Here is a 57353-nt window from a genome sequence, read left to right as displayed (position 1 = left end):
CGCGGCTTTTGAGAGGATGACCCCCGGTAGCGGGCCCGCCGTGGGCACCGGCCACGGATCGAAGGAGGTGTGCTCATGGTCGTCAGCGGTCTGGGACGTCTCCCGATCCAGCGCAACAGCCTGCGCGAGCAGATCTCCGGAGCCCTGCGCGAGGAGCTGATGGCGGGCCGGCTGGCGGCGGGCAGCAACTTCACCGTCAAGGAGATCGCCGAGCTCTACGGCGTCTCCGCCACCCCGGCCCGGGAGGCGCTGGTCGACCTGGCGGCGCAGGGGCTGTTGCGGGCCGAGCACCACCGCGGGTTCACCGTGCCCGAACTCACCTGGACCGACTTCCTGGAGATCTTCGAGGCCAGGGTGATGCTCACCGAGAGCGCCCTGCGCCGGCTGAACGTGGGGGACAGCGGCTACGACTGGTCGCGGCTGAGTTCGCTGCGCCGCCGGGCGGAGGCGGCCGCGCGGGCGGCCCGGGCCGGGCAGTTGGACGTCATGGTCGGCTGCGACCGGCGGTTCTGGCAGGAGATGTCCGGGTTCCTGGAGAACCGGCGGCTGGCCGACTACCTGGACTGGCTGCGGGTGCAGTCCTGGATGTTCGCCGCCCGGTTCCTGCGGGCCCGCACCGAGCTGGCCGGGGTCTGCTGGGACAAGCACGGCGACCTGGTCGAGCTGATCGCGGCCCGGGACCTGCCCGGCACCCATCGGATGATCAACGACTACAACCTGTTCACCGTCCGGCTGCTGGCCGAGCTGGCGGGGGAGTCGCCGACGAGCACCTCGGTGCTGTCGCTGCTCACCGCCGAGCCGGTCGGAGCGGCCGGGGCGGCCGGACCGGTGTTCCCGGCTCCCGGCTCCGTGCTCGGCGCGGGCCCGGTAGGGTAGTTCGGGCGTCGAGGAGTTCGACCGGCGCGCTGTGGGCCTTTTCCGGGAACCGGCGCCCGACGACCCGAACGCCCGTGACCCGAAGCCAGTGAGAGGAAGAGCGGCCGTGGCCTGTGACCTCTGGCTCGTACCGCTCGTGGACGTACTGAGCCACAACCCCGAGAACCCGTTCCGCGACGACCTCGCGGTCTACAACGCGGCGCTGACCGCCCGCGGCCTGCCCGAGGTGCCGGTCTACGCGTTCGCCCCCGGGGTCACCGGCGGAGTCGAGCCGATAGCGGCCTTCGACTACGACTCGTTGCACTTCCTGCGCCGCGCCTACCTGCTGCAGCGCACCGGCTTCCAGCTCACCCCGGTGGACGCGCTGGGCGGCGACTACGAGCAGCTGCTGGAGATGTTCGAGGCGACGGCCGAGCAGTCCCACCTGGTCTGGCACTTCGACCACGCCGGCGCGTACGTCCCGATCGAGTTCGAGGTCCCGCTGGTGGACCAGGAGCTGCTGGCCTCCGGCGGGCCGCTGGGCTCCTCCTACGGGCTGCTGCGCGAGCTGCAGGCGATCGCCCCCGCGCTCGGCATCGACCCGATGAACCCGCCGGGTCCCACCCGGCCGCTGGGGCCCACCGGGCTGGAGCAGCCGTTCGCCCCGCCGCTGGACGACGTGCACCCCTACGCGCGGGAGCGGCACGCCTGGGCGGGGCTGTACGCGGCGGCGACCCGCAGCCTGACCCAGGGCTCGATGGTGGTCTTCGCCTGAGCCGGTGCACCGGCCCCCGCCGGTGCCTGCCGCTGCCCTGCCCTGCCCGCCCGTCCCGGTGAGCGTGAGGACGGGCCCTACCGCAGCGGGCCCTCCGGCGGCCGCTGGCGCGGCATCGTGGGCCTGGTCCCGGGCGGCGGCAGCACCCGCACGGGTGCCGGCGTGCCGCCCTCGGTCCGGCTGCCCCAGCTGCCGGGCGCCTGGGTGGGCAGCTGGGTCATCCGGGCCCGGAACTCCAGCATCCACTCCGAGGTCTCGCCGCGGACCAGCTCCGAGAGGTCCTCGCAGAACCGCCGCAGCACGCCCAGGCAGCGCTCGGCCGCTTCGCCCGCGGTGCCCTCGGTGGGGCCGAGCACCTCGCGCACGCACTCCGAGGCCCAGTCGAACTGGAACGCCTCCAGCCGCCGCTGCAGCGCCTGCGCGGTGGAGACGTCGCGCATCCAGCCGGAGCTGAGCCCGAAGGCCCGGTCGGCGGCCAGGCAGCCGCCGGCCAGCGCGAGGCAGACGTACCCCCAGGCACTGGCGTGCGCGAAGCGCCCGGTCAGCTGCACCAGCGGCAGGGTCACCCCCGCGATCCCGAGCGCGGCCGCACCGAACCGCAGCAGCCGGGCCCAGCGGCGCTTCCAGAGCCGGTCGCGGCGGTACCAGTCGATCGCCTCGACCGCGCGCTCCTCGGACCAGCGGTAGAGCTCCTCCAGCCGCTCGGCCGGCTCACCCCAGTCCCCGAGCGGGAACTGGCGGGCACTCAGATCGGCGCGGCGGCGGGTGGCGGCACGGTCCCGGCCGGCACCGGCCGCCGCGCCGGGCTGGTCCTCCTCGCCGACGTCCTTGCCCCAGGGACTCTCCTCGGGCTGCATTTCGGGCTGGCTCACCTGTAGGGCTCCCTTGACGGGCCGACTGCTCTGACAGACCTGACTGCGGCGTGCCATGGCACTGCTGGGTATCCAACAGCACTTCTTACCGCCAAATGGCTGACCATGCGGCCCCTCCCCCGTGATCGTTACCCGAAATGACGTCAGGAACCCGTGGTGACGGGGTTGCGGAAGTCGGCACGATTTCACTCTTCCGAGCGAGTGCGGCGCGTGCCGCGAACCTGACCTGGTCCACCGCTCGGCTGAAGCCACATGTGCGGGCGCCGCTGCGCGCATGATCACTGGAGCTTGCGACAACCCAGGAGAGGGGGCGAACCGGTCACCGGCTACCCTTGCCAAGCGTGAAGGTCCTCGTCATCGGCGGCGGCGCCCGCGAACACGCCCTGTGCCGCTCTCTGTCCCAAGATCCCGCCGTCACCGAGCTGCACTGCGCCCCGGGTAACGCCGGGATCGCGCAGGTGGCGACGGTCCACCCGGTCGACCAGCTGGACGGTGCCGAAGTCACGGCGCTGGCCCGCGAGCTGGCCGCCGACCTCGTGGTGGTCGGCCCGGAGGCCCCGCTGGTGGCCGGCGTCGCCGAGCCGCTGCGCGCGGCCGGCATCCCGGTCTTCGGCCCCTCCGCCGCGGCCGCCCAGCTCGAAGGCTCCAAGGCCTTCGCCAAGGATGTGATGGCCGGCGCCGGTGTGCCCACCGCGCGCTCCTACCTGTGCACCACCACCGAGGAGGCCGCCGAGGCGCTGGACGCCTTCGGTGCCCCGTACGTGGTCAAGGACGACGGCCTGGCGGCCGGCAAGGGCGTGGTGGTCACCGCCGACCGCACCGCCGCGCTGGCCCACGCCGCGGCCTGCATGACGGTCACCGCGGAGCGCCCGGGCGGCGGCAGCGTGGTGATCGAGGAGTACCTGGACGGCCCCGAGGTCTCGCTCTTCGCGATCACCGACGGCACCACCGTGCTGCCGCTGCAGCCCGCCCAGGACTTCAAGCGGGCGCTGGACGGCGACGCCGGCCCGAACACCGGCGGCATGGGCGCCTACTCGCCGCTGCCCTGGGCCCCCGAGGGCCTGGTCGAGGAGGTGCTCGACACGGTGCTGCAGCCGACCGTGGACGAGCTGCGCCGCCGCGGCACCCCGTTCTCCGGGCTGCTCTACGCGGGCCTGGCGCTCACCTCGCGCGGCACCCGGGTGATCGAGTTCAACGCGCGCTTCGGCGACCCGGAGACCCAGGTGGTGCTGGCCAGGCTGCGCACCCCGCTGGCCGGCGTGCTGCTCGCCGCCGCCAACGGCACGCTGGCCGCCCAGGAGCCGCTGCGCTGGGACGAGGGCGCCGCGGTGACCGTGGTGATCGCGGCCCAGGGCTACCCGGCCGCGCCCCGCTCGGGCGACGTGATCGAGGGCCTGGAGAAGGCCGAGAGCGCGGACGGCACGGTCCACGTGCTGCACGCCGGTACCCGGACGCAGGACGGGCTGGTGCTCAGCGCCGGCGGCCGGGTGCTCTCGGTCACCGCGACCGGTGCCGACCTCACCCAGGCCAGGGAGCGGGCCTACGCGGGCGTGGCCGAGATCCGGCTGGAGGGCTCGCAGCACCGCACCGACATCGCGCTGCGGGCGGCTCAGGAGGCTTCCGCTTCCTGAGCCGACCCCGCCGCCGTCACCGGCGGCCGTTGCGACTGCGCAGTCCTGCCAGGGGCGCTGCGCCCGGTCATCCCACCGGGCGCAGCGCCCCTGGCGTTCGCCCGGGCGAACGCCAGGGCGTCAACGGTTGCGAACGGTGGGGCGATTCCAGCCCTTCGAGTGAATGACGCGTCATCGGGCTGACGTACGGTCGCCGAGGGCCGTATGGTGCGCTGGACCGCGGTGCCGCCGGGGGTGCGTCGGTGCCTGTCACCGGGTGCGCCGGCCTGTGCGGGGGGAAGCTGCAAGGACCGGGCCGCCGTCACCGGGACGAGTGGAAACCGGGGCGAACCGGAACGCCCGCCGGGTCGTGTGCGTCAGAACTGGCAGCGGGACCGGGCCCCGCGGTGCGTCCTCGGGGCGTGAACCACCTGAACCGATCCGCGGGGTGCGCCGACGGCCGGCCACGGCTCGGCGGAGCGCTCGGCGGGACGCAACTCGGCTGGGCGGCACGAACACGCGGGACAGAGCAGCGGGACCCGACCGGTCCCGATCGTCCGACTCCGAAGGGGGTGCAGCACCGGATGGCCGTTCTCGACGCCGCACGCGCACGAGCGAACGCCGTGCTGCGGATCCGCGCGCTGGCCCGGGCCGCGGCCGTGCTGCCGGCCGCCATCGAGGTGGTTCTGCTGGCCGGTCGGCTGACCGGCCGGATCGGCGCCCCGGGCGCGCCCGACGCCACCGGCTGGGACGTGGTGCGCTGGGTGGTCGGCGCGCTGGCCGTGCTGGTCGCGGCGCTGGCGCTGGCCGCCGTCCACCGGCACGCCAGTGCGGTGCCGCCGAGCACCCCGGCCGTGGCCGTCCCACCCCAGCAGGCGCCCGAGCTGCACCGCACGATCCAGGAGCTGGCCGACCGGCTCGGTGTGCCGGCGCCCGCCGCGATCGCGCTGACCCCGGACTGCGACAGCTGGCTGGAGGACCCGCCGGCCCCTGCGCTCTCGTTCGTCCGCACGCTGCGCACCCTGGTCCGCCCCTCGCACCCGCCGGCGGCGCAGGTGCTGGTGATCGGCTCGCCGTTCCTGTGGTGGATGCGGGCCGACGAGCTGCGCGCCCTGCTGGCCCCCGTGGTGGCCGGCACGGCGGCCGCCGCCGACCCCGAGATCGCCGCCGCCCGCAGGTTCGTGCGCGGCCTGGACGCCGCACTCGGCCAGGGCCGGCGCACCCCGCAGGCCCGGCTGCTCGACCGGATCACCCGCCTGCTGCTCAAGGCCTGCCGCGAGCACGTCGCCGAACTGGAGCGGGCGGCCGCCGCCGCGGCCTCCGAGCGGGCCAAGGCGGTCGACTACGGGCTGCGGATCGCCGCGCAGGGCCAGGTGGGCCTGGCCTACGCGGGCTGGGACCGGCTGCTCACCCGGGTGGCGCTGCCGGCCTGGCGGCTGGGCCGCTGCCCGGCCCAGCTGAACGCCGGCGTGGTCGCCGCGCTGACCGAGCTGTCGCGCCGTGACCGGCTGGCCGAGGGCTACGAGAGCCGGCTCGGCGACCGGCCCGCCTGCGACCTGCTGGAGGAGCCGGGCGACATGGACACGGCGGTCTCACAGCTGGCCGCCGAGCTGTTCCACGGCCCGGTCCCCGGCGGCCAGGCCGAGCTGTCCTGGGACGACTACCCCGAGCAGGTGGTGGACCGGGGCTGGCGGCTGCGGGCGATGGCCCTGCAGGAGGCGCTGGACACCACCGCCCCGCCCGGCACCGGGCCGGTGCCGGGCCGGGCGGTGGGGCGGGCCGGGGCACCGACGCTGGACCGGCTGCTGGAGCGGCTGGCGGACGGCGGCGGGGACGAACTGGCCCGGGCGCTGGCGGCCCAGGGCGGCCCGTCGGCCGGTTCCCCGGCTGGTTCTGCGGCCGGTTCCCCGGTGGGGGTGGGGGCGGGGGCGCTGCTGTCCGGGACCGGCGAGCGCGGCGGCCGGGAGCTGCTGGCCGACTGCGTGACGGCGATGGTCTGCTGCGCCGCGGTGGACAGCGCCGGAGCGCACCCCGGCCTGGACTGGCTGGACGGTCCGGTGCTGCTGCTCGGCGGGGTGCGCCGCGGCGACCTGGCCGACCCGGTGGTCGAGGCGGTCGAGCAGGGGCGCACGGCCCCGCTGCGCACCTGGCTGCAGGCGGCCGGGGTGCGCCTGGAAAAGCCCGTCCGCCTGGGTTGATGGACAGTCAACAACCCTCCGAACGGGGGTCGTTGCGGATGAGTTGCTGACTTGGGGTGACGCACCGCCAGCACTCTGTGGTCTGCTGGACCACACGCACATTTCCGCGGCACATGCCACGGAGCCGCGCATCGTGGGAGGGGCGACGTGGACAAGGAGTCGTCAGGTCGCAGATGGGAGTCCGGGACGCTCGCGCACGGCGTCTCGGATCCCTTCGGGCAAGGGCCGTTGCCCTGGCTGCGCAGCCCTGACCAGTACCTGGCGGGCACCGAGGGGGCCATCCCCTGGTACGTGAGCACCGACGCCCCGGGCCAGCAGCCGGTGCCCGCGGCCCAGGGCGGCTCCCGCCCGCCGGGCCGGGCGATGGTCGGCATCCCGCGCAACTCCGACGACGTGGTGCAGCAGATCAAGGGCTTCGCCTCGGCCGGCGCGGTCTACCCGGGCGGCTCGGTGGACCTGCGGGTCACCGTGCACCCGCCGCGCGAGTTCATCGTCGAGGTCTACCGGATCGGCCACTACGCGGGGGCCGGCGCCCAGCACATGACCGCGAGCCCGCTGATCGCGGGGCTCCAGCAGCCCGCGCCGCTGGTGGTCGGACGGACCGTCAGCTGCCACCACTGGTGGCACTCCTGGCGCCAGCAGATCCCCGCGCACTGGCGCCCCGGCGCCTACGTCGCGGTGCTCACCACCGCCGACCAGCGCCACCGCAGCCACATCCCGTTCACCGTGCGCGATCCGCTGGCCTGCGGCCGGTCCGGTGACGGCCCGGTGGACAGCGGCCCGGTGGACCGGGATCCGGCCGCGGACCTGCTGCTGGTGCTGCCGGACATCACCTGGCAGGCGTACAACCTGTTCCCGGAGGACGGGCACACCGGCGCCAGCCTCTACCACGCCTGGGACGAGAAGGGCCGGCTGCTGGGCGAGGAGGCGGCGGCGGTCACCGTCTCCTTCGACCGCCCGCAGGCCGGCGCCGGGCTGCCGCTGCACGTCGGGCACGCCTACGACTTCATCCGCTGGGCCGAGCGGTACGGCTACGACCTGGCCTACGCCACCGCCTCCGACCTGCACGCGGGCCTGGTCGACCCCTCCCGGCACCGGGCGCTGATCTTCCCCGGCCACGACGAGTACTGGTCCGAGTCGATGCGCCGCACCGTGGAGCGGGCCAGGGACGGCGGCACCTCGCTGGTCTTCCTGTCCGCCAACACGATGTACTGGCGGGTCGACCTGACCGCGGGCGCCTCCGGCGAGCCGGGCCGGCTGCTCAACTGCCGCAAGCGCCAGCGGCTGCAACCCGAGGCGGCGGCCGCTGGTCCCGGCGCGGCCAGCGCGCTGTGGCGGGACGCGGGGGAGCCCGAACAGCACCTGCTGGGCGTGCAGTACGCGGGGCGGGTGGCCCAGCCGGTGCCGCTGCGGGCCGGCAACACCTGGCACTGGCTCTGGGCGGGCACCGGCCTGCGGGACGGCGACGAGGTGGCCAACCTGGTGGCGGGCGAGGCGGACCGGTACTTCCCCAAGGTGGCGCTGCCCGCGCACACCGAGCGGACCCTGCTCGCCCACTCGCCCTACCAGGACGAGCTGGGCCGGGCCCGCTACCAGGAGACCTCGCTCTACCGGGCACCCAGCGGCGCCTACGTCTTCGCCGCCGGGACCTTCGCCTGGTCGCCCGCCCTGGACCGGCCCGGCCACACCGACGAACGGATCCAGCGGGCCACCGCCAACCTGCTGGACCGGGTCTGCAAGGACGGCTGACCAGGGCGCCGGCCGGCCGGTGGGGCCGCATGCCGGGGGAGGCCGCATGAAAGACTTCAGCGGTCCGAGCTGCGACCCCCACTCCTGAGGACTGAACGACCTTGAGCGGATTTGTCACCAAGCCCGAGCCGGTCCAGGTACCCGGCCTGGTCCACCTGCACACCGGCAAGGTGCGCGACCTCTACCGCGATCAGGCCGGCCGGCTGGTCATGGTGGCCAGCGACCGCACCTCGGCCTTCGACTGGGTCCTGCCCAACGACATCCCCGACAAGGGCCGGATCCTCACCCAGCTCTCGCTCTGGTGGTTCGGGCAGATCAGCGACCTGGTGCCGAACCACGTGATCTCCACCGAGCTGCCCGACGGCGCACCCGCCGACTGGGCCGGGCGCACGATGGTCTGCGACAGCCTGGAGATGTTCCCGGTGGAGTGCGTGGCCCGCGGCTACCTGACCGGTTCGGGCCTGCTGGAGTACCAGGAGAGCCGGACGGTCTGCGGGATCGCGCTGCCGGAGGGCCTGGAGGACGGCTCCGAGCTGCCCGCGCCGATCTACACCCCCGCGCTCAAGGCCGAGGTCGGCGAGCACGACGAGAACGTGCCCTACGAGGAGACCGCCCGCCGGATCGGCGCCGACTGGGCCGCCACGCTGCGCCAGACCACGCTGGCCGTCTACACCCGGGCCAGCGAGATCGCCCGCAAGCGCGGCCTGATCCTGGCCGACACCAAGTTCGAGTTCGGCCTGCGCGGCGGCGAGCTGGTGATCGGCGACGAGGTGCTGACCCCGGACTCCTCGCGGTTCTGGCCGGCCGACGAGTGGCAGCCGGGCCGGGCGCAGCAGAGCTACGACAAGCAGATCATCCGCAACTGGCTCGCCTCGCCGGCCTCCGGCTGGGACCGCACCGGCGAGCAGCCGCCGCCGGCGCTGCCCGCCGAGATCGCCGAGCGGACCCGGGCCCGGTACGTCGAGGCCTACGAGCGGCTGACCGAGACCACCTGGGTCTGAGGCCCCGGCAGGAGCCGCGCCGCCCGCAGGCGGTCAGATCCAGCCGTGTTCGCGGGCCAGCCGCACCGCGGCATGGCGGTTCTCGGCGCCCAGCTTGCCGGCCGCCGAGGAGAGGTAGTTGCGCACCGTGCCGGGCGAGAGCCCGGCCCGGGCGGCGATCTCGGTGATCGGGGTGCCGTCGGCGGCCAGCTCCAGCACGTCCGTCTCGCGCGGGGTCAGCGGGCTGTCGCCGGCGCTGATCGCCTCGGCCGCCAGCTCCGGGTCCACGTACCGGCCGCCGGCCCGCACCGTGCGGATGATCCCGGCCAGGTCGGCGGCCGAGACGGTCTTGGGCAGGAAGCCGCGCACACCCACCTCCAGCGCGCGCTTGAGGTAGCCGGGGCGGCCGTGCCCGGTGACGATCATGGTGCGGCACTCCGGCAGCAGCAGGCGCAGTTCGGCGGCCACCTCGATGCCGTCGAGCCCCGGCATCTGCAGGTCGAGCACCGCCACTTCGGGCCGGTGCGCCCTGGCCATCGCGAGCGCCTCGGGTCCGGAGGCCGCCTGGGCCACCACGGTCAGGTCCTCCTCCAGCGCGAGCAGCGCGGCCAGCGCGCCGCGGATCAGGTGCTCGTCGTCGGCGAGCAGCAGGCGGACGGGTGCGGTCATGCGGCCAACTCCTGGTCGGGGGTGCGGGGCAGGGGCAGGGTGGCGCGCAGCGTGAAGCGCTCCGGCGAGCGGGTGCAGACCAGCGTGCCGCCGTGGGCCGAGAGCCGCTCCCGCAGGCCGGCCAGCCCGCTGCCGCCCTCGGGTGCGGCAGGCGCGCGCACCCCGTCGTTCTCCAGTTCGAGGACGGCCTGGTCCTGGTGCCGCCACAGCCGGACGGTGACCTGCTCGGCCTCGCTGTGCCGCAGCACGTTGGTGGCGGCCTCGCGGACCACCCAGCCGAGCACCGACTGGGCCAGCGCGGGCAGCGCGGCCGGCTCGGGCCCCAGGTCGACCCGGCACTCGATGCCGGCGGCCCGCAGCACCGAACGGGCGCCGGTCACCTCGGCGGCCAGGTCGGCGGTCCGGTAGCCGCGCACCACCTCGCGCACCTCGCGCTGCGACTCCTGGGCGATCCGCTGCACCTCGACCATCTGGTCGGCCGCCTCCGGGCGTCCGCGCCGGGCCAGTTGCACGGCCAGCTCGGCCTTGAGCGCCATGGTGGTCAGATTGCGGCCCAGCACGTCGTGCAGGTCCCGGGAGAAGCGCAGCCGTTCCTCGGCCACCGCGAGGCGGGCCTGGGTCTCACGGGCGCTGTCCAGATCCCAGGCCACCTTGACCGTCCAGGCCGAGCAGCGGCAGCTCACCGCGCAGGCCGCCATCCCGAAGACCGAGCCGACCAGCTGGCCGACCGCGAAGCCGGGGTGCTGGCAGGCGAGCCAGAACGGCGGCAGGGCCAGCAGCAGCATCGCCAGCGCCCAGGGCGTCAGGACCCGCGGTGGCAGGACCATCGTCGGGGCGGCGACCCAGAGGGTGAGCAGCACCTCGCCGGTCAGCAGCAGGGCGGTCGGCGGCCCGCCGCGGTGCCCACCGGTGAGCAGCGGCAGCCAGATGGCGGCCTGGATCACGGCCGCGTGCGCCAGCAGCAGCCGCAGCGGCAGCGGGCCGCCGCGGAGGTAGTGGGCCAGCGCGGCCCGGGTCAGCGGGACGCAGAGCACGGCGCTCAGCAGCACCAGGACGCCGAGCAGCACGGCCGCGGGCACGGAGGACTGCCGGACCACGTTCTCGGCGGCGAGCGGCAGCATCAACAGCGGTGCGAAGACCGTCATCACGTACAACGACCAGCGGGTGTAGACCTCGATCCGCTGCGGTTTGCCGTACTCGCGCCAAGCCCTGATGCCCATGTCCGCCCCCCTCCTCGGTGCCGGTGCCCTTCCTACCAGATGCTTCGTGTCCGCCCTGGGCCCGCCGCCCGCTCAGCGGCGCGGCTCCCAGCGGAACCAGCGGTGGGCGGCCCAGCAGGTGATCGCGATCCAGACCAGCGCGCCCAGCAGGTAGGGCAGCGCGGGCTGCCAGGTGCCGGCCGACGAGGTGGCCGGGGCGGAGCCGTCGCCGCCGAGCCAGCCGATCCGCAGCAGCTCCAGCGCCGGGGTGGCGGGCAGCCGCCGGCCGAGGTCGGCCAGCCAGCCGGGGAAGACGCTGAACGGCACGAGCAGCCCGGAGCCCGCCATGGTGATCAGCACCACCGGCAGGGTGGTGAACCCGCTGGTCTCCACGGTCCGGGTGACGGCGCTGGTCAGCGCGGCCAGCGGGACCAGCACGCCGATCGCCAGCAGCAGGCCGAGCAGCACGAGCACCGGGTTGACCGGGGCCGGCAGGCCGAGCAGGGCGGCGACGCCGACCGCCATCAGCACGATCTGCAGTCCGGCCAGCAGCACCGAGGGCACCGCCGTGCCGCCCAGGATCTCGGCGTCGGTCAGTTCGCCGGTGCGCAGCCGCTTGAGCACCAGCTCGCCGCGGCGGGCGACATAGGCGGCGGTCAGGTTGTAGTAGACGCCGAAGACGAGTGAGACCACGGTGAGGTTGAGCAGCAGAGCGGCGGTCAGGCTGACCCCGGCCAGGTGCTCGCGTTGCGCCTTGAGCATCGACTGCAGGCCGCCGACCAAGGCGATCGGCATGACCACCGCCGTCAGCAGCGCGGTGCGGTTGCGGCGCAGCAGCAGGAGTTCGGTGCGGGCCAGGGCGAGCAGCCGCCGACCGGAGGGGCGCGGCATGGTGAACGACGGGGTGAGGGTCATCGGTTGGCTCCGATCAGGCCGCGGCGGCGGGCGGGGGCGGCGGGTTCGTCCGCCGGCTCCGGCGGGCCCGCGTCGGCGGCGATGGCCAGGAAGGCCTCCTCCAGCGTGGCGCTGCGGGCGTCCAGCCCGTGCAGCGTGACGTCCTGCGCGGCGGCCCAGGTGAGCAGTTCGGTGAGGGTGCGCTGGAGTTCGGTGGTGCGCACGCTGACCTTGCGGCCGCTGAAGCCGACCTCGGCGCCGGGCAGCGGCAGCAGGGAGGTGGCGGGCTGCTCGGGCAGTTCGAAGCTGATCCGGCCCGGGCGGTCGGCGATCACCTCGGCGACCGTGCCGCTGGTCACCACCCGGCCCTGGTGCATGATCGCCAGGCGGTCGGCCAGCTGTTCGGCCTCCTCCAGGTAGTGCGTGGTCAGCAGGATCGTGGTGCCCTCGGCGCACAGCTCGCGCACCAGCTGCCAGACGGCCGCCCTGGCCTGCGGGTCCAGGCCGGTGCTCGGCTCGTCCAGGAAGAGCACCTCGGGGCGCCCGACCAGGGCCACCGCGAGGTCGAGCCGGCGCTTCTCGCCGCCGGACAGCTGCTTGACCCGGACCGCGGCGCGCTCGCCCAGGCCCACCAGGTCCAGCGCCTGCGCCGCCGGGCGCGGGGCGCTGGCCAGCCCGGCCCAGCCGGCCACCGTCTCGGCCACGGTCAGATCGCCGGGGAAGCCGCCCTCCTGGAGCATGATCCCGATCCGCGGCCGCAGCGCGGCCCGCTCCCGGTAGGGGTCGTGGCCCAGTACCCGGACGGTGCCGGCCGTGGGCCTGGCGAGCCCCTCGATCAGTTCCATGGTGGAGGTCTTGCCGGCCCCGTTGGTGCCGAGCAGGGCGAACAGCTCGCCGCGCCGCACCGTGAGGTCCAGCCCGCGCACGGCCGTGAAGCCGCCCGCCCGGGTGCTGCCGTAGCGCCGCCGCAGGCCCTTGGCCTCGATGGCGGGAGAAGTGCTGGTCATGGCCATAACGATGCCGTCGCCCCGGCGGCGCGGGCAGTGCCGGTGTGCACCGCTTCGGCGTGCGAATCCACGGGTCGGCGGTGACAAATGTCATCGCCGGGCAGCCCGGGGTGTTGTCAGGAGATGGCCAGGAAACGCGAAATGGACCCCCCGAAGGAGGTCCATTTCCACTGAGCGGACGACGAGATTCGAACTCGCGACCCTCACCTTGGCAAGGTGATGCTCTACCAACTGAGCCACGTCCGCACGATCTTCACTTGTACTGCAGTACCACTGGTTCTGCGAGCGGACGACGAGATTCGAACTCGCGACCCTCACCTTGGCAAGGTGATGCTCTACCAACTGAGCCACGTCCGCACGGTGCTTGATGGCACCGGCCGCTGCTCCCGGCCCTTGTTGGCTCCGGTTGCGGCGACGAGAAATACTCTACCCCATCGTCGGGACTGGTCACGCACCCCTTCCGCCGCAGCCCGGGTGGGCGGGCGGCGGAAGGGCGCCGACGGGGCGGCGGTCAGGCTCAGTTGGCCTCGGCGAACGCTTCGTAAACGTGCTTGGGGATGCGGCCGCGGGCCGGCAGCTCCATCCCCCGGGACTGGGCCCAGGCGCGCACGGCGGCCGGGTCCGGGGCGAGTGCGGTGCGGCGGAACGACTTTCCGGTGCGGCTCTGGCGGCGGCCGGCCGCGACGAAGGGAGCAAGTGCCTCCCGCAGCTTTTCCGCGTTGTCCAGGGACAGGTCGATCTCGTACGACTTCCCGTCGACGCCGAAGTGGACGGTTTCGGCGGCAGCCCCGCCGTCCAGGTCGTCGGAGAGCGTGACGACTACACGCTGAGCCATGGGTGTCAATCCTCTCGGCAATTCGGCCGACCGGGCGCGGTGTGCCGCGGCAGCCCTGTGCTCCGGCGCTCCAGGGGCACAAGGGTGGACCGGGAAGGTCGCACCGCCCGCGCAGCTCCTGCCACCGCCGGTGGCCCTATTCTGCACCCCGCACCCGGGGAAATCGATGGGCCTTGCATTCTTTTTCCGGATATTCACCTCGCTTCGCCTCCGTACCGTTACTTCGGCCCGGATACCGCTGCTCATCCGAGGGCCGATCTGTCCGGTGTGCCGGTATTTGACGGGCATCGAGAGCGGGCTTGGCCGAACCTGGGAAGTTCTTTAAAGGGGGAGGAAACGGGCGCCCGGGAAGGCCGGAAGCCTTGTGGCGTAAGGGGTGCGGGTCTACGCGCGTCGCCTATCCGGACGTGCAGCCGGCCCGTCGAACGGCCTGTGAACCCCGGTAGTCTGAAGGTCCCCCGCCTTCACGCACCACACCTTTGGGAGTGCCAGTGGCACGCGTCGTAGTCGACGTCATGCTCAAGCCGGAGATCCTCGACCCCCAGGGACAGGCGGTGCAGCGCGCACTGCCCCGTCTCGGATTCGCCGGGATCGCCGATGTCCGCCAGGGCAAGCGTTTCGAGCTGGAACTGGAGGGTCCGGTGGACGACGCCGCGCTCGCCCGGATCCGCGAAGCCGCCGAGACCTTCCTGGCCAACACCGTGATCGAGGACTTCACCGTCCGCGTCGAGGAGACTTCGTGACCTCCCGGATCGGCGTCGTCACGTTCCCCGGTTCGCTGGACGACCGCGACGCGCAGCGCGCGATCCGGCTGGCCGGCGCCGAGCCGGTGGCGCTGTGGCACCGTGACAAGGATCTCCACCAGGTCGACGCGGTGGTCCTGCCCGGTGGATTCAGCTACGGCGACTATCTGCGGGCCGGCGCGATCTCGCGCTTCTCGCCGGTGATGGCGAGCATCATCGAGCAGGCCAAGCTCGGAATGCCGGTCCTCGGTATCTGCAACGGCTTCCAGGTGCTCACCGAGTCGCACCTGCTGCCGGGCGCGATGCTGCGCAACAACCACCTGCACTTCATCTGCCGCGACCAGAAGCTGCGGGTGGAGAATGCGGGCACGGCCTGGACCACGGATTACCAGGCGGGCCAGGAGATTTCCGTCCCGCTGAAGAACATGGACGGCCGCTACACCGCCGACGCGCGCACGATCGACGAGCTGGAGTCCGAGGGGCGGGTGGTATTCCGTTACCTCGCCGGTCATCCGGACGAGGTGGCCAACCCAAACGGCTCGATCAACGATATTGCCGGGATCACCAACGCGGCCGGCAACGTGGTGGGTCTGATGCCGCACCCGGAGCACGCCGTCGAACCGCTGATCGGCACGGGTAAGACCGACGGTCTGGGCTTCTTCACGTCCGTCCTCAAGCAGTTGGTGAGTTCCTGAGATGACTCTCGACACCGTAAAGAACGCCGAGCAGACTCCGGACGCCGCCCAGCCCTGGGCCGAACTCGGCCTGAAGCAGGACGAGTACGCGCGGATCCGGGAGATCCTGGACCGCCGCCCCACCGGCGCCGAGCTCGCGATGTACTCGGTGATGTGGTCGGAGCACTGCTCGTACAAGAGCTCCAAGGTGCACCTGAAGCAGTTCGGTGAGAAGGCCCCGCAGTCCGACGCGATGCTGGTCGGCATCGGCGAGAACGCGGGCGTGGTCGACGTCGGCCAGGGCTACGCGGTCACCTTCAAGGTGGAGTCGCACAACCACCCGTCCTACATCGAGCCCTACCAGGGCGCGGCCACCGGCATCGGCGGCATCGTGCGCGACATCCTGGCGATGGGCGCCCGCCCGGTGGCCGTGATGGACCCGCTGCGATTCGGTGCGGCCGACCACCCGGACACCCGCCGGGTGCTGCCCGGGATCGTCGCGGGCATCGGTGGCTACGGCAACTGCCTGGGCCTGCCGAACATCGGTGGCGAGGTCGTCTTCGACCCCTGCTACCAGGGCAACCCGCTGGTCAACGCGCTCTGCGTGGGCGTGATGAAGCACGAGGACATCCACCTGGCCCAGGCCAGCGGCGCCGGCAACAAGGTCGTCCTGTACGGGGCCCGCACCGGTGGCGACGGCATCGGCGGCGTCTCGGTGCTGGCCTCGGAGACCTTCGACGACTCCAAGCCCACCAAGCGCCCGGCCGTCCAGGTCGGCGACCCGTTCCAGGAGAAGCTGCTCATCGAGTGCACCCTGGAGGTGTTCCGGGAGAAGCTGGTGCTCGGCATCCAGGACCTCGGTGGCGCCGGACTCTCCTGCGCCACCTCGGAGTTGGCCTCGGCCGGCTCCGGCGGCATGCGGATCGAGCTGGACACCGTGCCGCTGCGCGACGCCACGCTCTCGCCGGAGGAGATCCTCATGAGCGAGTCGCAGGAGCGCATGTGCGCCATCGTCGAGCCCGACAAGGTGACGCGCTTCCTGGAGATCTGCGAGAAGTGGGACGTCATCGCCACTGTGATCGGTGAGGTGACCGACGGCGAGCGGCTGGAGATCTTCTGGCACGGCGAGCAGGTGGTGGACGTGCCGCCGCGCACCGTGGCGCACGACGGCCCGGTCTACCAGCGCCCGTTCGCCCGCCCGTCCTGGCAGGACGCGCTGCAGGCCGACGCGCCGACCGCCGAGCGGCTCCAGCGCCCGGCCACGGGCGAGGAGCTGAAGGCCGCGCTGGTCGCCGTCGCGGGCTCGCCCAACCAGGCGTCCAAGAGCTGGATCACCGACCAGTACGACCGGTTCGTGATCGGCAACACCGTGCTGGCCACCCCCGAGGACTCCGGCATGATCCGGATCGACGAGGAGACCAACCTCGGCGTCTCGGTGGCGACCGACGGCAACGGCCGGTTCGCCAAGCTGGACCCGTACGCCGGCGCCCAGCTGGCGCTGGCCGAGGCCTACCGCAACGTGGCGGCCGGCGGCGCCAAGCCGCTCGCGGTCTCCGACTGCCTCAACTTCGGCTCCCCCGAGGACCCGGACGTGATGTGGCAGTTCGCCGAGGCCACCCGCGGCCTGGCCGATGCCTGCCAGATCCTGGGCACCCCGGTGACCGGCGGCAACGTCTCGCTCTACAACCAGACCGGCGAGGTCGCCATCCACCCGACCCCGGTGGTCGCGGTGCTCGGCGTGATCGACGACGTCACCCGCCGCACCCCGATCGGCTTCGCCGAGGAGGGCCAGCACCTCTACCTGCTCGGCGACACCGCCGACGAGCTGGGCGGCTCCGCCTGGTCGCAGGTGGTCCACAACCACCTCGGCGGCCTGCCGCCCAAGGTGGACCTGGAGCGCGAGCGGCTGCTCGGCGAGATCCTGATCGCCGCCTCGCGCGACGGCATGATCGACGCGGCGCACGACCTCTCGGACGGCGGCCTGGCCCAGGCGCTGGTGGAGAGCTGCCTGCGCGGCGGCCAGGGCGCCCGGGTGATCGTGCCGGGTGACCTCGACCCGTTCGTCTTCCTGTTCTCCGAGTCGGCGGGCCGCGCGGTGGTCGCCGTGCCGCGCAGCGAGGAGCTGCGGTTCACCGACATGTGCGGTGCGCGGGGCCTGCCGGCCACCCGGATCGGCGTGGTGGACGGTGACGCGCTGGAGGTCCAGGGGCAGTTCAGCGTCTCGCTGGCGGAGCTGACCGAGGCGCACACCGGTGTGATCGAGGCGCTGCTCGGCTGAACACCCGGCGGCTGACCGCGCTGGAAACGGCTCGCCCCGCTGGTCGGGGCGGGCCGTTCGCTGTTTGCCGGTTGCCGTTCTGCCGGGCCCAGGGGACGGAGGCGGCCGGTAGGTTTGGCGGTATGGCGAGGACGGTGACCAGGAAGACCCGCAGCTACGACCCGGCGAAGGTGCGGGCCGCACTCGGCGCGCAGACCGAGGCACTGCGGACGGCGGTGCACCGGCTCTGCGACGATCCCGGGGCCGAGCGCCTGCTGGAGGCGCCGACCCGGCTCGGTGACTGGCGGGTCCGGGAACTGCTGGCGCACCTCGCGGCCCAGCTGGCCTGGCTGCCGGGCCGGCCGGCGGCGCCCGAGCAGGGCCTGGCGCCGCTCGGGCTGACCGGCTGGGTGGCCCAGGTGGGCACGCAGGCCGAGCAGGTGGACGCCCAGGCCCGGGAGCAGTCGGTGGCCGGGTTCGCCGGGGCGCCGCGGGAGCTGGCCGCCGCCTTCGACGAGGCCGCCGGGGCCCTGTTCGGGATCCTGGCCGGTCCCGAAGTCCTGGACGAGAAGCGCCGGGTGGAGATCCGGCTGGGCTCGATGACGGTGGCCGACCTGTTGGTCACCCGGCTGGTGGAGACGGTGGTGCACGCCGACGACCTGGCAGCGGCGCTGGGCTGGGCGCCGTTCCCGCACGACCGGTTCGCGCTGGCCTCGGTCTGCCGGCTGCTGGCCGATGCGCTGGCCGATCAAGTGCCGGGCGGGGCCGTCGAGTTGCGGGTGCCGCCGGTGGCGGTGGTGCAGGCGGTCCCCGGGCCGCGGCACACCCGGGGGACGCCGCCGAACGTGGTGGAGATGGACCAGCTCACCTGGCTGCGGCTGGCCACCGGGCGCCAGGAGTGGGCCGAAGCGGTCGAGGCCGCCCAGATCAGTGCCAGTGGCGAGCGCAGCGACCTGAGCGGCTTCCTGCCCGTCCTGCGGTGATCGACCGTCACCGAGCGGCCGGGGTGACCTGGTTGGCGGCTGTGGCCCGGCCGGCGGAGGAGTGCCTGACGGTGCTGATCGAGCGGCTGCTGACGGCCTGATACGGCTGCGGGCGGGGGGCCGCCCCCCGGGGGGGGGGCGGGGCCCCCCCCCCGGGGGGGGGGGGGGGGCCGGGGGGCGGGGGGGGGGGGGGCCCCCCGCCCGCAGGGGTGGCGAGGTGCTACTGCTTCAGTGCGGTGTAGGCCTCGGGGCTGCTGTCCCGCAGGAACTCCCAGCAGCGGGTGGCTTCTTCGGTCTCCTTGATGGAATCGGCGGCCCGGGCGAGCGCGGCCAGGCAGCGCAGGAACCCGCGGTTGGCCCGGTGCTCCCACGGGACCGGACCGTGGCCCTTCCAGCCCGCCCGGCGCAGCGCGTCCAGGCCGCGGTGGTAGCCGGTGCGGGCGTAGGCGTAGGACTCGACGACCCGGCCCTCGGTGAAGGCGTCGTCGGCCAGCATCGCCCAGGCCAGGGAGAACCACGGGTAGTCCGCCGCGAGCTGGGTGGGCGACGCGGACTCCTCGGCGAGCCGGCGGTACGGCTCGGGCTCCTCGGCCAGCAGCGTCGGGCCCGGGCCCGAGAGCAAGTTCTTCCGTTCAGTCATGGTTCCCAGTCTGCCAGCTGGCCCGTAGGGCCTGTCGAACGGGAGCGCCCGTGGGCGGTGGGCCCACGGGCGCTCGTTCTGTCAGGCGGCGGCTGCCTTCCGGCAGCGGCCGCTGCCGGGTCGCGGCCTCCTCGGTCAGCGGCTGCAGAGGTACAGCAGCTGGGCGCCGGCGTTGCTCACCGACTGCCCGTAGTCACCGGGTGCCACCGGGGCGCAGGTGCTGCGGACCCAGGTGGTGATGGCCGTGGTCGGGCCGGAGCTGCCGCCCCGGCCGCCGAAGCCGCCGGTCGAGCCGAGCAGCACGTACCGCAGCTGACCGGTGCCGACCAGCTGCTGGAACTGGGCCAGGGACGGCGAGGGCACCTGCCCGGTGAAGCCGCCCATCGGCAGCACCTCCTTGCCGGTGGCGAGGATGTACGGGGAGGAGGCGCTCCAGCTGGTGGTGGCGAACAGGTAGTGCGCGCCGTCGGTGTGGGCCTCGGTGTAGTCGAGGATCTGCTGCTGAGCCTTGGTCAGGCTGGTGCCGTCGCCGCCGAACTGGCCCATGCCGCCGCCCGCCATGCCGCCGCCCGCCTGTGCGCCGCGCCCGGCGCCGGTCCGGCCGCCGGCCGCCCCGCCGCCCCAGGCACCGGCCGTGCCACCGCCGCCGCCCCAGGCACCGGCCTGGGCGCCGCCCTGGCCGCCGCCACGGGCCGCGGTGTGCCCGCCGCCGGTGGCCCCGCCCGGGCCGCGACCGCCGCCGAAGCCGTGGGCCGACTGCGGGCCGACCGTGCCCATGCTGGAGTTGCCGTACGTGGAGTCCAGCACCGAGGCCGCCCAGGCGCCCGGCGCGAGCAGCATCGCGAAGAGCGAGGCGATCAGGCCCACCGTGGCGATCCGCAGCCGGCCCAGCCGGCGCTCGCCGAACCGGCTGCTGCGGGCCAGGCCCAGCAGCGTCAGCGCGAGCACCCCGAGCGCGAGGGTCGCGGGGGCCAGCCAGGGCAGGAAGGTGGGGAAGAGCCGGGTCAGGTAGGCGGCCCAGCCCGCGGTGGCCGCGACCGCGACGGGCAGGGCCCAGGCCTTGCGGCCGCCGGCCTTGAAGGCCTGCCAGAGCAGCACCACGCCGGCGCCGCTGAGCGCGGCCAGCGGGGTGGCGATCACGCCCATGTAGTAGCTGTGGCCGCCGACGCTGCCCGCGCTGAAGACCAGGAAGAAGGTCGCCAGCCAGGTGCCCCACATCACGTAGCCGGCCCGCAGCGTGTCACCGCGGGGTTCGCGGCGGCGCCAGGCGAGCCCGCAGAGCAGGGCGATCGCGGCCAGCGGGTAGAGCCAGCCGGTCTGCGGGGCGAACTGGGAGCCGAACATCTTGCTCCAGCCGCCGTCGCTGCCGCCCGGGCCGCCGCCGCCCTGGTGGCCGCCGCCACCGGGAGCCTGCCGGCCCGCGGCGGGGGTCTGACCGGCGTTGGCGCCCTGGCCGGCGTTGGCGCCCTGGCCGGCGTTGGCGCCCTGACCGGCCTGGCCGCTGCCCTGGCTGCTGCCCTGGCCGCCGCCGGTGGCCGCACCGGTGCCCGGCTCGTGGGCGCCGCCGGTGGCCGCGCCCGCCTTGGTGGCGGTCGTGTTGCCGCCCCACATGATGCCGCCCTGCCCGGAGGTCACGCTGCCGGTCTCACCGGCGTTGAGGCCCACCGAGGTGAACCGGTTCAGGAAGTTGTAGCCGACCACCATGCTGAACGCCGAGTTGTTGGTGGTCCCGTCGATGTAGGGCCGGTCCTGGGCCGGCGTCACGGTGGCCAGCAGCACCCAGGAGGCCGAGACCACCAGCGTGACCAGGCCGGCCAGCCCGAGGTGCGCCAGGCGCCGCCGCAGCTCGGTGGGCGCGGCGATCAGGTAGACGGCGGCCAGCGCGGGCAGCACCGCCCACGACTCCAGCATCTTCGCCTGGAAGGAGAGCCCGACCCAGACCCCGGCCATCAGCAGGGTGCGCAGCCGTGCGGTGGCCGCGGCGCGCTGTGCGGCGTCGGCCGCCAGCAGCAGCAACAGGGTGAACAGCGGGTCCTCGACGGCGGTGCGGAAGAGGCCTGCCAGCACCGGGGTGAGGGTGAAGGCGGCCGCCGCGAGGAGCGCGGCGTTGGCACCGGCCCAGCGCCGCACGGCGCGGTAGAGCACCAGGACCGAGAGCACTCCCTCGATCGCCTGCGGCAGGGTGAGCGCCCACGGGTGGAAGCCGAAGATCCGGGCGGAGACGGCCTGCGGCCACAGGAAGCCGGGCAGCTTGTCGAGGGTGATGGTGTTGGCGGGGTCGTAGGAGCCGAAGACGAAGGCCTTCCAACTCTCCGTCATGCTCCGCACGGCGTCGGCGTAGAAGGTGTGGTACGTACTCTGACCGATTCCCCAGAAGTAGAGGAGCCCGGCCACTGCCGCGATGCCGAGCAGGGCGGGTCTGGCATAGGCCGGCTGCCCCTCGGGGGAGCGCCAGGGGGCTCTGCGGTTCGGCCAGCTCCGGGAGCTGGTGAGCTCGGGGGCGATCGGTAGCACGCTGGTAGCCATGCGTGACAGCCTTCGGCGCGTCTATGAGAAGAACCTGACAGACCACGCATTTCGGCGAAATCCTGACCAGGAGCTGAGCAAGATTTTGCCGTCCGACCTCTTGGCATTCAGGAAAGTGGCGGTTCTCCCAGCGGAGTCTCATCATGCGTGAGCCCCGGTCGGCGGGTGCCGAGCCGGGGCTCACGGAACGCTTGCGTCGGTCCGCCCCGTCAGGCCGCTGTTCAGGACGGGCCCACCGACGCGGGCGGGGTCACTTCAGGCGGGTGCCGGCGGAGCGCAGCGCCTTGGTGGCCTCGACCACGCGGGCGGCCATGCCGGCCTCGGCCAGCTTGCCCCAGGTGCGCGGGTCGTAGGTGTTCTTCTTGCCGACCTCGCCGTCGACCTTCAGCACGCCGTCGTAGTTGCGGAACACGTGGTCCACGACCGGGCGGGTGAAGGCGTACTGGGTGTCGGTGTCCAGGTTCATCTTGACCACGCCGTTCTCCAGCGCGGTGGCGATCTCCTCGTCCGAGGAGCCCGAGCCGCCGTGGAAGACGAAGTCGAACGGGTCCTTCTTGCCTGACTTGGCGCCGATCGCGTCCTGCAGCTCGCGCAGCAGCTCGGGGCGGAGCACGACGTTGCCCGGCTTGTACACGCCGTGCACGTTGCCGAAGGAGGCGGCCAGCAGGTAGCGGCCCTTCTCGCCCAGGCCCAGCGCCTCGGCGGTGCGCACCACGTCGTTGACCGAGGTGTAGAGGTTGTCGTTGATCTCGTGCGAGACGCCGTCCTCCTCGCCGCCGGTCGGGGTGATCTCGACCTCAAGGATGATCTTGGCGGCGCGGGCCTGGGCCAGCAGCTCCTCGGCGATGGCCAGGTTGTCGGCCAGGGTCTCGGCGGAGCCGTCCCACATGTGCGACTGGAAGAGCGGGTTGAGGCCCTTGGCGACGCGCTCGGCGGAGACCGCCAGCAGCGGGCGGACGTAGCCGTCCAGCTTGTCCTTGGGGCAGTGGTCGGTGTGCAGCGCGATGGTGACGTCGTACTTCGCGGCCACGATGTGGGCGAACTCGGCCAGCGCGACGGCGCCGGTCACCATGTCCTTGTTGTGCTGGCCGCCGAGGAACTCGGCACCGCCGGTGGAGATCTGGATGATGCCGTCACTCTCCGCCTCGGCGAAACCGCGCAGCGCCGCGTGCAGGGTCTGCGACGAGGTGACGTTGATGGCCGGGTAGGCGAACTTGCCCGCCTTGGCCCGGTCGAGCATCTCGTTGTAGGCCTCGGGAGTTGCGATAGGCATGCGAATCCGCTCCTGTCGGGAGTGTTTTGTGCGCCGCGGCCCGGACGCCTGTGCCATCCTCCCAGACTCGTCGGGCGGCTTCATCTCCGTGCTCGCCAGTCGGGACAGAAGCCGCGGCGTTTGCGGACGAAAGGTACGGCCTGGGCAGGTCACGGGCGGTTTTCGAGGGCTTCGGCCGGATCCCGGGCGCGGCGCGGCACCCGCCGGGGCCGGGCCGGTGGGGCCGGGCTTTCAAGCTTCTGGCCACCCGGCCGCGCTATCCTGCGCCGGTGACTACCACCACCGACCTAGCGGTCAATGTCCTTGATGCCAAGTCGCTGATCAGCTCGGTCGGGACGGTCGGCCTGCTGGCGATCATCTTCGCCGAGACCGGTCTGCTGATCGGCTTCTTCCTGCCGGGCGACTCGCTGCTGATCCTGGCCGGCGTGGCCGCCTCCTCGGCCGCCGCCAAGGCCTTCGGGCCGGGCGTGCAGATGCCGATCGCCGTCCTGCTGATCGGCGCGCCGCTCTGTGCGATCGCGGGCGCGCAGCTGGGCCACCTGATCGGCGCGCGGGTGGGCGGCAAGCTCTTCGACAGGCCGGACTCCAAGATCTTCAAGCGCGAGTACGTGCAGAAGGCGGAGGAGTACTTCGACAAGTTCGGCCCGGAGAAGGCCGTGGTGATGGCCCGCTTCATCCCGATCGTGCGGACCTTCCTCAACCCGGTGGCCGGCACGCTGGAGATGCCCGCGCGCAAGTTCTTCATCTGGAACGCGATCGGCGGCGTGCTGTGGACCGAGGCGATGCTCTGCATCGGCTACTTCTTCGGTGACTCGATGGCCCCGGTGATCGACAAGTACCTGATCCCGGCGATGGCGCTGATCATCCTGCTGTCGATCTCGCCGATCCTGCTCGAGGTGGTGCGCGAGCGCAAGAAGCGCAAGGCGGGCGGCGCGGCCTACGCGGCCGAGGCCGATGCCGATGCCGAGGCGCTGCAGAGCGGCGGCCGGCACCGGCGCGGCTGAGCACCCGACGCCCGTCCGTACCACGGCGCCCCCGACCCTGGCGGGCGGGTTCTATCGATCCCCGCAACACCCTGGAGTTCAGGGAGTTGCGGGGATCGTGGATTTTGAGGTGTTGAAGGCGAGGTTCTTCGAGGCCCTGGACCGGGAGGACGGCAGCATCACAGCTGCCGCTCGTGCAGTGGGAGTGAACCGCAACACGGCGTTCGGATGGGCCCGCCAGGCCGGGGTCCGCGGTCGTGGCAAGCCCCGCAGGCCCGGGCATCCGGGACGGGCGGAGTACGAGCGGCTGCGTGCGGCCGGAATCCGGCGCCGCGATGCCGCCGCGCAGGCCGGCGTCCACGAGCGCACCGCGCAGGACTGGGACCAGGGCATCCGGCAGATCGGCCACTCGCGCCTGCACGCAGACGGCCGTCTGATCGACTACACGACTGGTGTGACCACCATCGTTGCCACAACATCGGAGCCGTCCGCCGCCGCGCTCGAGGCCGAGCTGCACCCCCGGTTCCTCACCGTGGCCGAGCGGGAGCTGATCGCCGACATGCGCCGTGAGGGCTGCTCGCTGCGCGCGATCGGACGGGCACTTCACCGCCCGGCCTCCACCGTCAAGCGTGAGATCGACGCCCGCTCGGCCGACGGCGTCTACCGGCCGCACCAAGCCCAGCGGGCATGGGCCAAGAGCCGCTCGCGCCCCAAGGACTCCAAGCTCGCCCAAGAAGGGGCGCTGCGCGACTTCGTCGCGGGCAAGCTCCAGGAACGCTGGTCGCCCGAGCAGATCTGCCACGCTCTGCTCATGGAGTTCCCCAACGACGAGAGCATGCGGGTGAGTCCGGAGACGATCTACCAGGCGATCTACGTCCAGGCCCGTGGCGGACTGCGCCGCGAGGTCGCACTCGCGCTGCGCACCGGGCGCACCCGCCGCAAGCCGCACCGCAGCCCGGAGCAGCGCACGCGCCGGTTCGTCGACGAGATGGTGATGATCTCCGAGCGTCCTGCCGAGGTCGAGGATCGGGCGGTTCCCGGCCACTGGGAAGGCGATCTGATCGTCGGCCCCCGCAGCGAGAGCGCGATCGTGACCCTGGTCGAGCGCTCCACCCGCTACGTCATGCTCGGGCATCTGCCCGGCGGGCACACCGCCGAGGAGGTCCGCGACGTGCTGGTGCCCTTGATCCAGACCCTGCCCGAGCACCTACGCGGCTCGCTGACCTGGGACCAGGGATGCGAGATGGCCGCGCACAAGCAGTTCACCGTGGCCACGGGAGTACCGGTCTACTTCTGCGATCCGCACTCGCCATGGCAGCGCGGATCGAACGAGAACACAAACGGCCTGCTGCGGCAGTACTTCCCCAAGAGCACCGATCTGTCCGTGCACAGCCCCGAGGACCTCGAACATGTCGCCCAACAACTCAACGGCCGACCACGCAAGACGCTCGGCTGGAGAACCCCAGCCGAGCGCCTGCGTGATCTACTGACGACCACATAGCCATCAGGTGTTGCGAGGACCCCGAGAATCCGCGAAGGGTCGGGGGCGCCGTCGTGTGCGGGGGATGTTTCACGTGAAACATCCCCGGGGCGACTCAGGCCAGGTCGAGGTCCTGGGCGGTGAAGACGGTGTAGTACGGCAGACCGGCGGCCTCGATGGCCGGGGCGGCACCGCGCTCGACGATCACCGCGACGCCGACCACCTCGGCGCCCGCCTCGCGCAGCGCTTCGACGGCGGTCAGCACCGAACCGCCGGTGGTGGAGGTGTCCTCGACGGCCAGCACCCGGCGACCCTTGACGTCCGGGCCCTCGATCCGGCGCTGCAGACCGTGCGCCTTGCCGGCCTTGCGGACCACGAAGGCGTCCAGCTCACGGCCGCGCGCGGCGGCGGCGTGCAGCATGGCGGCGGCCACCGGGTCGGCGCCCAGGGTCAGACCGCCGACCGCCTCGTAGTCCAGCTCGGCCGTGGCGTCCAGCAGGACCCGGCCGACCAGCGGCGCGGCCTGCGCGTCCAGGGTGATCCGCCGCAGGTCCACGTAGTAGTCGGCCTCGCGGCCGGAGGAGAGGATGACCTTGCCGTGCACCACGGCCTTGGTCTTGATCTGCGCCAGCAGGGCGTCGCGGTCGTTGCTCGGGGCGGTGATCGGCTCGTTGCTCATGGACAGCCAGTCTAGGGCCGACCTGGGCCGACGCGGTCTAGGGGAGACCGCAGGTGGCGCGGTCCAGCGGAGGCCTGGGGTGACGCACGGTCAGGCCGACCCGCAGTGGCGGGCGGTCAGCGCCTGCGCAGGGCGCGGGCCACGATGACCGCGCCGCCGAGCAGCGCGACGCCGCCGCCGATCATCCAGGGCGTGCTGAGCCGACCCGCGCCGCGGGCGGCCACCGGTGCGGCGGCGTGCTGGTCGCCGTACCAGCGGCTGGCGGCGCGGGCCCGGGCGCTGCGGGCGGGCAGCGTCGGGGCGTAGCGGCCGCGCGGTGGGGCGTGGTCCACCTCCTCGGCCGAGCGGCCGACGATGCTGCGGCGGACCGGGCCGGCCAGCAGGTCGTCGGAGCCGAGCGGGTCCTCCACCGCGCGCGGGTAGCCGTAGGGGACCTCCAGGCGGGCGGCCGGATCGAGGGGCTCGGCGCCGGTGTCGGGGTCGCTCGGTGCGGCTTCGTCGGGCTCCGTGCCCTCGTCGGACCCGGCGGCTTCGACGGCCTCCAGCGGCTCGGCGGAGTCGGGGGAGCTGAACGCGATCAGGCCGGAGAGGTCGTCGGAGAAGAGGTCGTCGGGGAGCTCGTCGGGGATGTCGTGCGAGCGGGCCCTCGGGGTGTCGTCCGGGGTGGTGGGGCCGTCCGTGTCCTCGGCCGGCGGCTGGTCCGACTCGTCGGCCTCCTCGTCGGGGACCACGGTGAGGATCGGGGCATGGGCGCCGCCCAGCTCGACGGCGAGCGCGGCGGCGAAACGGTCGAGCAGGCGCCGGCCGGTGGTCGCGAGGGTCTCGTCGTCGATCTCGGCCAGCCGTCCGCCGGGGGTGAGGTCGCCGCTGAAGCGCAGCAGCACGCCGTCGGCGCCGTCCGTCTCGACCCGCAGCCGCACGGTGGCCAGCACCTCGCCGTCGCCGCGCGCCTCCTGGCCCTCCAGGAAGGCGGTGAGCACGCCCGAGCCGCCGCTGCGGATCAGCGAGACGACGCCGCGGTAGGTGATCGTGGAGCCGCCGATCCGCAGCCGGAGCCGGCCGTTGATCTCCTCGGGGCCGTCGGTGGCGGGACGCTTGGCGCCGGTGCGCCGTTCGGGCGCGTCGGAGGCATCGGTGCTCAGGCCGGGGACGCACCGCGCGAGCAGCGCGGGGTCGGCCAGGGCGGGCTGGACGAGTTCGGCCGGCAGCTGGATGACAACCTCATGCTCCATGCCTGTGAGCCTACTGTCGTCGCCCGCCGGTGGGGGCTTCGGCCCGGTGCCGACACCGAGCGGGTCCGCCGGGAGGGGGCCGGCCCTCTCCCGGCGGACCCGCTCGGTGTCGGGGCCGGCGGTTCTGCGGCGGCCCGCCCGGCACCGGCGGCGGTCAGCGGGGGTGCAGCAGGGTGCTCGGCGGGGGCAGCGGATGCGGCCGGTCGGCGTCGAGCGCGGCGGCGGCCGCGGTGAGCTGTTCGACGGTCATCGAGCGCGGCGGGGGCGCGTCCGGGGCCAGCGCGAGGACCGGTCGCTGCTCGTGCGCGGCCAGCAGCACCGCCGCGAGATCGCCGCTGCCGGCCGGGTCGCAGGCCGGACCGCGGCCCGGCACCGGGAACGGCACGCTCCACAGCCCCGCCGCGCGCAGCCCGGCCGCCACCGTCCACAGGCCGGGGCCGGCCGGGGCAGGCACCGCCAGGCGGCCGCCGGGGACCAGTCGCGCGCCGGCCAGCTGGTAGAACTCGCCGGCGTGGTACTCGCTGCGGGCCGCCCGCTCGGGCGCCGGCAGGTCGGCCAGCACCGCGTCGTAGCGCTCGGCGCCGCCGTTGCGGCGCAGCCAGGCCAGCGGATCGGCGGTGACCACCCGCACCCGGGGGTCGGCGAAGGCGTGCCCGCTGAGCGCGGCGAGCGCCGGATCGGTGCGGGCCAGCGCGGGCACCGCCGGATCGGCGGTGACCACCAGGACGGCGCGCACCCCGCGATGCCGCAGCACCTCGCGCAGCGCCAGGCCGTCGCCGCCGCCCAGCAGCAGCACCCGGCTGTCCCCCGCACCCGCCAGCGCGGGGTGCACCAGCGCCTCGTGGTAGCGGTACTCGTCCTGGCCGCAGGCCGCGAGCCGGCCCGCGAGGTAGAGGCGCAGGGGCGGCGCGCCGGCCTGCGAGGCCTGCTGGGCCTGCGGGGTCCGTGCGGAGTGCTGGGCGTGCTGCGCCTGCTGGGCCGGTGGATTGCGCGGCGTCAGTGGTGCCAGTGGCGCCAGGGCGGTCGTCGGGTCGACCCGCTGCGGGCCGCCGGTCAGCACCACCTCCCCGTAGCGGCTCTGCACGGCCTGCCGCAGCGGGCCGCCGTAGAGCGCGTGCCGGGCGGCGCGCTCGATCACGCCGCTGAACGCGCCGGCCAGCGCCAGGGCGGCCAGCACGGCGCCGCAGCCGGTCCAGAGCAGCCCCCTGGAGCGGGGGCCCGGCTCCTCGCGGAAGAGCCAGAGCACCACCGCCGCGCCCGCCAGCGCGTTGACCGCCCCGGTCAGCAGGGCTCCCGCGGCCTGTCCGAGCAGCGGCAGCAGCACGAACGGGAAGGCGAGCCCGCCGACCAGGGCGCCCACGTAGTCGGCGGCGAACAGATCGGCGGCGGCCCGGCCGGCCTCCTCCCGGCGGATCCGCTGCAGCAGGGTCATCAGCAGCGGGATCTCGGCGCCGATCAGTATGCCGATCAGGCAGGTCAGGACGACCAGGGCGAGCTGGTCGCGGCCGAGCCAGGCCCAGCAGCTGTAGAGGGCGAGCACCGAGAGCCCGCCGAACAGCGCCAGCGCGCACTCCACCAGCGCGAAGGAGGTGGCGGGGCGGTGGGTGAAGCGCTTGGCGGCCAGCGAGCCGACGCCCATCGCGAAGACCATCACGGAGAGCACCACGGAGGTCTGGGTGACCGGGTCGCCGAGCAGGTAGCCGCCGAGCGCGACCAGCTCCAGCTCGTACACCAGTCCGCAGGCGGCGCAGACGAACGCGGCCAGCAGGACCAGCAGCCGGGTCAGCCGGGCCCGGCAGGCGGACCTGGGGCCGGGGGAGTCGACGGCGCGATCGTCCGTTCGGCCGCGTGCGGACGGGGGTCCGGCGGTGGGTCGGGCGGTGGTGGGCCGGCCGGTGGCCTCCCGTGGCCCGCGGTCGCCGCGCGGGCGCAGACGGACCCGGGGGCCGGGGTGCCGCGCCGGGCCCGGCTGGGTCTCGGCACGGCGATCGGAGCCGGCTCGGCGGTCGGGTTGGGCTCGGCGGTCGGGTTGGGCCCGGCGCGCGGGCAGGGATCGGCGCGCGGGTTCGGGCTGGCCGCGGCGTTCGGACTGGGCGCGCGCTCGGGCGAAGCGGCCGTTGACCGGGCCGCGGGCGCGGGACCTGACCCGGACGGTGCGTGGCCGCACCCAGCCTCTGGCCGGGGAGCCCCCGAGGACCGGGGGAGGCCCGTCGACCGGGGGAGGTCCGTCACGGTCGAGGCCGCGCTGTGTGGGCGGGTCCGCCGGCTGGTTGATCACGAAGAAACGCTAGGCGACGCATGGCGCGCATAGGTGTACTCGTCCGAGGGATAGCGCTCCGGTTTAAGTTGACGGATCGTCATGATGTTCGGGGCCGACGGGTTGTCGGGCGGGTTGTCGGGCGGGCTTTCGGGTGGGCTTTCGGGTGGGCTTTCGGGTGGGCCGATGGACGGGCTGTCGGGTGGCTGGTGGCGGCCTGGGCCCGGCCGGTTGTGGCTGCTGGTGGCTGCCGGTGGCGGCGTTTCGGGACGTCAGGGGACGGTGGGGCGGGCCATGGCGCAGCGGCCGCCGGCGCGCGGCGAGGCGGCCGTCAGCTGCCCGCGCACCACCAGCGAGGAGCGGGTGCAGACCAGCCGGCCCTCCTGCGGATAGGCGTGCCAGGTGCGCCAGAGCACCCGCTCGGCGCTGCCCTGGGCGACCAGGGCGGTGAACGCGCTCGGGTCTCCCGGGAAGACCCCGGCCAGGCCGCGCGGGTGCTCGTCCACCAGCGCGAGGATCTCCTGTGCCCTGGCGGCGAAGACGTGCGGCGGCAGCGACTCGATCCGGGCCGCGAACTCGTACTCCCAGCCCGCGACTTGCTCGGCCACCCGGGCCGGCAGCGGGGTGCGTCGGCCCGGCATGCAGGCCACCGTCTCCAGGCACTCGCCGGGGCCGGCCGTGATCACCACCTGGTGCGAGGCGCCCAGCAGGCGCAGTTGCAGGGTGCCGGCGGTGGCGCCGCCCGCGCTCGTGGTCCGGGTTCTGCCGCCGCTGCCGGCGGAGCTGATGGCGGTGGCCGAGCTGCCGAGGGTGCCGCGGGTGGCCGTGCCGTAGCGGCTCGGGGTGTCGGTCAGGCCGTCCGGCCCCGGCAGCGGCAGGTCGCGCACCGCCAGGGCGGGCAGCGGTCCGCCGCCGAGACACCAGGCCAGGTCACCGGCGCGGGTGTCGGTATAGGAGGTCTGCAGTGTGGTGAGCATGCTGGCTCCGCATTTCAGCTCCGTACGCGCCCTGCGCCGTGCAACGTCCGACTCGGCCGAAGGCGAGGAGGTTCGTGGCTGTGCGGTCCGAGACGCGGCCGACCGTGGAAGGAAGGATTCCGGCTGGAGATTCAGCAGCAGAGAAGCACGAATTCTCCGGGTCCGTCAGGGATTTACCCATTCTTGTTGCACATTCACCGTTCTGGGCGTAGTGCCTGGTCGGGTCTGACCGGACCGGTGAACGAGATTGCTCGCCACGCGCCGTCCGGGCCGGAGCGCGCGCCCCTCGGGCCGGTTGCGCGCCGGTGCCTTGTCCGGCGGTTCCGCGGTGGTGCGAATTGAGCGGAGGGGCCCGCCCTCTGTACGAGCGTACGTGCGTCCGTACGAGCTCGCGCGCGTCAGTGCGAAGGGGTCGGAAACGGTGCCGGGCGCGGGCCCGGTCGAACGGATGCGCCACGCGGGATTCGGCTCGGATAAATCGGTTTGGTGAAATGGGTGACCGCGGTTCCATGAGGAACCGTGCTGGGACGGGGCGGGGGTATTCCGTTTCGTCCGCCGGGAACGGCCCTATCCGTGACGTTCGGTCAAGCCCGGTCGGGGCAAGGGCAGATGCGGAGTCGATCTCCCCGGCCACGCTCTACGATGTGTCTCCGCAGAGCCGCAGGAACCGGGAGGGGACCCATGTTCGAGGCCACGCAGGAAGCCGAACCGGGTGCGGGAGTCGCACGGGTGGGCACCTCGGGACAGCTGGGCACCTCGGGACAGCTGGGCGCCCCGGGACAGTTGGGGGCCCGGGGACAGTTGGGTGCCAAGGGCGCCCTCGCGTTCACCGTCGGCTCCTGACCGGCAGATCCGCGCGATGAACGTGCCGTTCCGGGCCCTGTTGATCGGTGTGCCGAAGTACCAGGACGAGAGCATCGACGACCTGCCGTTCGTGGCCGACGACATGGCGGAACTGGCCGGTGTGCTGGAGGCGGTGGGCTACGAGGTGGTGGTCCACAGCGTCGAGGAGACCCACCGGGACGGCATCGACTCGGCGGTCGAGGCCTTCTTCCAGGACGCCGAACCCGGCCAGACCCTGCTGCTCTACCTGAGCGGCCACGGCATCCACCACGACCAGGTGGACTACCTGGTCCCCGCGGGCGCGCTGCTGCGGTCGCACGACTTCCGCCGCCGGTGCCTCTCGCTCGACTTCGGCGGCTACGTCGAACGCAGCCGGGCCGGCGACGTCGCGGTCTTCGTCGACGCCTGCCGCGAAGGCATCACGCTGCGGGAGATGTCCGGCGTCAACGCCGCGGCCTGGTCGGACATGCGGGCGCGGCGCGTCGGCGATCGGCACTACTGCCACGTCTACGCCTGCTCCCCGGGCGAACGCGCGCGCTACACCACCGCGGGCGGCAGCACCTTCAGCCTCTTCTCCCGCGCGCTCAGCACCGTGGTGGCCGCCGAGGACGGGCCGCGCACCCTGCGGGACCTCAAGGAGCACCTGCAGAGCGCGGTGGACGCGCTGACCGCCGAGCACGGCTCGCCGCGCCAGCAGGTGCGGGTGAGTACCGAGACCGACCTGGAGGACTTCGTCCTCTTCGACCGCCCCGAGCAGGCCGCGCCGCAGCCGACCGGGGAGCACCCCTGGGTGCCGGCGGCCCGGGAGCACCCGGCGTGGGCCCTGGTGGCGGACGGGCCCGGCACGGCCGCACTGCGGGAGGCCGCCGTCGCCGTGGTCGAACGCCTGGTGTGCGGCGGCGAGAAGGACGAGCGCCTGCTGGAGGCCGATCCGTGGCGGGCGCCGGGCTTCGCCGAGCGGATGACCGACCGGGTGAGCTGGCTGCTCTCCAAGGTGCTCAACCTCGAGAAGCTGGCGCTCTCACCGGCGGAGACGGCGCTGCTGGTGGTCGCGCCGTTCCTGTACGTCGCCTACTGGAGCCGGATGGCCGCGCGGGCGCTGGCGGTCGATCCGACGAACTTCTTCCGGGAGGTGCGGCCCTCGGAGGAACTGATCGGCTACGAGCAGTTCCTGGAGAGCCAGCCCAGGCTGGTGCGCCGCGGCCGGCGGGCCACCGACCAGGGGGACGCGGTGGGTGCCGCGGGCATCGGCTGGTGGCTCTTCCACCGCTGGCTGGCCCGCAAGTCGCTGGCCCGGCAGGACGACGTGCTGGGCGGCCTGCTGGGGGATGGGGCGGGGGCTGGTGTGCTCTCGGGTCCGGGCTCGGCCGACGACCGGCTGGCCGCCGAGGTGCTGCGCCCCGAGGGCCTGTCGGCGCTGCTGCGGGCGCTGCGGATGGCGCCCGACCTGAACTCCGTCGGTCCGGTCCGGCAGGTGGCCGGCTCGACGGCCGTCGAGCAGCACGTCCGTGACCAACTGCTGGTCGCGCTGCTGAGCGTCGCGCACCGGCTGGCGATCGAGCCGGCCATGCTGCCCGACGTCGTGGTGGAGCACCTCGGGATCAGCTACGCGGTCGAACTCCCCGAGCTGCACCGGACCCTGGAGACCGCGCGGTGGGACCCCCGCGGCCGTACCAGGGTGCTGAACGCGGCCTGCCACCACCCGTCGGTGAGCCTGGCCCTGCACGAGCACGTCGCGGCGCTGGACGGCCTGCTCAGCGCGATCGACGTCCAGGCGGGCGGCGAGGCACAACTCGCCCCGCTCCAGGACCTGCCGGCCCATGCGACGGCCGACCAGGTCCATGCCGCACCGGACCCGGCCGGGAAACCGGTCTACGAGCCCATGGTGCTGCGGTTCCGCCTCGCCGACCACCGGATCCAGGAACTCCTGATGGGCGAACAGCTCTACGGCGACCCGGCATTGGCGATCCGCGAGGTGTACCAGAACGCGCTCGACGCCTGCCGCTACCGCGAGGCCCGCACCGAGCTGCTCACGATCCGGACCGGCCACTCGGCCCACTGGTCGGGCCGGATCACCTTCACCCAGGGCGAGGAGGACGGCCGGGCGTACATCGAGTGCACGGACAACGGCATCGGGATGGGCGAACGCGAACTGCGCGAGCTGTTCTCCCAGGCCGGCATGCGCTTCGCCGACCTGCCCGAGTACCTGGAGGAGCAGGCGGACTGGCAGGCCGAGGGGATCCAGGTCTACCCCAACAGCCGTTTCGGTATCGGCGTGTTGAGCTACTTCATGATCGCCGACGACATCACGGTCACCACCTGCCGGCTGGACCGGGACGGCCACCCGGGACAGCGGCTCCAGGTCGACATCGCCGGACCGGGCTCACTCTTCTACATCCGCGACCTGGGCCGGGGGTACGACGCCGGGACCACGGTGCGGCTCTACCTACGCCCCTCGACGACCCCGTCGGCGACGCAGCCCTCGTGCACGGGCGTGCTGCGGCGGCTGCTGTGGATCTCGGACTACCGGGTGACGGCGAGCGACGCGGTGACGAGGCTGGAGTGGGAACCGGGGGTGCTGTCGCAGGCGGCGCCGTTGGGGGGCGGCGATCCGCATAACGGGCGGGCCGTTCGCAGGGACGGAGTCCGGGTGGATCCGACCTCACGGGCCGAGGTCTGGTGGTGCGGTGCCTCGGGTGCGGTCCTGGCCGACGGGTTGTGGGCGGGAAAGCCGCTGTTCGGCGCGGTGGTCAATCTGACGGGCCGGGATACACCTGTGCTGACGGTGGACCGAAGGCGGATGCTGGGTCACGACCCGGACCACGTGGTGGCGCTTCTGCGGGCCGAGATCCCGGCGTTGATGGACGAAGGTGCGGCGGTGCTCAGTCACGGGTGGGTGTGTGATCTGGTGGAAAGCCAGCCGTGGTTGGCCGACGAGATCGTCGCGCAGACCGTTGCGGTGGGCCGGCCGGTGTGGCGAGTTGGCTTGGTGGATGCTGATGTGGCGGCGGTCGGCTGCTTTTCCCAGGACACAAAGATCATCCATGGCGAGGCGCTCGACAGCGGTATCCGGCTGCCTGGCAGATTGCCCCGCTGGCCCGATTGGCTGGCGGACTGGCGTCTGCTGGCCTGGGCGAAGGCGGGCCGCATTCCCGGTGTGTCGGTTATCGATCCTTCGTCCGTTGCGCGGGCGCGACCAACGGACGAGCTACTGCTTGCCGCTGCCGCTGAGTGGCCCAGCGAAGTGCTGAGCGGCCAATATGCCAGGGTCTGGCTGGCTCGGGATGAGCAGTTCGAGTTGGGGCATGCGTTGAAGGCTGGGTCGGGAATCGGTGCCAGCACGGCTGAGGTGGTCGCGCGTCTGGCAGAGCTCGGCCCACAGCTGGCCGACAATGTGCTGATCCCGCAGCAGGTACGGGCCGAAGACCGTTGGCTCGTCAGCTGCAGACTCGATGGCGAGCCGCCATGGCTCCCCGTGGCTGATCAAGTTGAGCTGGGCCACCTGCTGGGGGCGGCGGTCGGGCTGGGCCTCAGCGCTTCCGACATTGGCGGGCGCTTGACCGAGCTGGGATTCCGGGTGGTCGACGTGGTGTCTCCGGAATCGGTATGCGTGGAGGACTCCCGGTTGCTCAGTCGCGATCTCAGCGGTGGGTGGCCCTGGCTGACGCAGGATGAGGTGGGTGGGCTAGGCCATGTTCTCTCGGCGGCCTGGATGCTGGGATGGAGTCCTTCCCAGGTTTCTGCACGGTTGGTGGAGCTGGGCTTCCGGGTGGCCGATGTGGTGTTTCCGGAGTCGGTGCGTGCTGAGGACGCCCGACTGCTCAGCTGCAGACTCGACGGCGGCTGGCCGTGGCTGGAGCCTGGCGAGGTGGTGGGCCTCGGTCATCTGGTCAAGGCCGCACAGGTCCTTGACACCAGCCCGGTGGTGCTGGCTGCCCGGTTGACGGAACTTGGATTCCGTTCGGTCGACGTGGTGTTCTCTGACCCGATTCGACCTGATGACACTCGGCTGCTCAGCCAGCATCTCGACGGCGCGGCACCGTGGTTGGAGGCAGGATCGCCCGTTGGGGCTGCCCATGTCCTGGTGGCGGCAAGTACTTTGGGTTGGACACCGGGGGAGGTGATCAAGCGGCTGTTGGAACTCGGTGCTCAGATGGTCGACGATCTGTTGGCCGCGGGATGGCTACGAGATGAGGATGTTCGGCTGGTCACCGGTGATAACCGCGGCATCGTGCGAAGGCTCGCGTCCGGGAAGCCGCTGGTCCTGAGAGACGTACTGCTGGCCGCGTACGCTCTGCAACGGAGCCCTGTGGAGGTGGTCGGACGTCTGGCCGAACTGGGTATCCCAGTGGCCGATATCGCGAGGCTGCCTCTGGAGGTGCGGCACGATGACGTCGCAATGATCACTGGGTTCAGGGTGTCGGCGGTCGACAGGCCAGTGGAAATCGTCTCCGTGCTGAGAGCAGCGAACTCCTTGGGCCGAAGTCCGGCGGAGGTGGCCGCGCGATTCCTGGAGCTTGGCTGGGATGCGGTCGAGCCCGCCGGCGCACTTGAGTGTGTGGTGCCCGCGGACCTTGAACTGCTGAAGAGCGGCAATCACGAACTGCCGATGTGGTTGAGGGCTTCCCGCCCGGTACCGCTGTCGCACATCCTCTCCGCGGCCCAGCGCACCGGCCGCACCCCCACCGAAGTCGCTCGCCGTCTCGCCGAGCTCGGCTACACCCTCCCCGACACCGTCCGCTTCGAGTGACCCGACCCACCCGCACCCCCAGGGGGGTGTCGAGCGCTCACCGCAATCGAAGAGCTTCCTCTCCACTGAACAGCGCTGCGACAGCACCCTGCCTGACGGGGCAGTGCTCCAACGCCGCGGGTCTGGAGGGGCTGCTGGCGCTGATCAGCGGGATCGTTCCGGATGTCGCGCACTTCTTCGAGGGCAAGATCAGCCAGTGCCGGCGCGGCATGACGCTGGTGTCCGGCAAGGTGGACGCGACCGTGAAGGCCTACCAGGGCAGCGACGCGGATGCGGCGGGGCAGCTGCGCTCGCTCTGTCCGACGGCGCTCAGCGCGGTCCCGGACATCGGCGAGCTGAACCCCTGGCCCGAGGCGAACAGCGGGCCGGACGGGAACAACTGGCCCGGGACGAACGAGTGGCCCGACGCGATGCAGGACGAGCAGGAGCGGCGCGGGTGATCCAGTCGCTGACGGAGTTCCAGGTGGTCTTCTCCTACCGACGGGAGGGGACCGCCTGGGAGATCCGCGCCCCTGGGGGCCGGCGCCGGGGCCGGCCCGGCTGCTACCAGGTGGACCAGGCCATGTTCCAGCCGCTCAGTCCGTTGTCCGGCTTGACCTGCTCGCCGACCGAGTTCTTGACGATCACCACGTCGCCGATCATCGAGTCCGCGAAGAACTTGCCGGCCACCGAGTTGTCGTCGCCCTGGTCGGTGTCCGGCAGCCCGATGCAGCCGTGGCTGATGTTGGAGTTGCCGGCGGCCTCGACGGCGGCGGGGTTGCCGTGCACGTAGGAGCCGGTGTCGGTGATCTTCAGGCCGTGCGGCTCGTAGACGTCGTAGGCCGCGCCCTTGATGGTGGTGGTGCTCGAGTCCATGTGGACCATCCGCTCCTTCCCGAAGATCACCATGGTGCCGTTCCACGAGGGGTTGTCGTTCGCCCCGGCGGTCACCTTGATGGTCTGCGGTGCCGCGCCGTCCTTCTGGACGGTCATGGTGTGCGCGGCGGCGTCCGCCGTGCTGATCTTCGAGCGGCCGACGGTGAAGGACTCGTCGCGGTCCCCGGCGCCGTAGACGCCGGGGGCGAGCTCCACGTTCGAGGTGCGGTAGTGCACCGTCACCTTGGTGCCGGGCTTCCAGAAGTTCTGCGGGCGCAGGTCCAGTCGGCTGTTGCCGAACCAGTGACCCTTGACCGGGCTGCCGTCGGAGGCCTCCACGGTGATCGCCTTCTCGGCGGCGTCGGTGTTCTTGACCGCCGTCGGGAAGATGACGCTGACGATCATGCCCACGCCGTAGGTCGGATCCCCGTTGGCGAGGTTGTCCGTCGGGCGGTCCGTCTTGCTCGGGGTGAGCGTGCTGAAGCCGCTGGTCGTGCTGGTCGGCACGCCGTTCGCGTCGACCGCCTTGGCGCTCACCTGGTAGGCCGTCCCCACCGCCAGGGCGGCCGAGGGCGTCCAGCTGGTGCCGTCGGTGGCGAGGGTGCCGTCCACCGTCTTGCCGTTCGGGCCGGTCACCGAGACGTCGGTCAGCTTGCCACTGGCGACCGAGACCTTCAGTGCGCCGTTCGGCGCCGCGTCCTTGGTGCCGTCCTTGGGCTCCACGTCCACCACGGCCGCCGAGGGCTTGGCGGTGGGGCTGTCCGGCGCCGTCGCGGCCGGCTTGCCGCCCCCGCCGTTCGCCGCGGCCGGCTTGCCGCCGCTGTCGGGCCCGCAGGCCGCCGTGAGCACCAGGACGCTGCCCAGCAGCAGCGCCGCCCCGGCCCGCCGGCCCGCTCGGCCGGTGCGCCGCCAGGATCCCTCACCGGTCGTCCGTCCACCCATGGACCCCGCCCACATCGACCGCATCGCTCTTCTCCCCTGTCCGTCCGGCTCCACCGAGTGCGTGAGCCGGGCCTCCCTGGTGATCGGGGTGTTGATCGGCTCGGTCTGTCTGACGCTTGGAGGGGCCGAAATGGTGGTGCTGAAAATGCGACTGTCACAGAATCAGGACATTAGATCGATGATGGAGTTGTCGGAGCCCCGGGCTCCCGGGGCGGGTCAGAGCCGCTGGAGCCTGCTCACCGCCTCCTGGAGGACCTCGTCCTTCTTGCAGAACGTGAAGCGGACGAGCGGGCGACCGGCGTCGGCGTTGTCGTAGAAGACCACGTTGGGGATGGCGACGACGCCGCAGCGCTCGGGCAGGGTGCGGCAGAACTCGATGCCGTCCTTCTCGCCGAGCGGGGTGATGTCGGTGGTGATGAAGTACGTGCCCGCCGGCCGGAAGACCCCGAACCCGGCTGCCTGAAGCCCGTCGGCGAGCAGATCCCGCTTGCGGAGCATGTCGGCGCGGAACTCGGTGAAGTAGTCGTCGGGCAGGCGCAGCGCCTCTGCGACGGCGTACTGGAAGGGGCCGGCGCTGACGTAGGTCAGGTACTGCTTGGCGGTGCGGACGGCGGCGACCAGCTCCGGGGCGGCGGTGACCCAGCCGACCTTCCAGCCGGTGAAGGAGAAGGTCTTGCCGGCCGAGGAGATGGCGACGGTGCGCTCGCGCATGCCGGGCAGGGCGGCGATGGGGTGGTGGGCGCCGGTCAGGACGAGGTGCTCGTAGACCTCGTCGGTGATGACCAACAGGTCGTGTTCGACGGCGAGTTCGGCGATGGCGGCGAGTTCGGCGGGATCCAGGACGAGCCCGGTGGGGTTGTGCGGGGTGTTGATCAGCAGGAGCCGGGTGCGCGGGGTGATCAGCGCGCGCAGCTCGTCCAGGTCGGGACGGAAGGAGGGTTGACGCAGCGTCAGTGGAACGCGCACCGCGCCGGCCATCGCGATGCAGGCGGCGTAGGAGTCGTAGAACGGCTCGAAGGCGATCACCTCGTCGCCGGGTTCGAGCAGGGCGAGGAGCGCGGCGGCGATGGCCTCGGTGGCGCCGGCGGTGACCAGCACCTCGGTGTCGGGGTCGTACGAGAGCCCGTAGAAGCGCTGCTGGTGTTCGGCGACGGCGGCGCGCAGCTCGGGGATCCCGGGGCCGGGCGGGTACTGGTTGCCGCGGCCGGTCAGCACGGCGTCGGCGGCGGCCCGGGCGATGGCGGCGGGCCCGTCGGTGTCCGGGAAACCCTGGCCGAGGTTGATCGACCCGGTCGCGGTGGCCAGTGCGGACATCTCCGCGAAGATCGTCGTGCCCATCCCGGCCAGTCGGCGGTTCAGCAGCGGCCTCGCACCCATGTGTGGCTCCTCGCAACTCGTAGTCGCGCCCATCTTCCGCCGCGCGACGAGCACCGGACAAGCACCGGACAGCACCGGGGGACACCCGACGGTGACCGGGAACAGCGCAGCCGGTCCGCCACGGGGGCGGACCGGCTGCGTCGGGTGGGGCCTGGCTCAGGCCTCGTCGGTGTCGGGGGTGTCCTCGCCGTCCTCGCCCTCGATGTCCTGCTGCAGGCCGAGGCGCTCGACCATCCACTGCTCGAAGCCGACGGCGGCCTGAGTCCAGTTGGCGGTGGTGGTGACGAAGTAGTCCAGGTTGACGCCGGTGCCCACGATCATCTGGGACTCGCCGATCAGGCGGACCACGCCGTCCTCGTGGGTGTGGGTGTAGACCTTGGGCCAGAGGGTCTCACGGTTCCACTCGTCGATCAGGTCCTGGATCTCGCCCTTGCGCTCCAGCGGGTAGGAGCGGTCGTAGAAGGAGCGGACCGCGAAGAGCTCCTTCTGCTCGCCACGGAACATGTAGTAGACCCGGAAGCCGTCCCAGGGGGCGGTGAGGTCGCCCTCCTCGTCCACGACGTGCTTGAGCTGCATCCGGTCGAGCAACTGGGTCACCAGGGACTGGTCCGGGACCACGATCGGCGGCGGCCCGGCCGGCTGGTCGCCGGGCTGGGGCTGCGGCGCGCCGAAGAACGGGATCGACGACGGGTCAACGCTCACGGGAGGTCCCTTCACAGTGCACGAGGGTGGCTGGTGATCTGGGGCCGCCCTTCCATGTCTCCATCCTGCCTCATCCGGCGCCTCGGGCACAGGCCGTCCCGGGCCCGGAAGGGCCCCGGACGGCACCGCGCAGCCCTAAGGGGCACCGGGCCCGGGCGGGCGGAATCAGCCGGTGGCGACGGTCAGCCGGTCGTTGGCCTCGTCGCGGTCGACCACCACGGTGTCCCCGTCGCGCACCTGGCCGGAGAGGATCGCCCTGGCCAGCTGGTCGCCGATCGCCGACTGCACCAGGCGGCGCAGCGGCCGGGCGCCGTAGGCCGGGTCGTAGCCGGTGAGCGAGAGCCAGTCGCGGGCGGCGGGGGTGACGTCCAGGGTGAGCCGGCGCTCGTGCAGCCGACCGGCCAGCTTGGCCACCTGGAGGTCGACGATCCGGCTCAGCTCGGCGGAGCCCAGCGGGTCGAAGACCACGATGTCGTCCAGCCGGTTGAGGAACTCCGGCTTGAAGGCGGAGCGGACGCTGTCCAGCACCAGCTCCTTCTTCGCGGCCTCCGGCACGGTGGGGTCCACCAGGTACTGGGAGCCCAGGTTGGAGGTGAGGATCAGGATCGCGTTGCGGAAGTCGACCGTGCGGCCCTGGCCGTCGGTGAGCCGGCCGTCGTCCAGCACCTGGAGCAGCACGTCGAAGACCTCGGGGTGGGCCTTCTCCACCTCGTCCAGCAGCACCACGCTGTACGGGCGGCGCCGCACCGCCTCGGTGAGCTGCCCGCCCTCCTCGTAGCCGACGTACCCGGGCGGGGCGCCGACCAGCCGGGAGACCGAGTGCTTCTCGCCGTACTCGCTCATGTCGATCCGGACCATGGCGTGCTCGTCGTCGAAGAGGAAGTCGGCGAGCGCCTTGGCGAGTTCGGTCTTGCCGACGCCGGTGGGGCCGAGGAAGAGGAAGGAGCCGGTGGGGCGGTCCGGGTCGGCGATGCCCGCACGGGTGCGGCGCACCGCGTCCGAGACGGCCTGCACGGCGGCCTGCTGGCCGATCAGGCGCCGGCCCAGCTCCTCCTCCATCCGCAGCAGCTTGGCGCTCTCGCCTTCGAGCAGCCGGCCGGCCGGGATGCCGGTCCAGGAGCCGACCACGTCGGCGATGTCGTCGGGGCCGACCTCCTCCTTGACCATCGTGGCGCTGGCGTGCTCGTCCTCGGCCCGTTCCTGGGCCTCGGCCAGCTCGGCCTCGGCGGCCGGGATCTCGGCGTACTTCAGCTTGGAGGCCTGCTCGAAGTCGCCGTCCCGCTGGGCGCGTTCGAGGCTGCTCTGCAGGCCGTCGAGGCGCTCCTTGAGCGCGCCGACCCGGTTCAGGCTCTTCTTCTCCTGCTCCCAGCGGACCGTCAGCGTGGCCAACTGCTCCTGCTTGTCGGCCAGATCGCGGCGCAGCCGGGCCAGCCGCTCCACCGAGGCGGGGTCGGTGGCCTTGTCGAGGGCCAGCTCCTCCATCCGCAACCGGTCCACCGCGCGCTGGAGTTCGTCGATCTCGACGGGGGAGGAGTCGATCTCCATCCGCAGCCGGGAGGCCGCCTCGTCGATCAGGTCGATCGCCTTGTCGGGCAGGAAGCGGGCGGTGATGTACCGGTCGGAGAGGGTGGCGGCGGCCACCAGCGCGGCGTCCGAGATCTGCACCTTGTGGTGCGCCTCGTAGCGGCCCTTGAGGCCACGCAGGATCGCGATGGTGTCCTCCACCGTGGGCTCGCCGACCAGCACCTGCTGGAAGCGGCGCTCCAGGGCCGGGTCCTTCTCGATCCGCTCGCGGTACTCGTCCAGCGTGGTGGCGCCGACCATCCGCAGCTCGCCGCGGGCCAGCATCGGCTTGAGCATGTTGCCCGCGTCCATCGCGGAGTCGCCGCCGGCGCCCGCGCCGACCATGGTGTGCAGCTCGTCGATGAAGGTGACGACCTGGCCGTCGCTCTGCTTGATGTCGTTCAGGACGGCCTTCAGCCGCTCCTCGAACTCGCCACGGAACTTGGCGCCGGCCACCATCGCGCTCAGGTCGAGCGAGACCAGCCGCTTGCCGCGCAGCGACTCGGGGACGTCGCCGGCCACGATCCGCTGGGCCAGGCCCTCGACCACGGCCGTCTTGCCGACGCCGGGCTCGCCGATCAGCACCGGGTTGTTCTTGGTGCGCCGGGAGAGCACCTGGACCACCCGGCGGATCTCCTGGTCGCGGCCGATCACCGGGTCGAGCTTGCCGTCCCGGGCGGCCTGGGTGAGGTCGGTGCCGTACTTCTCCAGCGCCTTGTAGGTGCCCTCGGGGTCCGGCGAGGTGACCCGGGCGCTGCCGCGCACCTCGGTGAAGGCGTCCAGCAGGGCCTTGGGCGTGGCGCCCTGGCGGCTGAGCAGCTCGGCGACCTGGCCGCCCTCGGCGGCCAGGCCCACCAGCAGGTGCTCGGTGGAGACGTAGGCGTCGTCCAGCGCCTCGGCCCGGCGCCCGGCGTCCTCCAGCACGGCGATCGTGTCGCGGCCGAGCTGCGGGGCGGCGACGGTGGAGCCCTGGGCGCTGGGCAGCGCCCGGAACTGCTGGCGGGCGCCGGCCATCAGCTGGGCGGCGTCGGCGCCGACCGCGTCGAGCAGCGGACGGGCGATGCCCTCGGGCTGTTCCAGCAGGGCGAGCAGGATGTGCACCGGCCTGACGTCCGGGTTTCCCGCGCCGCCGGCCTGCCGGATCGCGGCGGACAGGGCTTCCTGCGTCTTGGTGGTGAACTTGCTCGCGTCCATGGCCACTGGTCCTTGCTCCTCCTGCTGTGCAGCTGCTTCGGTTTCTGTCGCCGATAGCCAGCCGGGCCATCAGCTAAGTTGAGTCTAACCCGCTCAGGTTTTCTTGGTAAAGCCCAGCAGGTCGCGCGCCGGGCCTGCGGGGCGGCGTCCGGTGGGCCAGACGGCGCGCAGCGGGCGGCGCAGGTCCAGGCCGGTCAGCGGCACCTCGACCAGCCGGCGGGTGGCGAGTTCGTCGGCCACCGCCAGCTCGCTCAGGCAGACCGGACCGGCGCCGGCCATCGCGGCGGCCTTCAGGGCCGTGCTGGAGTCCAGTTCGAGCAGCGCGCCGGCCCGCGGCCCGCAGTCGGCCAGCGCCCGGTCCAGCACCTCGCGGGTGCCCGAGCCGGGCTCGCGCAGCACCAGCGCGGTGGCGGCCAGTTCGGTGCCGGTGACCGGGGTGCGGCGCCGGGCCCAGGGGTGGCCGGGGGCGACGACCACCACCAGACGGTCGGTGGCCACCACCGTGCCGGTCAGCCCGGCCGGCGCGCGCGGCCCCTCGACGAAGCCGAGGTCGGCCTCGCCCGCCAGCAGCCGCTCGGCCACCGTGGCGGAATTGGCGGTGCGCAGGGTGACCACGGTCTGCGGGCGGGCGGCGGCCAGCGCGAGCAGCCAGCCGGGCATCAGGTACTCGGCCACGGTGAGGCTGGCCACCACCCGCAGCCGGGCGTCGCGGTCCTCGCGCAGGGCCGAGATGCCGGCGTCCAGCGCCTCGGCGGCCTCCACCACCTGGCGGGCCCAGCCGATCACCAGCTGCCCGGCGGCGGTGGGCCGCGAGCCGCGCGGCGAGCGCTCCAGCAGGGGGACGCCGAGCTGGCGCTCCACGCCCTTGATCCGCGCGCTGGCGGCGGGCTGGCTGATGCCCAGCTCGGCCGCCGCCCGGCCCAGGCTGCCGTGCCGGGCCACCGCGAGCAGCAGCTCCAGCGCGCCGAGCTCGGGGACCCGGTTCGAGAGAGTCATAGGTCCAGGTTATGCCCGCATAGAGCGCGGACGGCTACCGGCCGGCGGTGGGGCGGCGCAGGGTGGGGTCATGGCTACCGTCACCGTCGCACCCGCAGAGACCGGCCCCGCCGCCGGCATCACCACCAGCCGCCCGCGCTGGGACCTCGGGCAGCTCGGCCCGAACTGGTACGCCGCGGTGATGGGCACCGCGATCGTGGCCAACGGCGCCGTGGCGCTGCCCTACCGGGTGCCGGGCCGGCTCGTCCTCGCCGAGGCCCTCTGGGCGCTGGCCGTGCTGGCGCTGCTCACCCTGGTCGCGGCCCGGCTGGTGCACCTGACCCGCCACCGGGCCGCGGCCCGCGAGCAGCTGCTGGTGAACCCGGCCACCGCCGTCTTCTACGGCTGCCCGCCGATGGCGCTGCTCGCGGTCGGCTACGGCACCCTGGCCGTCGGCGGCCACCTGATCGGCACCGGCCCGGCGGCGGCGCTCGACCTGGCGCTGTGGAGCCTCGGCACCCTCTACGCGGTGCTGGTGGCGGCCGGCATCCCCTATCTGATGGTCACCCGGCACGAGCTGTCCGCGTTGCGCGCCAACCCGACCTGGCTGCTGCCGGTGGTCGCCCCGATGGTGTCGGCCGCGCTCGGCCCGGTACTGCTGCCGCACCTGCCGGCCGCGCTGCGCCCCGGGCTCTTCTACGGCTGCTACGCGCTCTTCGGGGCGAGCCTGCTGGCCACCCTGGTGCTGCTGCCGGTGGTCTTCGCCGGCCTGGTGCACAGCAAGCTGCCGCTGCTGCTGACCCCCTCGCTCTTCCTGGTGCTGGGCCCGCTGGGCCAGTCCACCACCGCTGCCGGCAACCTGGCCGACGCCGCCCACGCGGCGGCGCCGCACCTGGCCGGGGCCGCGTTCGGCCTCGCGGTGCTCTACGGCGTGGCGGTGATCGGCTTCGCGCTGCTCTGGCTGCTGATCGCGGGCGCCGCCAACCTGCGGGCGCTGCGCGGTGCGCGGATGCCGTTCGCGATGACCTGGTGGGCCTTCACCTTCCCGGTCGGGACCTGTGTGACCGGCGCCGCGGGCCTGACCCGGCACACCGGTCTGGCCGGCTTCGGGTGGCTGACCGTGGCACTGTACGGGCTGCTGCTCGTGCTGTGGGCCGTGGTCGGCGTGCGCACGGTGGCGGCGCTGGCGGGCGGCCGGCTGCTGCGGGCGGCGTGAGCCGGACCAGCGCAGACGGTGTGTGCGCCGCCCGTGCGGGCCAGCGGACCGGCCACCCTCGCGCCCGCCGGAGTCGACTGGCAGTATGGCAGCGGACAGTCAAAGGCCGGTGACGCGCTGACACCGTACGGGTGGTGGCGACAGGGGGAGTGGTGCGGATGTCGCGGGCCGAGCCTGGCGTCCTGCCGGCGGATCTGGAACTCGACCCCACCGCCCGGGCCTTCTACCTCGACGTGGTCGCCCAGGGCGGCTGGGTGAAGTCCGCCGAGGTGCGCCCGGCCGACCGGCCCGCGCTGGTGCGGCTGCTGGAACTCGGCCTGGTGCGCGGCCTGCCCGGCGGCACCTTCTACTCCGCGGTCAGCCCGCGCGCCTACCTCGGACGGGCGGCCTGGACGCTGCGCCGGCGGGCGGCCGGGCTGCTCCAGCAGGCCGAGGAGCTGCCCGCGGCACTGGACGAGCTGGCCCAGGCCTACGACGGGGCGCCGCGCTGGATCGACCGCACCGGCACGGTGGAGACGGTCCAGGACCGGGACAGCATCCGGCACCGGATCGCCCAGCTGGTCGCCGACGCCGAGACCGAGATCCTCACCGCGCAGCCCGGCGGCGACCGTCCCCCGGACCACCTGGCCTGGGCGATGGCCCAGGACGTCCCGTTCCTGCGGGCCGGCGGCGCGATGCGCACGCTGTACCAGCCGGTGGCCCGCACCGACCCCGCGACCAGCGCCTATGCCGCCGCCGTCGCCCCGTACGGGGCGCGGATCCGGGTGCTGGACGAGGACTTCCAGCGGATGCTGATCTTCGACCGGCTGGTGGCGGTGATCCCGGCCTCCGCGGACATGGGCAGCGCCGCCTTCGTCTGCGACCCCACCGCCGTGGAGATGCTGGTGGAGCTCTTCGAGCGGGACTGGCGGCGGGCCGAGCGGGTGGCCTGGGGGGCGCCGCACATGATCCCGGACAACTGCACGGTCACCCACCGGATCGCCCGGCTGCTGGCGGGCGGGCTGAGCCGGCGCGGCATCGCGGCCCGGCTGGGCCTGAGCGAGCGCACCGTGGCCGGGCATCTGGCCCGGCTGCGCGAGGAGTACGACGCGGAGACGCTGTTCCAGCTGGGCTGGCTGATGCGCGGCACGGGCGAGCGCGGCGGACCGGGAGCCGAGCGGGACGCCGAGGCGGGGTGACCCCGAGCGGTCGTGTCCAGCCGCGTACGGGCGCATATCCGCAGCGCGCGGTCGGCCCGCACGCTGCACGATTACGCAGCTGCGGGAATGTGCACGGTCGGGCGCCTTGCCGTGGGCCCGCCCAGGAGCCAGCCTGATTGTCGGACTATGGTCGGCGGGCTTGGCCTGTCGATCTGTCTGATGGACAGTCAGGCAGCTTGTCGGGGTGGCACATCGGGGGCTCCGCGCGCGAGCGCGGTGCTGGCCTCCCCGCGGGCAGGACGGGGAGGAGTGTGCGGTGGGCAGACAGTCACATGTGCTGGTGGAGAGTCAGGCGGTCTGGGGCAAACCGGGGGCGGACGGCTTCCTGCGCGAGGCCGTGACGCTGGCCGAGGCCGGTGACCGGGTGATCCTCTACCTGGTCGAGGACGGCGTCTTCGCCGCCGTCTCGGACGGTGTACCCGAACTGGCCCGGCTGGTCGAGCTCGGCTCGGAGGTCTGGGCCGACGACCAGTCGCTCACCCATCGCGCGCTGGCGGCCACCCGGCTGTCGCCGTATGTGCGGGTGAAGGCGGCCGAGGCGCTGGACGGTGCGGTGCGCGGTTCGAACGGGCGGGTCACGCTGCACTGAGCTGCACCGAACCGGGTCGAAACGAACAGGTGGGAGCGGAGCGGAGCATCCGCGACGCGCCCCGACGCGTCCTGGCGAGCACCGCGCGTAGACCGAACGTTCTCTCATTCTCCCAGCTCATGCGGTATGCGAAGGGTGCTGGGCGAGTCGATTCTGCACGTTCGTGCAGTTGCGGGAACTTGAAGCCGAAACAACCTTGTCCCAGAGCCCACGCGCTGTGAGGCTGTGGGTACGCCAAGCCGCCCGGGCAACCGCAGCCCGTCGGTGGTGACTCGTCCGTCCTCCTCGCACAGGGGCAGAGGTATCTGTGCGAAGAACCGTCGGACGCCGGGTGGTCCGTCATTTGTGGTGATGACGACCGGGCCCGGTACCAGCGAGGCGTTGCTGCTCCGCCTCGCTGGAAGCACCTTGGATTTGGCGTCGATGTGGTGGATCCGCCCGGAGCGCAGGAGACCTCGAGTCCCTGGCTCCGGGACGGATCCGCTGTCCGCGAAGCACCGGACTGTCCCGTACGGGGGCGGGCAGTCCGGATTCGTGGTTTCCCGCCGCCCGTGATCGACCCGGGCAGGCCACCGGCCGACTCCTGATGAGATGATGCGACCCGTGCGGTCGATCGACCGCCGGTGCAGCGCGCAGGGGGGACGGGGTGGCCGAGGCAGCCGGCTCAGCGGCGGACACCGGAGCGGGAACCGGCCGGGGCGCGGCTCCGGAGGTCGCGCCGACGGCCCCGGGAGGCCCGCTGCCGGGTGAGGCCTCGCGCGCGCTGTACCTCGCGATCCTGGCCGAGGGCGGCCGACTGCCGATGAGCGAGGTGAGCGCCGCCGAGCAGGCCCAGGTGGCGGAGCTGCTCGACCTCGGCCTGCTGACCGCCGTCCCCGAGCTCGGCAGCTACACCGCCGTCAATCCGCGCGCGGTCGGCAGCCGGCTGGGCGAGGAGCTGCGGGCGGCCGGCACCCGCCTGCTGGTCCAGGCCCAGGAGATGCCGGCGCTGCTGGAGGACCTCACCCGGGCCTATGACCTGACGCCCCGCAAGGTCGACCGCTCCGGCGAGGTGCGGCACCTGCACGGCGCCGCGGAGATCGCCCGGCTGCTCGACCGGCTGAGCGCCGCGTCGCACGACGAGATCCTCTCGGCCCAGCCGGGCGGCCCGCTCTCCGTCCGGGTGACGGAGGGCGCCTACGCCCGGATCGGCTGGTGCCTCGCGAACGGCGGCGTGGTCCGCTCGCTCTTCGACCCCGCCGCCCGCTCCGATCCCCCGACCGCCGCCTATGTGCTGGCCGCCACCGAACTCGGTGTCCGGTTCCGGGTGCTGGGCGAGCCGTTCAAGCGGATGCTGATCTTCGACCGCAGCACCGTGGTGATCCCCGACGGCCCCGAGTACCGCGGCGCCGCCCTGGTCGAGGACCCGGCCGTGGTGGCCTTCCTGGTCGGCATGTTCGAACGCGACTGGCAGCGCGCCGAGCCCGCCCAGTGGAACGGGGCCGCGCCGGACACCGTCGGGTTGCCGATCCATGCCCAGGTCGGCCGGCTGCTCGCGCAGGGGCTGACCCAGCGCATGATCGCCGGCCGGCTGGGCCTGAGCGAGCGCACCGTGGCCGGCCACATCTCGCGGCTGCGCGAACTCTACGACGCCCAGACGCTCTTCCAGCTGGGCTGGCTGATGCGGGCCGCGGCGGGCGACGCGAAGGGCGATCCGGGGCGGTGAGTCCGCTGTCCGGGGGCGCGGGGGAGGCCCTCCCGCCCGTGCCGGACGCCGAGGCGCGGGAGTTGTACGTGGCACTGCTGGCGCGGGGCGGCCTGTTCCCGACCGGGGAGGTGACGGACGACCTGCGGCCGGCCTTCGAGCGGTTGCGGGCCACCGGCCTGGTGGCCGAGAACGCCAACGGCATGTGCTGGGTGGTGAATCCGCGCGCGGCCGCGGCCCGGCTCGGCGCCGAGTTGCGCGCGGCCGGTGTCGCCCTGCTGGCCCAGGCCGACCAGGCGCCAACCGCGCTCGCCGACCTGACGCGGGCCTATGACCAGGCGCGGCGTGTCCCGGCCCGCGGCACGGGGATTCAACACCTGGGCGACCACACGCAGATCCAGTGGCGACTGGAGGACCTCGCGCTGGAGTGCCGGCGGGAGATCCTCACGATGCAGCCCGGCGGTGCCCGGCCGACGGAGATCCTGCCGTACGCCTGCTCCTCGGCCCGCGAGTGGCGCGAGCGCGGCATCGCCCTGCGCACGATCTATCAACCGGGAGCGCGCACCGATCCGGGCACGGCCGCCTACGCGGCGTACGCCACCGGGCTGGGCGCGCGGATCCGGGTGCTGGACGAGCCGTTCCTGCGGACGCTGATCCTCGACCGCGAGGTGGTCGTCATCGCGGGCTACGAGCACAACCAGCTGGCCTCGTTCATCGATGACCCGGTGCTGGTGGACGTGGTGGTGGCCGGTTTCGAGCGGGACTGGGCGCGTGCCGAGCGGGTCCGTTGGGAGCCGCCCACCGGTGCCGAGGGGCCCCTGGCCGCGCTGCTGGCGCGGGGGCTCACCCAGGGCGCGATCGCGAACCGGCTGGGGCTGAGCGAACGGACCGTGGCGGCGCAGATCGCGGCGCTGCGCGAGGAGTACGACGCGCAGACCCTCTTCGAGCTGGGCTGGCTGATGTGTGCCGACGGGCACCCGGACAGCCAGGGCTGATCGCAGTCCGCCGCCGCCGTCGGCGGACCGTGTGGGCCCCGGGCGATCAGCCGGTGGCCGCGCCGCTGCTCGGCCAGGCGCCGTACTGGTCGGCGTGCGAGACGCGCGGGGCGGCGGTCGGCTTGAACTGCTCGCCGGGCGCGGTCCAGAAGCCCTCGCGCAGCGAGAGCGCCATGCCGGCCCAGTCGAGCGCGGTCTCCACGATGTGCCGCAGGCTCTCCTGCGACCAGGTGTCGTCGAAGACCAGCGGGAGGACCGGGGCGACCTGCTCGATGGTGGCGATCAGCGGGTTGTGCGTGATCGCCTCGTCCACCAGCAGCACGATCGGCTTGCGCAGCGCCGATCCCCAGCCGAGCTCCAGCGAGACGCCGGCCGACAGCGGCGAGCCGACGTAGGCGAAGACCAGGTCGGCGGTCTGCATGGCGCGGAAGTCCGAGGGCACCCGGGGCTCCGGGGCCCGGCCGTCCACCGTCCAGGCGTCACTGTGGTGCGCGCTGAAGACGGCGGCACCGCTGTGCAGCAGCGAGCTGCGCAGCGCGGTCAGCCGGGTGCGGCTGGCCAGCGTCACGACGCTGTCGGCCGGCCCGGTCAGCCGCATGAGCGGCGCGGCGAGGAAGACACGGGCCCGACGGCCTTCGGGGGCCTGGACTGCGTGCTGGCGCATGTACGGCTCACTCATGGTGATGGCTCCGGGGGAGATGGTCGGCCTTGCCGAGTGTGGTCTCGGCCGGTGAAGCAGTGCTGCACGCGATGGGGGGCGACCGGGACGGGGCGAGCACGAACAGCGTGGATAGGAGGCACACGGCGTGTCCTCCGCCTCGCCGTCGTGAGCCGCGGTCCAGAGGTCGGAACTGTCTTCGCCGTTTGATCGTCACTGCTGGCGGCGGGTGTGGTCCACAGAGCCGGGGTGTCATCTCGCTGACTGGCATTTGGATGACACAGGAGCGATGGTGCCGTCGGTACCTATACCCGGTGTCATTTTTATGACTGGCAGCACGATGACAGGGCTGCGTGGATGCCTGATCTTGCAACGGGCCCCGAGTATGGCTTTGATAAAGACTTGTTCGCGACTGCCGTTGCAGAGTGCGGCAGGTAACACCCCACGCCAGTTATATCAGGTTCATGACAAAGGAGGCGCCGCATGCGTCGTGCACCTCGCCCCGGGATCCGTGCCATAGCGACCACTGTTCTTCTTGGCGCTGCACTGCTTGCTCCCGGTGCTGCTCCGGTTCAGTCGTTTTTGAACGCTTCCGCCTCTCCCAACGACACCAGGTGGACCACCCAGCCGGCGGTGGCGACCGTTGTCGCGGGTTATGGCGTTGCCGGGCTCGCCGGCGCTGCTCCTGCCACGGTCTGACATACCGTTCGGGCGCTCCGGCCGGCTGCCTGTGGCATCGGTCAGTGGGGGGAGGCGTCCGGAAGGAGCGACTGCTCCTCCTCGGCCGAGTTCTCGCCCTTCTCGCCGTAGAGGCCGAGGGGAGCGGTCAGCGCCATGCGCCAGCCGAGCTGGAAGAGGGTCTCCGATCCGTACTCCTCGCGGAAGTCGGCGATGTGCCTGGCGAGCGTCCGTTCGCTGATGCCGAGGTTGCGGGCGATGACCCGGTGACCCACGCCCTGGATCATCATGCGCAGGATGTTGGCGCGCATCCGGGAGATGACCTCCGGCGGCACCTCGGTGGCCCCCAGGAACGGGCTCGACCGCTCCCACATCCGCTCGAACGAGTCCAGCATGTAGGCGACGATCGCCTTGTCGCTGACGAAAGCGGCCTTGTGCAGGTCGCCCTGCACGGGGATCACGGCGATGCGCCGGTCGATGATGAAGAGCCGGGTGAAGGGCTCCTCCAGGGTCCGGACCTCCCCGCCGCCCTCGGTCATGCGCTCGACGTAGTGCCGCGCGGGCGCCGAGTACCTGGCGCTCGGGTGGTAGAGGACCCGCCGGGCCACGCCGCGCCGGATCAGGGCCAGGTCGTCGGCGAGCGCCGCGTCGTCGACGTTCGACTGCCGTCGGCTGCCGCCGGGTTGTGCGGTGAGCACCTCGTACTGCGCGCCGTCGAGCAGGGCATCGACCCGCTGGCCTATCTCCACCGGGCCGTGGATGTGCTCCACCGGTCCGCCGGGGTGGGGCTGCTGATCCAGCGATTGATAAGCCTGGCTCAGCCCCTTGAGGGCATTGGGCACGGTTACGGCTTGGGAGAGCAGAGAAAGCGCTTGTCGTTGCCATGCCGAACTAAGCCGATTCGCCAGTCGACCGGGATCGGCGGCCGTCACCAGGAACTGTTTTCCTTGGCTGGGAACCAATAGACCCAGCTCGACCAGTTCCGCATACGGTCTGCCACGGTCCGCTTCCTCGAGCTCGCTGCTCCCACCTGCGGCTATGACCCGGAGATACAGAGACTTGGCCTCGGCGGATACGAAATCGATGCTCTCCTTATCCACCTCGCCACCGCCCCCGCCCATTGAACCCATCCCTGGCGCTCCCTCCCGGGAAACCGTTCCTTATCCAGACGTCAGCACTCTACGCAAGTGCAGGAGCGCTTGGCACCCCATCAATCGGTGGGCTACCAAGCGCTCCGGTCCGTTCCACTTGCGCTACCGCCGGGGCCGCCAGACCACCAGGGCGCTGGACTGCTGCGTCGGCTGGTAGGGCACCAGGTCCCGCCGGTAGGAGGCGTGCACCGCGGCCTCGCGGGCCTGCAGGGCGGCGCCGGCACCCTCGACCGCGGTGGCCAGCTCGGCGACCCGCGCCTGCAGGGCGGCGACCTGGTTCTCCAGTTCGATGATCCGCTTGATCCCGGCCAGGTTGATGCCCTCGTCCTGGGAGAGCCGCTGCACCTCGCGCAGCTGCTGGATGTCCCGGGCCGAGTAGCGCCGACCGCCGCCGCCGGTCCGGTCGGGGCAGACCAGGCCGAGGCGGTCGTACTGCCGCAGGGTCTGCGGGTGCAGCCCGGACAGCTCCGCGGCCACCGAGATCACGTAGACCGGGGTCTCCTCGGTGAGCACGTAGTGCGCGCCCGGCCCGGCGGCCCGGCGCGGCCGGGGGGCGGGGCCGCCGGGCAGGCCCTCGCCCAGGCCGACACCGATGGAGTCGGCCCTCTTGTCGGAATCACGCATGTCAGATCACGCTCCCTCCGCCGCCTTGAAGAGGGCGGCTCGCGGGTCCTCGGCTGCGGTGGCTTCGCGGTACTGCTCCAGAGCGTTCAGGGCCTCGCCGCTGGTCTCCTGAGGAACCGTCACTTCGACGGTGACCAGCAGGTCGCCCCGGGTGCCGTCCTTGCGGGTGGCACCCTTGCCGCGGGCCCGCAGGGTCAGGCCGTTGGCACTGCCGGCCGGCAGCCGCAGCTTCACGGCCGGACCGTTCAGGGTCGGTACGTCGATGGTGCCGCCGAGCGCGGCCTCGGGGAAGGAGACGGGCACGGTCACCGTCAGGTTGTCGCCCTTGCGCCCGAACACCGGGTGGGTGCTGACGTGCACGGTGACGAAGAGGTCGCCGGGCTGGCCGCCGCGCTCGCCCTGGGCGCCCTTGCCCTTGAGCCGGATCTTCTGGGCGTCCTGGACCCCGGCCGGGATGCGCACCTGCATGGTGCGGGCTGAGCTGGCCCGGCCGCTGCCGTGGCACTCCGTGCAGGGGTCGTCGACGATCATGCCGCGGCCCTTGCAGTCGCGGCACGGGTCGGAGAGCGCGAAGGCGCCCTGACCACGGCTGACGGTGCCGGCGCCGACGCAGGTCGGGCAGACCCGGGGCGTGCTGCCGGCCTTGGCGCCGGTGCCGGAGCAGACCCGGCAGGCGGCCTGGCTGGTCATCCGCAGCGGGACGGTGGCGCCGTCCACCGCCTCCTCGAAGCTGAGCGTGACCTCGGTCTCGACGTCGGCGCCGCGACGCGGCTGGGCCTGGCGGCCGCCGCGGTTGAACAGGCCGCCGAACACGTCGCCGATGCCACCGCTGCCGCCGGACTGCGCGCCGGTGAACAGGTCGCCGAAGTCGAAGCTGTAGCCGTTGCCGCCGGGGCCGCCCGAGCGCATCCCGCCGGAGCCGAAGAGGCTGCGGGCCTCGTCGTACTCCTTGCGGCGCTTCTCGTCGGAGAGCACGTCATAGGCCTCGGAGATGTCCTTGAAGCGGTCCTCGGCCTTGGTGTCGCCCTTGTTGGCGTCCGGGTGGAACTCGCGGGCGAGCTTGCGGTAGGTCTTCTTGATCTCCGCGGTGGTGGCGTCCTTGGGCACGCCGAGGACCTTGTAGTAGTCCTTCTCCACGTAGTCCTTCGTGCTCATGGCTGCTGCCACCTCCCGGGGTGGGTCGAAACGGTGCCGTGGGTCGATACGGCGCTGCGGAGCCGCCCGTCACCAGAGGTGACGGGAGACCCCGCAGCGCACAGCGTGTCAGTTGTCGCCCGCACCGTCAGCCTCGGGGGCTGTTTCGTTGCCGGCCGAACCTCCGGAGGCGGAGCTTCCACCGCCGGCCGGGGAACCCGGCTGCGGTTCGGCGACGGCCACCATCGCCGGGCGGATGATCCGCTCGCCGATCCGGTAGCCGGGCTGCAGGACCTGGACACAGGTGTCCTCGGTGACGTCCGAGGAGTAGCTGTGCATCAGCGCCTCGTGCAGGTTCGGGTCGAAGGGCTCGCCCTCCTTGCCGAACTGCTGCAGACCCAGCTTGGCGACGACGGTCTCCAGGTTGTCGGAGACCGACTTGAAGCCACCGGTCACCTCGCCGTGCTCACGAGCACGGCCGATGTCGTCCAGCACCGGGATCAGGGTCTCCAGGATGTTGGAGACCGCGATCTCGCGGACCGTCAGCCGGTCGCGCTCGACCCGCTTGCGGTAGTTCTGGTACTCGGCCTGCAGCCGCTGGAGGTCAGCGGTGCGCTCGGCCAGCTCGCGCTTGGCCGTGGCCAGCTCGTCCGAGGCCTCGGCGCCGGCCGGCGCCTCCTCGGCGGTCGGCAGGTCGGCCTGGTCGGCGCCGGAGTCGTCGCCGGGCTCCACGCCCTGCGCCTTCTCCGTCATGCGGCACCGCCCTTGGGCTTCTCGTCGTCGATGATCTCGGCGTCGACGACGTCGTCCTCGGGCTTGGCACCGGCGTCGGCACCACCCGCGGCGCCGGCCGCACCGGCCGCGTCAGCGTTGGCGTAGAGCGCCTGGCCGAGCTTCTGGGCGGTGGTGGACACCTTCTCGGTGGCCTCGCGGATGGCCGCGATGTCCTCGCCCTTCAGGGTCTCCTTGAGCTCGCCGATCGCCGTCTCGACCTCGGTCTTGACGTCGCCCGGGAGCTTGTCGGTGTTGTCCGCGATGAACTTCTCGGTCGAGTAGACGAGCTGCTCGGCCTGGTTGCGGGTCTCCACCGACTCGCGGCGCTTGTGGTCCTCCTCCGCGTACTGCTCGGCCTCGCGCATCATGCGCTCGATGTCGTCCTTCGGCAGCGCCGAGCCGCCGGTGACGGTCATCCGCTGCTCCTTGCCGGTGCCGAGGTCCTTGGCACCGACGTGCATGATGCCGTTGGCGTCGATGTCGAAGGTGACCTCGATCTGGGGCAGGCCACGCGGGGCCGGCGGCAGGCCGGTCAGCTCGAACATGCCGAGCTTCTTGTTGTACGCCGCGATCTCGCGCTCGCCCTGGTAGACCTGGATCTGCACGGAGGGCTGGTTGTCCTCGGCGGTGGTGAAGATCTCCGAGCGCTTGGTCGGGATCGTGGTGTTGCGCTCGATCAGCTTGGTCATGATGCCGCCCTTGGTCTCGATACCCAGGGACAGCGGGGTGACGTCGAGCAGCAGGACGTCCTTGACCTCACCCTTCAGCACACCGGCCTGCAGCGCGGCACCGATGGCCACGACCTCGTCCGGGTTGACGCCCTTGTTGGCGTCCTTGCCGCCGGTCAGCTCCTTGACCAGCTCGGCGACGGCCGGCATACGGGTCGAGCCACCGACCAGCACGACGTGGTCGATCTCGGACAGGTTGATGCCCGCGTCCTTGATCACGTTGTGGAACGGGACCTTGCAGCGGTCCAGCAGGTCCGCGGTCAGCTGCTGGAACTGGGCCCGGGTGAGCTTCTCGTCCAGGTGCAGCGGGCCCTCGGCGGAGGCCGTGATGTAGGGCAGGTTGATCGAGGTCTCGGAGGACGAGGACAGCTCGATCTTGGCCTTCTCGGCCGCCTCGCGCAGGCGCTGCAGCGCCATCTTGTCCTTGGAGAGGTCCACACCGTGGCCGGCCTGGAAGGTCTTCACCAGGTGGTCGACGACCTTCTGGTCCCAGTCGTCACCACCGAGGTGGTTGTCACCGTTGGTGGCCTTGACCTCGACGACACCGTCGCCGATCTCCAGCAGCGAGACGTCGAAGGTGCCGCCACCGAGGTCGAAGACGAGGATGGTCTGGTCGTCCTTGTCCAGGCCGTAGGCCAGGGCGGCCGCGGTGGGCTCGTTGACGATGCGCAGGACGTTCAGACCCGCGATCTCACCGGCCTCCTTGGTGGCCTGGCGCTCCGAGTCGGAGAAGTAGGCCGGGACGGTGATGACGGCGTCGGTGACCGTCTCGCCCAGGTACGCCTCGGCGTCCCGCTTCAGCTTCTGCAGGATGAAGGCGCTGATCTGCTGGGGGTTGAAGTCCTTGCCGTCCAGGTTGATCTTCCACCCGGTGCCCATGTGGCGCTTGACCGAGCGGATGGTGCGGTCGACGTTGGTGACCGCCTGGCGCTTGGCGACCTCGCCGACCAGCACCTCGCCGTTCTTGGCGAAGGCGACGACGGACGGCGTGGTCCGGGCGCCCTCGGCGTTGGTGATGACGGTGGGCTCACCGCCTTCGAGAACACTGACGACCGAGTTCGTCGTGCCGAGGTCGATACCGACCGCGCGTGCCATCGTGGATACCTCCAGGAAGAAGTTGAGCTTTACGCGCTCAAGCATGCCTGACGCTTTCCGGAGCGTCAACAGCCATGAGTTCGGCAGGCTCAACTTTATTGCGCGCTTATCTCCCACCTGCGAAGAACGGGTGCCGCGCCATCCCCCGGAGGGGTGAGCATCGCCCGGCGTGATCGCCGCCATACCTTGCGCATCTTCTGAACCAGCGTTAACGCGCGGTAGTGTCCGCCCCGATCCCTGGATTAAGTTACCGGCGAGTACACTGCCGGGTGGGGACAGCTGTACCTCTGGACCCCCCTTTCGACATCGCCCCTCGCACCCGCAGGAGACGGAGAGCCGATGCAGCTAGCAGCGATCGTCATCTCGCTGATCACCACTGTGATCGGCATCGCGCTCGCCACCCGCGCGGGCATGCAGATCTACCAGGTCGTCAAGACCGGCCAACCGGACGCCACCCGCACCGACCAGCCGGTCCGGCGGGCCAAGACGGTCGGCGTGGAGTTCCTCGGCCACACCCGGATGAACCGCTGGGGCGTGGTCGGCGTCGCGCACTGGTTCGTCGCGGTCGGGTTCCTCACCCTGGGCCTGACCCTGCTCACCGCGCTCTGCCAGGTCTTCGACGCCGAGTTCGTGCTGCCGGTGCTCGGCGGCTGGCTGCCCTACGAGCTCTTCACCGAGCTGGTCGGCACCTTCACCACCCTCGGCATCCTGGTGCTGATCGTGATCCGGCTGCTCAGCCTGCCCTCGCGGGCCGGGCGCAAGTCGCGGTTCGCCGGCTCGATCGCCTGGCAGGCGTTCTTCGTCGAGTACGTGATCCTCGGCATCGGCATCTGCATCCTGACGCTGCGCGGCATCGAGGGCGCGATGGCGGGTGTCGGCTCGTACGAGGTGCGCTACCTGGTCTCGTACCCGCTGGTCGCCGCCTTCCACGGCCTTTCGCACGGCACCCTGGTCAACCTGATCTACCTCTTCGCGACGCTGAAGATCTGCATCTCCTTCGGCTGGGCGGCCACCATCGGCCTCAACCCCTCGATGGGCGTGGCCTGGCACCGCTTCCTGGCGTTCTTCAACATCTTCTTCAAGCGCGAGGCGGACGGCGGTGTCGCGCTCGGCGCGCTGCGCCCGATGACCAGCGGTGGCGCCCCGATCGACTTCGAGGACCCGGCCGAGGACGCCGTCTTCGGCGTCTCGCAGGTCGAGCACTTCTCCTGGAAGGGCATCCTCGACTTCTCCACCTGCACCGAGTGCGGCCGCTGCCAGTCGCAGTGCCCCGCCTGGAA

Annotated in this window: 44 protein-coding genes, 2 tRNA genes and 1 pseudogene; 21 read left to right on the top strand and 26 right to left on the bottom strand. The window is 72.5% G+C overall.

Translation table 11 applies throughout. The features are described from left to right. Positions 1-75: 75 nt before the first annotated feature. On the top strand, positions 76-876 hold the full coding sequence (locus tag ACFZB9_RS28730; protein WP_391451907.1) for a GntR family transcriptional regulator: 801 nt from the start codon (positions 76-78) through the stop codon (positions 874-876). A 106-nt stretch (positions 877-982) separates the two neighbouring features. Then, positions 983-1630, top strand: a complete 648-nt coding sequence (locus tag ACFZB9_RS28725) for a hypothetical protein (RefSeq protein ID WP_391451905.1) — start codon at positions 983-985, stop codon at positions 1628-1630. Between the two features lie 77 nt (positions 1631-1707). Here the strand turns inward: ACFZB9_RS28725 and ACFZB9_RS28720 are convergent, their stop codons facing one another. Next, positions 1708-2502 carry an SLATT domain-containing protein gene (locus tag ACFZB9_RS28720; RefSeq protein WP_391451903.1) on the bottom strand — a complete coding sequence of 265 codons (795 nt, stop codon included), beginning with the start codon at positions 2500-2502 and terminating at the stop codon, positions 1708-1710. A gap of 341 nt (positions 2503-2843) precedes the next feature. Here ACFZB9_RS28720 and purD point away from each other — a divergent pair, with 341 nt between their 5' ends. The 4 genes from purD to ACFZB9_RS28700 all read left to right on the top strand — a co-directional run bounded on the left by purD (position 2844) and on the right by ACFZB9_RS28700 (position 9060). Continuing rightward, a complete protein-coding gene (gene purD / locus ACFZB9_RS28715; protein ID WP_391451901.1) occupies positions 2844-4133 on the top strand; it encodes a phosphoribosylamine--glycine ligase in 1290 nt (429 codons plus the stop codon). Positions 4134-4696: 563 nt separating this feature from the next. Further along, complete coding sequence (locus ACFZB9_RS28710) at positions 4697-6310, top strand: hypothetical protein (RefSeq protein WP_391451899.1); 1614 nt, start codon at positions 4697-4699, stop codon at positions 6308-6310. Positions 6311-6457: 147 nt separating this feature from the next. Further along, positions 6458-8059 (top strand): N,N-dimethylformamidase beta subunit family domain-containing protein, encoded by a 1602-nt coding sequence (locus ACFZB9_RS28705; RefSeq protein WP_391451897.1) that lies wholly within the window; start codon positions 6458-6460, stop codon positions 8057-8059. Positions 8060-8160: 101 nt separating this feature from the next. Next, positions 8161-9060 (top strand): phosphoribosylaminoimidazolesuccinocarboxamide synthase, encoded by a 900-nt coding sequence (locus tag ACFZB9_RS28700; RefSeq protein ID WP_391451895.1) that lies wholly within the window; start codon positions 8161-8163, stop codon positions 9058-9060. Between the two features lie 33 nt (positions 9061-9093). Here the strand turns inward: ACFZB9_RS28700 and ACFZB9_RS28695 are convergent, their stop codons facing one another. From ACFZB9_RS28695 to ACFZB9_RS28665, 7 genes are all read right to left on the bottom strand, one after another. Next, positions 9094-9708 (bottom strand): response regulator, encoded by a 615-nt coding sequence (locus tag ACFZB9_RS28695; RefSeq protein ID WP_391451893.1) that lies wholly within the window; start codon positions 9706-9708, stop codon positions 9094-9096. Then, positions 9705-10928, bottom strand: coding sequence for a sensor histidine kinase (locus ACFZB9_RS28690; protein ID WP_391451891.1), 1224 nt, complete (start codon positions 10926-10928; stop codon positions 9705-9707). Before ACFZB9_RS28690 ends, ACFZB9_RS28695 begins: the two co-directional genes overlap by 4 nt. Before the next feature lie 72 nt (positions 10929-11000). Beyond that, entirely contained in the window at positions 11001-11822 is an 822-nt protein-coding gene (locus ACFZB9_RS28685; protein WP_391451889.1) for an ABC transporter permease, read from the bottom strand. Further along, positions 11819-12808: an ABC transporter ATP-binding protein gene (locus ACFZB9_RS28680; protein ID WP_391451887.1), complete on the bottom strand. Its 990-nt coding sequence runs from the start codon at positions 12806-12808 to the stop codon at positions 11819-11821. The genes ACFZB9_RS28685 and ACFZB9_RS28680 overlap by 4 nt, the downstream gene beginning before the upstream one ends. Positions 12809-12981: 173 nt before the next feature. Then, positions 12982-13054: transfer RNA gene (locus tag ACFZB9_RS28675), tRNA-Gly, on the bottom strand. Between the two features lie 38 nt (positions 13055-13092). Continuing rightward, positions 13093-13165, bottom strand: a tRNA-Gly gene (locus ACFZB9_RS28670). 160 nt (positions 13166-13325) lie between these two features. Then, positions 13326-13643: an Lsr2 family protein gene (locus ACFZB9_RS28665; protein ID WP_184936468.1), complete on the bottom strand. Its 318-nt coding sequence runs from the start codon at positions 13641-13643 to the stop codon at positions 13326-13328. A 491-nt stretch (positions 13644-14134) separates the two neighbouring features. On the opposite strand from ACFZB9_RS28665, the gene purS reads away from it, so the two are divergent. The 4 genes from purS (at position 14135) to ACFZB9_RS28645 (ending at position 18300) form a co-directional block, all read left to right on the top strand. After that, positions 14135-14386, top strand: a complete 252-nt coding sequence (gene purS, locus ACFZB9_RS28660) for a phosphoribosylformylglycinamidine synthase subunit PurS (RefSeq protein WP_184936469.1) — start codon at positions 14135-14137, stop codon at positions 14384-14386. Next, positions 14383-15081, top strand: a complete 699-nt coding sequence (purQ, locus tag ACFZB9_RS28655; RefSeq protein WP_391451885.1) for a phosphoribosylformylglycinamidine synthase subunit PurQ — start codon at positions 14383-14385, stop codon at positions 15079-15081. The genes purS and purQ overlap by 4 nt, the downstream gene beginning before the upstream one ends. 1 nt (position 15082) lies before the next feature. Next, complete coding sequence (purL, locus tag ACFZB9_RS28650; protein WP_391451883.1) at positions 15083-17338, top strand: phosphoribosylformylglycinamidine synthase subunit PurL; 2256 nt, start codon at positions 15083-15085, stop codon at positions 17336-17338. A gap of 134 nt (positions 17339-17472) precedes the next feature. Continuing rightward, on the top strand, positions 17473-18300 hold the full coding sequence (locus ACFZB9_RS28645; RefSeq protein ID WP_391451881.1) for a sterol carrier family protein: 828 nt from the start codon (positions 17473-17475) through the stop codon (positions 18298-18300). 220 nt (positions 18301-18520) lie between these two features. Here ACFZB9_RS28645 and ACFZB9_RS28640 read toward each other — a convergent pair whose 3' ends face one another. From ACFZB9_RS28640 to fbaA, 3 genes are all read right to left on the bottom strand, one after another. Continuing rightward, a complete protein-coding gene (locus tag ACFZB9_RS28640) occupies positions 18521-18940 on the bottom strand; it encodes a DUF3151 domain-containing protein (RefSeq protein WP_391451879.1) in 420 nt (139 codons plus the stop codon). 135 nt (positions 18941-19075) lie between these two features. Then, positions 19076-21466 carry an ArnT family glycosyltransferase gene (locus tag ACFZB9_RS28635; protein WP_391451877.1) on the bottom strand — a complete coding sequence of 797 codons (2391 nt, stop codon included), beginning with the start codon at positions 21464-21466 and terminating at the stop codon, positions 19076-19078. 250 nt (positions 21467-21716) lie between these two features. After that, positions 21717-22739 (bottom strand): class II fructose-bisphosphate aldolase, encoded by a 1023-nt coding sequence (gene fbaA, locus ACFZB9_RS28630; protein WP_391451875.1) that lies wholly within the window; start codon positions 22737-22739, stop codon positions 21717-21719. Between the two features lie 269 nt (positions 22740-23008). Between fbaA and ACFZB9_RS28625 the strand changes: the two genes are divergently transcribed. Both ACFZB9_RS28625 and ACFZB9_RS28620 read left to right on the top strand, forming a co-directional pair. Then, positions 23009-23743, top strand: coding sequence for a DedA family protein (locus ACFZB9_RS28625; RefSeq protein WP_391451873.1), 735 nt, complete (start codon positions 23009-23011; stop codon positions 23741-23743). Between the two features lie 301 nt (positions 23744-24044). Beyond that, positions 24045-25223, top strand: a complete 1179-nt coding sequence (locus tag ACFZB9_RS28620; protein ID WP_391452112.1) for an IS30 family transposase — start codon at positions 24045-24047, stop codon at positions 25221-25223. A gap of 94 nt (positions 25224-25317) precedes the next feature. On the opposite strand, the gene pyrE is transcribed toward ACFZB9_RS28620, so the two are convergent. The 4 genes from pyrE to ACFZB9_RS28600 all read right to left on the bottom strand — a co-directional run bounded on the left by pyrE (position 25318) and on the right by ACFZB9_RS28600 (position 30347). After that, positions 25318-25881, bottom strand: a complete 564-nt coding sequence (gene pyrE / locus ACFZB9_RS28615; RefSeq protein ID WP_391451871.1) for an orotate phosphoribosyltransferase — start codon at positions 25879-25881, stop codon at positions 25318-25320. Between the two features lie 116 nt (positions 25882-25997). Next, positions 25998-27113: a CoxG family protein gene (locus tag ACFZB9_RS28610; protein WP_391451869.1), complete on the bottom strand. Its 1116-nt coding sequence runs from the start codon at positions 27111-27113 to the stop codon at positions 25998-26000. 154 nt (positions 27114-27267) lie between these two features. Beyond that, positions 27268-28899: a spermidine synthase gene (locus ACFZB9_RS28605; RefSeq protein ID WP_391452110.1), complete on the bottom strand. Its 1632-nt coding sequence runs from the start codon at positions 28897-28899 to the stop codon at positions 27268-27270. Positions 28900-29642: 743 nt separating this feature from the next. Beyond that, positions 29643-30347: a DUF2617 family protein gene (locus ACFZB9_RS28600; RefSeq protein WP_391451867.1), complete on the bottom strand. Its 705-nt coding sequence runs from the start codon at positions 30345-30347 to the stop codon at positions 29643-29645. Between the two features lie 681 nt (positions 30348-31028). Between ACFZB9_RS28600 and ACFZB9_RS28595 the strand changes: the two genes are divergently transcribed. Genes ACFZB9_RS28595 through ACFZB9_RS28585 form a run of 3 tightly spaced genes read left to right on the top strand, consistent with a single transcriptional unit; the run spans position 31029 to position 36380 of the window. After that, positions 31029-31190: a hypothetical protein gene (locus tag ACFZB9_RS28595; RefSeq protein ID WP_391451865.1), complete on the top strand. Its 162-nt coding sequence runs from the start codon at positions 31029-31031 to the stop codon at positions 31188-31190. Between the two features lie 16 nt (positions 31191-31206). Next, positions 31207-35940, top strand: a complete 4734-nt coding sequence (locus ACFZB9_RS28590; RefSeq protein ID WP_391451863.1) for a caspase family protein — start codon at positions 31207-31209, stop codon at positions 35938-35940. Between the two features lie 26 nt (positions 35941-35966). Further along, positions 35967-36380, top strand: coding sequence for a hypothetical protein (locus ACFZB9_RS28585; protein WP_391451861.1), 414 nt, complete (start codon positions 35967-35969; stop codon positions 36378-36380). Between the two features lie 103 nt (positions 36381-36483). Here the strand turns inward: ACFZB9_RS28585 and ACFZB9_RS28580 are convergent, their stop codons facing one another. From ACFZB9_RS28580 to ACFZB9_RS28560, 5 genes are all read right to left on the bottom strand, one after another. Continuing rightward, positions 36484-37737, bottom strand: a complete 1254-nt coding sequence (locus ACFZB9_RS28580; protein ID WP_391451859.1) for an Ig-like domain-containing protein — start codon at positions 37735-37737, stop codon at positions 36484-36486. Positions 37738-37953: 216 nt separating this feature from the next. Continuing rightward, positions 37954-39114, bottom strand: a complete 1161-nt coding sequence (locus ACFZB9_RS28575; RefSeq protein WP_391451857.1) for a pyridoxal phosphate-dependent aminotransferase — start codon at positions 39112-39114, stop codon at positions 37954-37956. 156 nt (positions 39115-39270) lie between these two features. Next, positions 39271-39816, bottom strand: coding sequence for a YbjN domain-containing protein (locus tag ACFZB9_RS28570; RefSeq protein WP_391451855.1), 546 nt, complete (start codon positions 39814-39816; stop codon positions 39271-39273). 165 nt (positions 39817-39981) lie between these two features. Continuing rightward, on the bottom strand, positions 39982-42573 hold the full coding sequence (gene clpB / locus ACFZB9_RS28565; RefSeq protein ID WP_391451853.1) for an ATP-dependent chaperone ClpB: 2592 nt from the start codon (positions 42571-42573) through the stop codon (positions 39982-39984). A 93-nt stretch (positions 42574-42666) separates the two neighbouring features. Further along, a complete protein-coding gene (locus ACFZB9_RS28560) occupies positions 42667-43569 on the bottom strand; it encodes a LysR family transcriptional regulator (RefSeq protein ID WP_391451851.1) in 903 nt (300 codons plus the stop codon). A gap of 70 nt (positions 43570-43639) precedes the next feature. Here ACFZB9_RS28560 and ACFZB9_RS28555 point away from each other — a divergent pair, with 70 nt between their 5' ends. The 5 genes from ACFZB9_RS28555 (at position 43640) to ACFZB9_RS28535 (ending at position 49231) form a co-directional block, all read left to right on the top strand. Next, positions 43640-44764 (top strand): C4-dicarboxylate ABC transporter, encoded by a 1125-nt coding sequence (locus ACFZB9_RS28555; RefSeq protein ID WP_391451850.1) that lies wholly within the window; start codon positions 43640-43642, stop codon positions 44762-44764. Positions 44765-44898: 134 nt separating this feature from the next. Then, entirely contained in the window at positions 44899-45942 is a 1044-nt protein-coding gene (locus ACFZB9_RS28550) for a LuxR family transcriptional regulator (protein ID WP_391451849.1), read from the top strand. A gap of 277 nt (positions 45943-46219) precedes the next feature. Next, the gene (locus ACFZB9_RS28545) at positions 46220-46552 is read left to right on the top strand and encodes a hypothetical protein (protein WP_391451848.1); all 333 of its coding nucleotides are present in this window, start codon (positions 46220-46222) and stop codon (positions 46550-46552) included. A 646-nt stretch (positions 46553-47198) separates the two neighbouring features. Then, positions 47199-48257 carry a LuxR C-terminal-related transcriptional regulator gene (locus ACFZB9_RS28540; RefSeq protein WP_391451846.1) on the top strand — a complete coding sequence of 353 codons (1059 nt, stop codon included), beginning with the start codon at positions 47199-47201 and terminating at the stop codon, positions 48255-48257. Positions 48258-48295: 38 nt separating this feature from the next. Next, positions 48296-49231 (top strand): LuxR family transcriptional regulator, encoded by a 936-nt coding sequence (locus ACFZB9_RS28535; protein ID WP_391451844.1) that lies wholly within the window; start codon positions 48296-48298, stop codon positions 49229-49231. A 46-nt stretch (positions 49232-49277) separates the two neighbouring features. Here the strand turns inward: ACFZB9_RS28535 and ACFZB9_RS28530 are convergent, their stop codons facing one another. From ACFZB9_RS28530 to dnaK, 6 genes are all read right to left on the bottom strand, one after another. Continuing rightward, entirely contained in the window at positions 49278-49910 is a 633-nt protein-coding gene (locus tag ACFZB9_RS28530) for a hypothetical protein (RefSeq protein WP_391451842.1), read from the bottom strand. 719 nt (positions 49911-50629) lie between these two features. Next, a complete protein-coding gene (locus ACFZB9_RS28525; RefSeq protein WP_391451840.1) occupies positions 50630-51667 on the bottom strand; it encodes a helix-turn-helix domain-containing protein in 1038 nt (345 codons plus the stop codon). A gap of 153 nt (positions 51668-51820) precedes the next feature. Further along, positions 51821-52342, bottom strand: a complete 522-nt coding sequence (locus ACFZB9_RS28520; protein WP_391451838.1) for a heat shock protein transcriptional repressor HspR — start codon at positions 52340-52342, stop codon at positions 51821-51823. Positions 52343-52348: 6 nt separating this feature from the next. Further along, positions 52349-53497 (bottom strand): molecular chaperone DnaJ, encoded by a 1149-nt coding sequence (gene dnaJ, locus ACFZB9_RS28515; RefSeq protein WP_391451836.1) that lies wholly within the window; start codon positions 53495-53497, stop codon positions 52349-52351. Between the two features lie 108 nt (positions 53498-53605). Further along, positions 53606-54229 (bottom strand): nucleotide exchange factor GrpE, encoded by a 624-nt coding sequence (gene grpE / locus ACFZB9_RS28510; RefSeq protein ID WP_391451834.1) that lies wholly within the window; start codon positions 54227-54229, stop codon positions 53606-53608. Then, on the bottom strand, positions 54226-56073 hold the full coding sequence (dnaK, locus tag ACFZB9_RS28505; protein ID WP_391452108.1) for a molecular chaperone DnaK: 1848 nt from the start codon (positions 56071-56073) through the stop codon (positions 54226-54228). Before dnaK ends, grpE begins: the two co-directional genes overlap by 4 nt. A gap of 339 nt (positions 56074-56412) precedes the next feature. On the opposite strand from dnaK, the pseudogene ACFZB9_RS28500 reads away from it, so the two are divergent. After that, positions 56413-57353 (top strand): annotated as a pseudogene (locus tag ACFZB9_RS28500) (Fe-S oxidoreductase); the annotation flags it as partial.

The sequence above is a fragment of the Kitasatospora sp. NPDC008050 genome (genome assembly GCF_042957465.1).
GTDB lineage: Bacteria > Actinomycetota > Actinomycetes > Streptomycetales > Streptomycetaceae > Kitasatospora.
The sequence above is the reverse complement of the archived record's forward strand: the minus strand, read 5'-3'. Positions and strand labels throughout refer to the sequence as shown.

Excerpts from the sequence above, each read along its gene's own strand:
- ACFZB9_RS28690 (WP_391451891.1), bottom strand. The coding sequence starts at position 10,928 with ATGGGCATCAGGGCTTGGCGCGAGTACGGCAAACCGCAGCGGATCGAG.
- purL (WP_391451883.1), top strand. The coding sequence starts at position 15,083 with ATGACTCTCGACACCGTAAAGAACGCCGAGCAGACTCCGGACGCCGCC.
- ACFZB9_RS28710 (WP_391451899.1), top strand. The coding sequence starts at position 4,697 with ATGGCCGTTCTCGACGCCGCACGCGCACGAGCGAACGCCGTGCTGCGG.
- dnaJ (WP_391451836.1), bottom strand. The coding sequence starts at position 53,497 with ATGAGCACGAAGGACTACGTGGAGAAGGACTACTACAAGGTCCTCGGC.
- ACFZB9_RS28685 (WP_391451889.1), bottom strand. The coding sequence starts at position 11,822 with ATGACCCTCACCCCGTCGTTCACCATGCCGCGCCCCTCCGGTCGGCGG.
- ACFZB9_RS28635 (WP_391451877.1), bottom strand. The coding sequence starts at position 21,466 with ATGGCTACCAGCGTGCTACCGATCGCCCCCGAGCTCACCAGCTCCCGG.
- grpE (WP_391451834.1), bottom strand. The coding sequence starts at position 54,229 with ATGACGGAGAAGGCGCAGGGCGTGGAGCCCGGCGACGACTCCGGCGCC.
- clpB (WP_391451853.1), bottom strand. The coding sequence starts at position 42,573 with ATGGACGCGAGCAAGTTCACCACCAAGACGCAGGAAGCCCTGTCCGCC.
- ACFZB9_RS28610 (WP_391451869.1), bottom strand. The coding sequence starts at position 27,113 with ATGGAGCATGAGGTTGTCATCCAGCTGCCGGCCGAACTCGTCCAGCCC.
- ACFZB9_RS28640 (WP_391451879.1), bottom strand. The coding sequence starts at position 18,940 with ATGACTGAACGGAAGAACTTGCTCTCGGGCCCGGGCCCGACGCTGCTG.
- ACFZB9_RS28600 (WP_391451867.1), bottom strand. The coding sequence starts at position 30,347 with ATGCTCACCACACTGCAGACCTCCTATACCGACACCCGCGCCGGTGAC.
- ACFZB9_RS28680 (WP_391451887.1), bottom strand. The coding sequence starts at position 12,808 with ATGACCAGCACTTCTCCCGCCATCGAGGCCAAGGGCCTGCGGCGGCGC.
- ACFZB9_RS28530 (WP_391451842.1), bottom strand. The coding sequence starts at position 49,910 with ATGAGTGAGCCGTACATGCGCCAGCACGCAGTCCAGGCCCCCGAAGGC.
- ACFZB9_RS28695 (WP_391451893.1), bottom strand. The coding sequence starts at position 9,708 with ATGACCGCACCCGTCCGCCTGCTGCTCGCCGACGACGAGCACCTGATC.
- ACFZB9_RS28580 (WP_391451859.1), bottom strand. The coding sequence starts at position 37,737 with ATGGGTGGACGGACGACCGGTGAGGGATCCTGGCGGCGCACCGGCCGA.
- ACFZB9_RS28575 (WP_391451857.1), bottom strand. The coding sequence starts at position 39,114 with ATGGGTGCGAGGCCGCTGCTGAACCGCCGACTGGCCGGGATGGGCACG.
- ACFZB9_RS28555 (WP_391451850.1), top strand. The coding sequence starts at position 43,640 with ATGGCTACCGTCACCGTCGCACCCGCAGAGACCGGCCCCGCCGCCGGC.
- ACFZB9_RS28560 (WP_391451851.1), bottom strand. The coding sequence starts at position 43,569 with ATGACTCTCTCGAACCGGGTCCCCGAGCTCGGCGCGCTGGAGCTGCTG.
- ACFZB9_RS28730 (WP_391451907.1), top strand. The coding sequence starts at position 76 with ATGGTCGTCAGCGGTCTGGGACGTCTCCCGATCCAGCGCAACAGCCTG.
- ACFZB9_RS28665 (WP_184936468.1), bottom strand. The coding sequence starts at position 13,643 with ATGGCTCAGCGTGTAGTCGTCACGCTCTCCGACGACCTGGACGGCGGG.
- ACFZB9_RS28595 (WP_391451865.1), top strand. The coding sequence starts at position 31,029 with ATGTTCGAGGCCACGCAGGAAGCCGAACCGGGTGCGGGAGTCGCACGG.
- ACFZB9_RS28590 (WP_391451863.1), top strand. The coding sequence starts at position 31,207 with ATGAACGTGCCGTTCCGGGCCCTGTTGATCGGTGTGCCGAAGTACCAG.
- fbaA (WP_391451875.1), bottom strand. The coding sequence starts at position 22,739 with ATGCCTATCGCAACTCCCGAGGCCTACAACGAGATGCTCGACCGGGCC.
- ACFZB9_RS28520 (WP_391451838.1), bottom strand. The coding sequence starts at position 52,342 with ATGCGTGATTCCGACAAGAGGGCCGACTCCATCGGTGTCGGCCTGGGC.
- dnaK (WP_391452108.1), bottom strand. The coding sequence starts at position 56,073 with ATGGCACGCGCGGTCGGTATCGACCTCGGCACGACGAACTCGGTCGTC.
- pyrE (WP_391451871.1), bottom strand. The coding sequence starts at position 25,881 with ATGAGCAACGAGCCGATCACCGCCCCGAGCAACGACCGCGACGCCCTG.